At 40.6% G+C, this 57,671-nt stretch carries 44 protein-coding genes and 3 pseudogenes (2 of these 47 cut by a window edge); 22 read left to right on the forward strand and 25 right to left on the reverse strand.

From position 1 onward, the window contains the following. Nucleotides 1-717, forward strand: the final stretch of a protein-coding gene (locus tag CIK86_RS15515) for a TonB-dependent receptor (protein ID WP_086994581.1). Its footprint begins 1,701 nt before the window's first position; the window shows 717 of its 2,418 coding nt (coding positions 1,702-2,418); its start codon lies beyond the left edge, outside the window; the stop codon is at nucleotides 715-717. A gap of 88 nt (nucleotides 718-805) precedes the next feature. After that, the gene (locus CIK86_RS15520) at nucleotides 806-2,392 is read left to right on the forward strand and encodes a sulfotransferase family protein (RefSeq protein ID WP_086994584.1); all 1,587 of its coding nucleotides are present in this window, start codon (nucleotides 806-808) and stop codon (nucleotides 2,390-2,392) included. A gap of 163 nt (nucleotides 2,393-2,555) precedes the next feature. On the opposite strand, the gene CIK86_RS15525 is transcribed toward CIK86_RS15520, so the two are convergent. Both CIK86_RS15525 and CIK86_RS15530 read right to left on the reverse strand, forming a co-directional pair. Continuing rightward, entirely contained in the window at nucleotides 2,556-3,413 is an 858-nt protein-coding gene (locus CIK86_RS15525) for a PA4780 family RIO1-like protein kinase (protein ID WP_041454909.1), read from the reverse strand. 357 nt (nucleotides 3,414-3,770) lie between these two features. Beyond that, entirely contained in the window at nucleotides 3,771-5,750 is a 1,980-nt protein-coding gene (locus CIK86_RS15530; protein ID WP_086994588.1) for a ligand-gated channel protein, read from the reverse strand. Nucleotides 5,751-5,871: 121 nt separating this feature from the next. Between CIK86_RS15530 and CIK86_RS15535 the strand changes: the two genes are divergently transcribed. Beyond that, the gene (locus CIK86_RS15535) at nucleotides 5,872-6,774 is read left to right on the forward strand and encodes a LysR family transcriptional regulator (protein ID WP_086994591.1); all 903 of its coding nucleotides are present in this window, start codon (nucleotides 5,872-5,874) and stop codon (nucleotides 6,772-6,774) included. Between the two features lie 309 nt (nucleotides 6,775-7,083). Beyond that, complete coding sequence (locus tag CIK86_RS15540; protein ID WP_254910719.1) at nucleotides 7,084-9,228, forward strand: EAL domain-containing protein; 2,145 nt, start codon at nucleotides 7,084-7,086, stop codon at nucleotides 9,226-9,228. A gap of 228 nt (nucleotides 9,229-9,456) precedes the next feature. Here the strand turns inward: CIK86_RS15540 and CIK86_RS15545 are convergent, their stop codons facing one another. From CIK86_RS15545 to CIK86_RS15595, 11 genes are all read right to left on the reverse strand, one after another. Next, nucleotides 9,457-9,705 (reverse strand): DUF4282 domain-containing protein, encoded by a 249-nt coding sequence (locus tag CIK86_RS15545; RefSeq protein WP_086994598.1) that lies wholly within the window; start codon nucleotides 9,703-9,705, stop codon nucleotides 9,457-9,459. A gap of 160 nt (nucleotides 9,706-9,865) precedes the next feature. Continuing rightward, complete coding sequence (locus CIK86_RS15550) at nucleotides 9,866-10,435, reverse strand: hypothetical protein (RefSeq protein WP_086994601.1); 570 nt, start codon at nucleotides 10,433-10,435, stop codon at nucleotides 9,866-9,868. Nucleotides 10,436-10,437: 2 nt separating this feature from the next. Next, nucleotides 10,438-11,655, reverse strand: a complete 1,218-nt coding sequence (locus CIK86_RS15555; protein ID WP_086994604.1) for a murein transglycosylase domain-containing protein — start codon at nucleotides 11,653-11,655, stop codon at nucleotides 10,438-10,440. Between the two features lie 18 nt (nucleotides 11,656-11,673). Beyond that, entirely contained in the window at nucleotides 11,674-12,387 is a 714-nt protein-coding gene (locus CIK86_RS15560) for a hypothetical protein (RefSeq protein WP_086994608.1), read from the reverse strand. Continuing rightward, the gene (locus CIK86_RS15565; RefSeq protein WP_086994611.1) at nucleotides 12,387-13,682 is read right to left on the reverse strand and encodes a hypothetical protein; all 1,296 of its coding nucleotides are present in this window, start codon (nucleotides 13,680-13,682) and stop codon (nucleotides 12,387-12,389) included. The genes CIK86_RS15560 and CIK86_RS15565 overlap by 1 nt, the downstream gene beginning before the upstream one ends. Before the next feature lie 9 nt (nucleotides 13,683-13,691). Then, the gene (locus CIK86_RS15570; protein WP_086994614.1) at nucleotides 13,692-15,059 is read right to left on the reverse strand and encodes a hypothetical protein; all 1,368 of its coding nucleotides are present in this window, start codon (nucleotides 15,057-15,059) and stop codon (nucleotides 13,692-13,694) included. Beyond that, complete coding sequence (locus CIK86_RS15575) at nucleotides 15,056-16,180, reverse strand: hypothetical protein (protein ID WP_086994617.1); 1,125 nt, start codon at nucleotides 16,178-16,180, stop codon at nucleotides 15,056-15,058. The genes CIK86_RS15570 and CIK86_RS15575 overlap by 4 nt, the downstream gene beginning before the upstream one ends. Before the next feature lie 8 nt (nucleotides 16,181-16,188). Continuing rightward, nucleotides 16,189-17,091: an LPP20 family lipoprotein gene (locus CIK86_RS15580; RefSeq protein ID WP_086994620.1), complete on the reverse strand. Its 903-nt coding sequence runs from the start codon at nucleotides 17,089-17,091 to the stop codon at nucleotides 16,189-16,191. Continuing rightward, complete coding sequence (locus CIK86_RS15585; protein ID WP_086994623.1) at nucleotides 17,091-17,795, reverse strand: hypothetical protein; 705 nt, start codon at nucleotides 17,793-17,795, stop codon at nucleotides 17,091-17,093. Before CIK86_RS15585 ends, CIK86_RS15580 begins: the two co-directional genes overlap by 1 nt. Nucleotides 17,796-18,103: 308 nt before the next feature. Continuing rightward, nucleotides 18,104-18,721 (reverse strand): LysE family translocator, encoded by a 618-nt coding sequence (locus CIK86_RS15590; RefSeq protein WP_086994626.1) that lies wholly within the window; start codon nucleotides 18,719-18,721, stop codon nucleotides 18,104-18,106. 566 nt (nucleotides 18,722-19,287) lie between these two features. Then, a complete protein-coding gene (locus tag CIK86_RS15595) occupies nucleotides 19,288-21,759 on the reverse strand; it encodes a prolyl oligopeptidase family serine peptidase (RefSeq protein WP_086994629.1) in 2,472 nt (823 codons plus the stop codon). A gap of 369 nt (nucleotides 21,760-22,128) precedes the next feature. On the opposite strand from CIK86_RS15595, the gene CIK86_RS15600 reads away from it, so the two are divergent. The 4 genes from CIK86_RS15600 to CIK86_RS15615 all read left to right on the forward strand — a co-directional run bounded on the left by CIK86_RS15600 (nucleotide 22,129) and on the right by CIK86_RS15615 (nucleotide 27,857). Then, nucleotides 22,129-23,358, forward strand: a complete 1,230-nt coding sequence (locus tag CIK86_RS15600) for a glycosyltransferase (RefSeq protein WP_086994632.1) — start codon at nucleotides 22,129-22,131, stop codon at nucleotides 23,356-23,358. Between the two features lie 378 nt (nucleotides 23,359-23,736). After that, complete coding sequence (locus tag CIK86_RS15605) at nucleotides 23,737-24,963, forward strand: threonine/serine exporter family protein (RefSeq protein WP_041454906.1); 1,227 nt, start codon at nucleotides 23,737-23,739, stop codon at nucleotides 24,961-24,963. Nucleotides 24,964-25,147: 184 nt separating this feature from the next. Beyond that, complete coding sequence (locus tag CIK86_RS15610; RefSeq protein ID WP_086994635.1) at nucleotides 25,148-27,196, forward strand: S9 family peptidase; 2,049 nt, start codon at nucleotides 25,148-25,150, stop codon at nucleotides 27,194-27,196. A gap of 220 nt (nucleotides 27,197-27,416) precedes the next feature. After that, a complete protein-coding gene (locus CIK86_RS15615) occupies nucleotides 27,417-27,857 on the forward strand; it encodes a hemerythrin domain-containing protein (protein ID WP_086994638.1) in 441 nt (146 codons plus the stop codon). A gap of 104 nt (nucleotides 27,858-27,961) precedes the next feature. Here the strand turns inward: CIK86_RS15615 and CIK86_RS15620 are convergent. Then, nucleotides 27,962-28,318, reverse strand: a pseudogene (locus tag CIK86_RS15620) (hypothetical protein). 382 nt (nucleotides 28,319-28,700) lie between these two features. Here CIK86_RS15620 and CIK86_RS15625 point away from each other — a divergent pair. From CIK86_RS15625 to CIK86_RS15670, 10 genes are all read left to right on the forward strand, one after another. Continuing rightward, nucleotides 28,701-31,061 carry a TonB-dependent receptor gene (locus CIK86_RS15625; RefSeq protein ID WP_086994641.1) on the forward strand — a complete coding sequence of 787 codons (2,361 nt, stop codon included), beginning with the start codon at nucleotides 28,701-28,703 and terminating at the stop codon, nucleotides 31,059-31,061. A gap of 24 nt (nucleotides 31,062-31,085) precedes the next feature. Next, entirely contained in the window at nucleotides 31,086-33,251 is a 2,166-nt protein-coding gene (locus CIK86_RS15630) for a bifunctional TVP38/TMEM64 family protein/FAD-dependent oxidoreductase (protein ID WP_086994644.1), read from the forward strand. 1 nt (nucleotide 33,252) lies between these two features. After that, nucleotides 33,253-34,098 carry a DUF547 domain-containing protein gene (locus tag CIK86_RS15635; protein WP_086994648.1) on the forward strand — a complete coding sequence of 282 codons (846 nt, stop codon included), beginning with the start codon at nucleotides 33,253-33,255 and terminating at the stop codon, nucleotides 34,096-34,098. Beyond that, entirely contained in the window at nucleotides 34,085-35,383 is a 1,299-nt protein-coding gene (locus CIK86_RS15640) for an ABC transporter substrate-binding protein (protein WP_086994651.1), read from the forward strand. The genes CIK86_RS15635 and CIK86_RS15640 overlap by 14 nt, the downstream gene beginning before the upstream one ends. Then, on the forward strand, nucleotides 35,380-37,134 hold the full coding sequence (locus CIK86_RS15645; RefSeq protein ID WP_086994655.1) for an ABC transporter permease subunit: 1,755 nt from the start codon (nucleotides 35,380-35,382) through the stop codon (nucleotides 37,132-37,134). Before CIK86_RS15640 ends, CIK86_RS15645 begins: the two co-directional genes overlap by 4 nt. Before the next feature lie 39 nt (nucleotides 37,135-37,173). Then, nucleotides 37,174-37,812: an ATP-binding cassette domain-containing protein gene (locus tag CIK86_RS15650; RefSeq protein WP_086994658.1), complete on the forward strand. Its 639-nt coding sequence runs from the start codon at nucleotides 37,174-37,176 to the stop codon at nucleotides 37,810-37,812. Between the two features lie 16 nt (nucleotides 37,813-37,828). Next, nucleotides 37,829-38,473 carry a CDP-alcohol phosphatidyltransferase family protein gene (locus CIK86_RS15655; RefSeq protein WP_086994661.1) on the forward strand — a complete coding sequence of 215 codons (645 nt, stop codon included), beginning with the start codon at nucleotides 37,829-37,831 and terminating at the stop codon, nucleotides 38,471-38,473. Further along, nucleotides 38,466-39,254, forward strand: a complete 789-nt coding sequence (locus tag CIK86_RS15660) for a sterol desaturase family protein (protein ID WP_086994663.1) — start codon at nucleotides 38,466-38,468, stop codon at nucleotides 39,252-39,254. The genes CIK86_RS15655 and CIK86_RS15660 overlap by 8 nt, the downstream gene beginning before the upstream one ends. Before the next feature lie 271 nt (nucleotides 39,255-39,525). Continuing rightward, nucleotides 39,526-42,183, forward strand: a complete 2,658-nt coding sequence (locus tag CIK86_RS15665) for a glycoside hydrolase family 16 protein (protein WP_086994667.1) — start codon at nucleotides 39,526-39,528, stop codon at nucleotides 42,181-42,183. A 74-nt stretch (nucleotides 42,184-42,257) separates the two neighbouring features. Further along, nucleotides 42,258-45,251 (forward strand): TonB-dependent receptor, encoded by a 2,994-nt coding sequence (locus tag CIK86_RS15670; protein WP_086994685.1) that lies wholly within the window; start codon nucleotides 42,258-42,260, stop codon nucleotides 45,249-45,251. Between the two features lie 72 nt (nucleotides 45,252-45,323). On the opposite strand, the gene CIK86_RS15675 is transcribed toward CIK86_RS15670, so the two are convergent. From CIK86_RS15675 to CIK86_RS15705, 7 genes and pseudogenes are all read right to left on the reverse strand, one after another. After that, a complete protein-coding gene (locus tag CIK86_RS15675) occupies nucleotides 45,324-46,796 on the reverse strand; it encodes a S41 family peptidase (protein ID WP_086994670.1) in 1,473 nt (490 codons plus the stop codon). A gap of 178 nt (nucleotides 46,797-46,974) precedes the next feature. After that, on the reverse strand, nucleotides 46,975-47,232 hold the full coding sequence (locus CIK86_RS15680; protein WP_086994673.1) for a hypothetical protein: 258 nt from the start codon (nucleotides 47,230-47,232) through the stop codon (nucleotides 46,975-46,977). Nucleotides 47,233-47,288: 56 nt separating this feature from the next. Then, nucleotides 47,289-47,828 carry a GNAT family N-acetyltransferase gene (locus CIK86_RS15685; protein WP_086994676.1) on the reverse strand — a complete coding sequence of 180 codons (540 nt, stop codon included), beginning with the start codon at nucleotides 47,826-47,828 and terminating at the stop codon, nucleotides 47,289-47,291. Nucleotides 47,829-47,889: 61 nt separating this feature from the next. Continuing rightward, a complete protein-coding gene (locus tag CIK86_RS15690) occupies nucleotides 47,890-48,108 on the reverse strand; it encodes a hypothetical protein (RefSeq protein ID WP_024602708.1) in 219 nt (72 codons plus the stop codon). Between the two features lie 104 nt (nucleotides 48,109-48,212). Next, nucleotides 48,213-48,491, reverse strand: a pseudogene (locus CIK86_RS15695) (DUF998 domain-containing protein); the annotation flags it as partial. Nucleotides 48,492-48,753: 262 nt separating this feature from the next. Further along, nucleotides 48,754-49,083: pseudogene (locus CIK86_RS15700) on the reverse strand (DUF998 domain-containing protein); the annotation flags it as partial. A gap of 301 nt (nucleotides 49,084-49,384) precedes the next feature. Then, the gene (locus CIK86_RS15705; RefSeq protein ID WP_086996878.1) at nucleotides 49,385-50,905 is read right to left on the reverse strand and encodes an aldehyde dehydrogenase family protein; all 1,521 of its coding nucleotides are present in this window, start codon (nucleotides 50,903-50,905) and stop codon (nucleotides 49,385-49,387) included. Between the two features lie 185 nt (nucleotides 50,906-51,090). Between CIK86_RS15705 and CIK86_RS15710 the strand changes: the two genes are divergently transcribed. Beyond that, nucleotides 51,091-51,993, forward strand: a complete 903-nt coding sequence (locus CIK86_RS15710) for an AraC family transcriptional regulator (protein WP_024605394.1) — start codon at nucleotides 51,091-51,093, stop codon at nucleotides 51,991-51,993. Nucleotides 51,994-52,102: 109 nt separating this feature from the next. Here the strand turns inward: CIK86_RS15710 and CIK86_RS15715 are convergent, their stop codons facing one another. The 3 genes from CIK86_RS15715 to CIK86_RS15725 all read right to left on the reverse strand — a co-directional run bounded on the left by CIK86_RS15715 (nucleotide 52,103) and on the right by CIK86_RS15725 (nucleotide 54,024). Continuing rightward, nucleotides 52,103-53,008: a carbohydrate porin gene (locus CIK86_RS15715; RefSeq protein ID WP_086996875.1), complete on the reverse strand. Its 906-nt coding sequence runs from the start codon at nucleotides 53,006-53,008 to the stop codon at nucleotides 52,103-52,105. Then, nucleotides 52,995-53,411, reverse strand: a complete 417-nt coding sequence (locus CIK86_RS15720; protein WP_176359686.1) for a carbohydrate porin — start codon at nucleotides 53,409-53,411, stop codon at nucleotides 52,995-52,997. Before CIK86_RS15720 ends, CIK86_RS15715 begins: the two co-directional genes overlap by 14 nt. 217 nt (nucleotides 53,412-53,628) lie before the next feature. Then, a complete protein-coding gene (locus CIK86_RS15725; RefSeq protein WP_167376945.1) occupies nucleotides 53,629-54,024 on the reverse strand; it encodes a hypothetical protein in 396 nt (131 codons plus the stop codon). A gap of 189 nt (nucleotides 54,025-54,213) precedes the next feature. On the opposite strand from CIK86_RS15725, the gene CIK86_RS15730 reads away from it, so the two are divergent. Next, nucleotides 54,214-55,434, forward strand: a complete 1,221-nt coding sequence (locus tag CIK86_RS15730; RefSeq protein ID WP_011329847.1) for a Xaa-Pro peptidase family protein — start codon at nucleotides 54,214-54,216, stop codon at nucleotides 55,432-55,434. Between the two features lie 82 nt (nucleotides 55,435-55,516). Here CIK86_RS15730 and CIK86_RS15735 read toward each other — a convergent pair whose 3' ends face one another. Next, nucleotides 55,517-56,392, reverse strand: coding sequence for a DMT family transporter (locus CIK86_RS15735; RefSeq protein WP_010553617.1), 876 nt, complete (start codon nucleotides 56,390-56,392; stop codon nucleotides 55,517-55,519). A 97-nt stretch (nucleotides 56,393-56,489) separates the two neighbouring features. On the opposite strand from CIK86_RS15735, the gene CIK86_RS15740 reads away from it, so the two are divergent. Beyond that, nucleotides 56,490-57,389 carry a LysR family transcriptional regulator gene (locus CIK86_RS15740; protein ID WP_010553616.1) on the forward strand — a complete coding sequence of 300 codons (900 nt, stop codon included), beginning with the start codon at nucleotides 56,490-56,492 and terminating at the stop codon, nucleotides 57,387-57,389. Nucleotides 57,390-57,503: 114 nt separating this feature from the next. After that, on the forward strand, nucleotides 57,504-57,671 hold the 5' portion of the coding sequence (locus CIK86_RS15745) for a LacI family DNA-binding transcriptional regulator (RefSeq protein ID WP_024597773.1). 864 nt of this gene lie beyond the right edge of the window; the window shows 168 of its 1,032 coding nt (coding positions 1-168); the start codon lies at nucleotides 57,504-57,506; the stop codon falls past the right edge of the window.

The following is a 57,671-nucleotide window of genomic DNA, read 5'->3' on the forward strand; positions in this document are numbered from 1 at the left end:
GGTAAACCAGATGAAATGCTATTTGATGCCGATATAACGACCAATTACGAGCTTGGCTTTAAAAGTACATGGTTTAGAAGTCAGTTACACTTTAACGCTGCACTCTTTAACGTAGATTGGGACAATGCGCAAATTACTGGGGCAACCGCAGTGGGGCAACTGCCTTACCTTTCAAACGCTGGCAGTGCTAACGCAAAAGGCATTGAAATTGCTACTCGCGCTATTTTATCAGACTCATTTAGCGCCTATGCAACATACGCTTACACTAAAGCGGAGCTAACATCAGATGCACCATTTTTATTTAACGCCGACGGTACTGATGGCGCTGCAGATGGCGATCGTTTACCTGGTTCACCAGAGCATCAGTTTTCATTAGGTATTAATTACCAAACTGACGTGTTTAACGACAAAACATTAGATATAAACTACGGCTTAACTGCGCAAAGCGACGTTATTTCCAAAGTTGGTTTACGTGATAGTGGTGAAGTACTACCAGGTTACAGCTTAAGTAATATTTCAGCTAAGTTAACAGCAGATGCGTGGTCAACTACATTATATGTTGATAATATGTTTAATAAATATGCTGTTACATCGGTACGTCGCTCAGATGCCGATATTACAAGTGCTAATGGCGCAGAAATACAACGTAACTATGGCCATTACATTAACCGCCCTCTTACGGTAGGCATTAAATTTAACTACAAGTTTGAAATATAATTTAAATTACATTTAAACTGTACTTAATCTATGTCATAAAGGCTCAAATTTATTTGAGCCTTTTTATTTATACGAGCTAACTATAACTATGCCCCCTAGCCTAAAACAGTTACATCAAAGTGCCATAAATTACTTAAACCAAGGTGATGTGCAACAAGCGCATAAAGCTTTAGTTGAACTTGTTACCCAAAAACCAGACTTTGCAGACGGCTATTTTTTATTAGCTATGGTAAACCTGCAAGTGGGGCAAATTTACAAAGCCATTCAGCTGATTGAAAAAGCGCAAGGTTTCAAAGAAAGTGTTGAATACACAGCGCAACTGGCAAAATGTTACGCGCTAACAGGGCAACTACAAAAAGCCAAAGCAACCGCATTAAGTGTTGCACTTAGCAAAATAACTAAAGCGCTGGATGCAGACACTTTAGGCGTTGCACTTACACAAGCGGGTTTACACGAACAAGCAATAAATTACTTTGAATGCGCGTTAACGCTTTCAAATAACAAACAAACTCCGCAAGCACAGTTTTTTTATAATTTTGGTGTTTGCGCTAAGTTTTTAGGCCTTTTTGAGCAAGCTCAAAATGCGTTTGAAAATGCTATTACTCTAAAACCATTACATCACCAAAGCCACTTTGCATTGAGCGATTTAACTAAAGCAAGCACGCAAACTAACCATATTAAGCGCTTAAAAGCAGTTGCTGAACAGGTTACTCACCCCGATGCAAAACTACATATTGGCCATGCATTAGCAAAAGAATATCAAGATATTGGCGCATTTTCGGATGCTTTTATAGCACTGCAACAAGGTAAAGCCGATAAACTTAAAAACAGCCCATTTGATAACGAGGGATCAGCGGCTTTATTTGTACATATTAAAAAGTTAAGCCTTGAGCATAATAAGCTAAACGCCTCAGGTAACCCAAGCAAGGAGCCTATTTTTGTTTTAGGTATGCCGCGCTCTGGCACTACCTTAGTAGAGCGTATTTTATCAAGCCACAGCGACGTGCAATCTGCAGGCGAACTGCAAGACTTTGGCCTGTGTGTTAAAAAAATAAGCCAAACTACCTCGCAGCACGTGCTGGATAACCAAACCCTGAGTAGCGCTTATCAAATGAACTTTGAGCAACTTGGTACTCATTACTTAAATGCTACCCGCGTAGTTACAGGCAATAGTAAACACTTTATTGATAAACTCCCTTTTAACTTTTTTTATATTGATTTAATAACTAAAGCATTACCTAATGCAAAAATAATTTGCCTGCTACGCGATCCAATGGACACCTGTATTGGTAACTATCGCCAACTATTTAGTATTAATAACCCTTATTACGCTTATTCGTTAGACTTACTTGATACCGCTAAATTTTATAGCCGTTTTTATAAACTAATGCAGCATTTTCAAAGTTTGCATAAAAATACAATAAAATTAGTTCAGTACGAGGAATTAGTAGCGCAGCCCGAAGCGCAAATTAAAGATTTAGTTAAGTTTTGTGATTTAGCGTGGCAACCGCAGTGTATTGATTTTCATTTAAATACAGCGCCGGTTTCTACCGCCAGTAAAGTGCAGGTTCGCCAACCACTCAACAACAAAGCTATTGGCCGCTGGCGTGCATTTAAACCACATACAAATGAAATACAGCAGTACTTTAAAGCGCAGGGAATAGGAGTGAAATAACAGCTAAATTACTCAAGGTGAAAGGGAAAGCGTTAAAACAAAAAACATTTTGCTTTATACGGGCTCAGGCCGCGATTAAGTTAACCTTTGTTTTATTGAATTTAACTGCAACGGTTTGATGTCTAGCTACTAAACGCTAGACATCAGCTTAATTTAATTAAGTTTAAGCATCTTCGTCAACGTCTCGAATACGATCTAAGCGCTCCAGCTCTTCTTCACGAGCGGCTTCAATTTCTTCAAGTATTGCATCAACATCTGCGGCTTCACTGTTATCTTCAAATTCACCTGTTAAAGTGGAGTTAGCCGTTAAGTTAGCCTCAGAAAACAATGCCCACATTTCTTTGGCGTATTGAGTTTGCAATAAAGCTGGGGCATATTCGCCGTAATAACGGCGCATATTATTAACATCGCGAGCAAACATTGCTTCGGCGCTATTATTCGCTGCGGCATTAACGGCTTGCGGTAAGTCGATAATTACAGGGCCTTTGCTGTCAACCAATACATTAAATTCTGATAAGTCGCCGTGGATGATACCTGCACACAACATTAATTTAATGTAATGCATCATTAAGCTATGCTGCCTAATCGCCTCTTCTTCACTAAGAGCTACATTACCTAACTGCGGGGCAACGTCGCCGCTATCATCGCACACTAGCTCCATTAGCAACACACCATCAATACAACCGTAGGTGTCGGGTACACGTACACCGGCACTCGCTAAACGTGATAGCGCATCAACTTCGGCATTTTGCCAAATTTCTTCTTCTAATTGGCGACCATAACTTGAGCGTTTACCCATAGCACGCGCTTGGCGCCCACCACGAACTTTACGGCCTTCTTGATATTGTGCGGCTTTTTTAAAACTACGTTTACTGGCTTCTTTATAAACTTTAGCGCAGCGAATATGATCGCCACACTGCACTACAAAAACATCGGCTTCTTTACCGCTCATAAGCCTGCTGAGTACGTCATCAATTAAACCATCATCAACTAGCGGTTGTAGGCGTTTAGGTATTTTCACAGGTTTTCTGCTAAATAAAAGGCGCTAATAACATTTATTTTATTAACTTGGTTATGGTTGTCTAGGTGGTTCAAACGAGGTGTTACCTTTGCGGATTAAGTGCGGTTATAGAGTAGTAGCAAGCAGTAATAACATTTAAGTGTAAACTAAGCAGCTACATATATGTGGCTAGAATAAGCGACTCAAGCGTAAAAGCCAACCGCATTTTATAATTTTTCAGCTTTTTTAAACAAACTTTAATACTGGCTGCATTTACTGCAATAAAATTGATGCCTAACTACAATAAATAATGGCTATTTAGTATATAGCCATTATTTATTTTTTAAAAAGAAGTCATTAAATAGCTAATTAAAGCACTTAAAACTGCCATGCTAAAGAAGCCCAATAACGACGTCCGTCTTCTACATAACCATACTCTACTTCGCTAATTTCTTTATCAAATAAGTTATAAACCCCCACGCCTAATTTAATGTTGTTACTTAATTGATAATTTGCACCTAAATCTGCTGTGGTATAGCTTGGAGCAATTAAGCTACTTTGCGATGGCCCAGTTGTAGGTTGGCTTTCTTCCCCGCGATAGTGCATACGTGCCCATGCACTAAATGCATCGCTTAAAACCCAATTAACAGAGGTTTGCAGTAAGTGTGTTGGTAATTGATTTAATGGGCTTCCTGCATAAGTGCCCGTTTTTTGCTCCGATTCGGTGTAAGTATAATTAGCGCTTGCACTTACTTTACTGCTTAGTTTAAACGATGCTGATAGCTCAAATCCTTGTGTTACTGCTTCATCTACATTTACGTAGGTTGTTGGGTCTGAACCAAATTCATTTGGACCGTCGGTGCATTGAGTTAATGGGCAAGCTATACGTGATATTTTATCGTCAAACTGATTATAGAAAACAGTGGCCGAGGTACTGAACTTTTCACCTTTATCGTAATAAACACCTACTTCATAATTTATTGATTTTTCAGGCGCTAAATTCGCATTACCATATATATTACCGCCACGACTAACCTGCCCCCATTCTGGCGTAGTTGCTCGTAAACTAGGTGCTTTAAAACCGGTAGATACACCTCCTTTAACGGTTAAATTATCGCTCACATTAAGCACACCATATAAACGTGGGCTAATATGGCCGCCAAAGTTACTATCATGGTCGTATCGAATACCGCCGGTTAATGCAAATAACTCGCTAGTTCGCCATTCATCTTCGCTAAATATAGACCATTGCTCGTTATCTATTTGCGATACATCACTTAATTTGTTGCTGGTATGATCGGTTAAATCTTCTTTTTTATAGGAAGCGCCCAATGTCGCATTATGCTCACTCGCAAGCGGAATACTCCACATCGTTTGTGCATCAGTATTTTTAATAAGCATTTCGCGTGATTTATTATTGTATTCATCGTACTTTATATAGCTATTAGAACTACCAAAGTCATAATAACCATTATGGCTTACCGAGATGGTTTTTTGCTCGTATTGTGTAGTTGTTGATTCCGGGCAACCACGGCGGCCACACTTTTCCCCTGGAGCAAGTGGCGCAATTGTTTTACCCACAGTCGCATCTAACGTTTGTTCAGCACGACCAAGCTCTAATGTAACCTCGTGATTTTTATTAGGTGTTACTATAAACTTAGCTTTAAGATTATTTTGTTCTTTGCCTCTAAAACCAGCTACTAGGTCATCTTCATCGCGTTTTGTAAATTGCCCGTATAGCTGCACTCCAAGTAGTTCATCAACTAATGAGCCCGCTGTAAAAAAGTTAGCTTGGTTAATGTTCCCAGACTCATTACTTTGTTGAATAGTACTATCTAAACGCACCTCGCCGTACCACTGCTCAGGTGTTTTACGAGTAATGATATTGATTACCCCGCCTATCGCATCAGAGCCATATAAAGATGACATTGGACCGCGAATAACTTCTATACGTTCAATGGCCCCAATAGGCGGTGTCCATGCCCCCTCAACGCCTGGGCCGTCGCTGTTTGGCCGTGTTTCGCGCGATGTTTGTCGTTGGCCATCTATTAATATTAATGTATAGCCATTAGCCATGCCGCGCAAACTAATATCTTTTCTGTCGCCACCGCCAGTCACTATAACGCCGGGCACGTCTGTCATAGCGTCGGTTAAATCACGGTAAAAACGACTCGCTAACTCTTCTCTATCAATCACACTAATAGATGCTGGTGCATTTTTAATTAGCTGCTCATACCCTGATGCAGTGACCACCATCACTTCCATATCATCGTTTATTTTATTTGCTTGCGCATAATTTGTAAAGGTAAATAAAATTGCGGCACTTAAAGGCAATAATTGTCGACTTGCGGTGTTCATATTTGTTTCCCGTGTTAGAATTGCTTAATTGATAATGATTAGCATTTGCGATATTAAGGGTAAGTGCATTGCCGAGCAATATAAGTATGCTAATAATTAAATTAAGGAAAACTTAATTACTATGAATATCAAGTTAACACGCTCTTTAACTATGTTTGTGCGCATAGTAGAAACAAACAGTATGAGCTTAGCTGCTAAACAATTAGGCATGACTACTTCTGCTGTAAGTCAGCAAATTAAAACATTAGAACAAGAGGTTGGGTTAAACTTATTCAATCGTAGTCCACGATCATTAAGCTTAACTGAAGCGGGTGATATTTATTATCAAAGCTGTAAAAAGCTGCTGCAAACAGCAGAGCAGACTAAACAAAAACTACAGTATTTAACCGGTATACCAAGTGGCAAACTTAAATTAGTTGCCCCTGTTGGCTTTGGCGCTGGGTTACTTTCTGAGCCATTAAAACGCTTAATAGAGCTACATCCAAAATTAAACATAGAACTAATTTTAACAGATGAACCTATTGATATGCTTAAAGAAGGAGCCGACTTAGCATTGTGTATTGGCCCACTTAACGACTCAAACTTAATAGCCCGAAAATTAGCCCAATGGCCTTATGCTCTTTGTGTTAATGCGACACACCCTTTAGCAAAAAATGATCAATGTATTGAACAATTAAACCAGTACGTTCATATAGCTCACAGCCATTTAAACTATCAATTATTTAAGCCAAACAGCGCACCATACACACTTAATGCTCCGCGTATAAAAGTAAATAATATGCAATCAGTTATTCAATTAGTATGCGATGGATTAGGTTATGCAATGCTACCAGAGCCAGAAGTGCGCGAACGCATTAAAAACAAAGAGTTAAAGCAACTTCATAAAGACTGGCAACGTTCAAACTACACTGTGTATGCAGTAACGCCAAAACGAGATTTTATTGCTGCAAAGACTTATGCGTTACTTGATATTTTAAAAAAGCACTTCGCTGAAGTCACCTTAGGCACTAAGCACCACTTATAACAATGAGCATTGTTGTTATATATAACAAATGATAACAGCCAGTTAAAAATAAAAACGAAAAGAGTTTAAATTTTATTCGACTCTAGTATTGAGTTAAATTAGATAATGTTTACAATATCAATAAGGTGCTGCTTAATTAATATAAAATAAATTTCTCGTTTTTATTAATGCTATGCGCTCAGACACATTAACTATTATTTAGGAACTTTTCTGAGTGACTCCAGCACAACATTCAGCATTATTTGCAGCCCAACAACAGATTATAGAGCAGATCGCATTAGGTGTAGAATACACCTGTGCCTGCATACTATCTGCGAGAAAATTGAAGCAATAATTGACTCTAAAAATGCTAAAAGCTCGATTTTAACTCTAGAGGGCAACCAACTTCGCCACGGTGCTGCGCCTAAACTCTCTTCTGAATATTGCCAAGCAATAGACGGTGTTACAATTGGAGATAATGTAGGCTCATGTGGCACTGCAGTGTACACAGAGCAACAAGTTATTGTTAGTAACATAGCTACTAGCCCACTTTGGGCTAATTATAAAACTATTGCATTAGCACATGGTTTGCAAGCGTGTTGGCCTACTCCTATTTTTTCCTCAGACAACAAAGTGCTCGGTAGTTTTGCCGTTTATTACACCCATCCAAACGCACCAACCGCATTGGATTTAAAGCTTATTGAACGCTTTACTCATTTATCGGGCCTAGCAATAGAAAAAGCGCGCTCTGTCGCAAGAGAAAAAGCACTTAGTTTAGAGCTACAACGTTCTAACGATAAGTTAAAAGCATTTATTGAAGTGATCCCCGATTTAGGAATCATTTTTGATGAGCAAGCGCGGTATATTGAAAGTTATGGTGCTAGCAACGAGCTACAATGTAATAGCTTAAGTAATGAGCAACGCATAAGCTCACTGCCATTAGGTGATCCTAATAAAGAAATCTCTATCATTACTAAAACACTGAAAACAGAGCAAGTACAGCTGTACGAGTACGAACTTAATTGTATGGGTAACCGACATATTTTTGAAGCTAGAACATCAGTTATTAATAACTACCTACTTGATGAGCCAAATAAAAAACATGTTTTATGGATGATACGCGACATTACCGAGCGTAAACTTGCTGAAGAGCAAGTTAAAAAGTTGGTGTTTTACGACCCATTAACCACATTGCCTAATCGCCGCATGCTAACCGACACGCTTGAATTGATGATCAGCGAATCTAAAAAGCAGCTTTCATTTGGCACTCTATTGTTTTTAGATTTAAATGACTTTAAGCGCATTAATGATTCATTAGGCCATGTTATCGGTGACGAGGTTTTACTAGAAGTTGCTATGCGGTTAAAAACCGTTATTAAAAATGCAGGTATTATTGCGCGAATTGGTGGCGATGAATTTGTAATTTTACCTAAGCACCTAAGTAGTAATAAAAACAATGCACAAAGCCAGGCAATAGTGTGTGCCAAGCAAATACTCGACTGCTTCAAAAACCCATTTAAAATAAACAACTGTAGTTATAAAATTACCGTCAGTATTGGCATTAGTTTTATTGAAGGCCCAGACACAACAAGCAACGATGTACTAAAGCGGGCCGATACAGCTATGTATAGCGCCAAAAAATTTGGCGGCCATCGTTTTGCGTTTTACGCTCCGGCACTGCAACACGAATTAGACTTACGTTTACAGCTAGAAAGCGACATTATAACTGCAATAAAAGAAAAGCAGTTTGCGGCTTACTTTCAGCCGCAACTTGATTGCCAAGGTAATATTATAGCCGCGGAGGCATTAATTCGCTGGATACACCCTATAAAAGGCATTATATCACCCTACTACTTTATTCCTGTTGCGGAACAATCTGGTCTGATTGATCAATTGCAAAGCAGTGTACTGTTTGACGCCTGCATGTTAATTAAAACGCTAGAGCAAACACAGCAACTTCATGATTCATTTTGTGTTGCTATTAATATTAGCGCCTGCCAATTTATAACACATTCCTTATACAACAATATTGTTAGTATTGTAGATGCGTTTGGTATATCTCCTACAAGATTTAAACTGGAGATAACCGAAAGCATTTTACTAGATGACATGGCTGAAAATATTGCACAAATGCAGCAGCTCAAAGCTAAAGGGTTTAGGTTTTCGATTGATGATTTTGGCACTGGTTATTCATCGTTAGCCTATATACACACTTACCCCGTTGATGAGCTAAAAATAGATAAAAGCTTTATTGATAAAATACATGAAGGTAATAGAGGGTCTGCCATTGTAAGTACTATAATCTCACTTGCGCACAACCTTGGCTTTAATGTTATTGCCGAAGGCGTTGAAACCGCAGAGCAAGCTAAAACACTCGCACAACTTAATATTACCGGTATGCAAGGCTATTATATGGCTTATCCTATGCCCGCAGCTGAGTTTATTTCTTGGTTAAAACAACAGCTTAACAGTTAGTAACAGCAAAGAATAAGAAGCGTAGCGCCCCCCTAACCTCTTTATAAATAATTTACTTAAAACTATGTTTGCAAATGTATTTTGGCCTTTTTGAACCTCAAAGTGGTTAAAGTAAACTACCCATCGACGCCACTTCGTGTCGAACAATGGGTTTTCTCGGAGTTTTTTGGATAAAATAACGTGTCTGGTTTTATTTCTAACTGAAACTTACTGTGACACGTTAAAGTTTTATTCTGATTTATTAGCTATTTTTTGTAAATTCTCGTGAATTTTGAATAAAACGATAAGTAGTTCACACCAAATTCTAGCGCCAATTACACCACCAACAATAATACCAAGCCCAGTCCAAAAACCACCACCGTACTGCATAAACATAGTACTTACACCAGAAATTACAGCACCTAGTAACATTAACCAATATACAAAAGTAATGATTTTAGGTGTCAGCATAGATTCAAAGAAAAAAATATCTTTCATTTTTTAGTCCTTTTTAAAATAGTCAGTAAATTTTTATTTCACAAAAAATGAGCGCTTACTAGCCCTCATAGTTATTATCTAGCTAGCCTTAATAAAGCTAACTGGCTGTATATTTAATTAAAGCTAATTACGCTATTAAATTAAAAATTAGGTGTCGCAGTTACTTATTTAAATTATCGAGTTCTTTTTCTAAGTCTTTCATTGCTTTTTGCGCTTTGAACTCTTCGTAAAGCGCTTCGCGTGAACCGGGATCTAAACGTTTACCTGATTTAGCCACTAGGTTATTAAAGGTATCTTGTGTGTTGCTCATTACTACTAAGGTACAAAGTTGTTTTTTACCATCTAAACGTGCAAATGCTACTTCTTGAGGTATAGCGCCAACAAGACTTTGCTCTGCAACTTGTTTACTTACTTGCTCAAATGTACCACCTACATTTAGCTCATCATTACTTTGCGCTTTACGTTGATATAGACGGTCCATAACACTTGCTTTTACTTGTATTTGCTGCGATAAATCTGCACGCGCTGCTGCAATTGCCTGCGCTCTGTCTGTAGACATACTGCCCGACCAAGGTACACATGACGAAGAAGCTAAACCTTTATCTGATACAGGTAGAAGTACCCAATTTGGTACTGAATCATTTTTAGCAAGCGGTGCTGATTGCGTTTTCTCTGTACTTGAACACGCACCTAACGCCAAAGCGGCGATTACTGGTAATAACTTTTTCATATTTAAATTCCTTTCAATTGTGCTTGATAATATGCGGTGCGTTTAACCACCTTTTGTAAATAATTACGGGTTTCTTGTGCAGGTAAGTTATTCACCATATAGGCATAAATCTTATCTGCCGACATTGCATTAGCAGCAATACTTGCCTGATTTAGTGAGTTTGAGCCGCTGAGAGTTTTAGCTACATTGCCTGGGCCAGTATTATATGCGGCTATGCTCATATACAGTCTTGATTGCTCGTTACGTACATTTTTAAAATAGCGATTACTTAAAATATGCAGATAAGTACTCCCTGCTTCTACGTTATTATCTGCCTTAAATAAATACTCAGGGCTAAGCAATAACGGCTTACCTTGCAAGAAGTTACTTACATCTTTACCCGCAGAGGTAGGCACTATTTGCATTAAACCAAATGCAGGGATAGGTGAGCGTGCCAGTGGGTTAAAGCTCGACTCAGTATGTATTATGGCTAACAATAAGGCTGGCTCTAAGTTATAACGCGCAGCTTGTACTTTTACCTCTGGCAAATAACGCTTTGCTTGGTTTGAAAGCGTATTAGCAGGCAATTTGTAGCTAATTGTCACCCTATCTTTTTGCTTAGTTATTACAGGAGCCTTTGCAGCTAATACCTCTTGTACAATTTCTGTAGAGAGCACTGTTTGCTCAGCTACTTTTTTAGATTGAGTAGCGGTTAGTGGTTTACTTTGCTCAACCTTGTTATTTAAGGGCTTGCCTGTTGAGATAATGCTTTTACTGTTAAGTGTGTTATTTGCTGTAATATAAATTGGATCTTTGGCAAGCGTTTTATCTACGGTTACCTGTGAGAGCTCGTTTAACTGCTCTTTTGCATATTCAACTGCTTGCTCATCGCTTTTGCTACTTAATAACTCAACAACCACTTCACCGCTTTCAAAGTTTACACTGGTGCGTTTATTTAAATCGTCACTATATTTGACCCACACTTTTGAGCTAGGTAGGTTTGGGTCTTGCCATTTCGCAGTTATTTGTTTTAAATAAGCACTCTCAGCATCACGCCAGGCACTCACAAACGCTTCAAACTCTTGCTTTTGTTGTTGTTCGTACTGACTAAACTCACTTTGACGCTGCTTTAAAAAAGCCTCAAATTCGGCTTCATCACTTGTTTTGGCTAGGCTATTTAAGCTTAAAGTAAGGCATGCAATAGTACTTAACCTTAGTAAGTATTTACCTTTCAAGTACACTTTTTATATCCTTATAAATTAAAAGTAGCTGCTTAAATCATCTGCGCTTTGCTGCTCATATTCAGCCTCTGCGGCTAAACCTAAACGTTTACAATCAATACTTTCACACTGTTGCATTAATGAAATGACTTGTTGGTAGCGCATGTCTTTAAACCATACTTGCGCCACAGACACTTTCGCGTCATCAAGTTTAAGTTCATCGGCTACTAAGTATTTATCTAGGTAAGCTAGGCGCTCGCTTTGCGGTGATTGGTCGGCAACAAGTGCAACGGCATCAGATATAGTCGATGGGTGAGCCATTGCTATTTTAAGTAATGCACGCAAGTTATTTTTATCTTGCTGTTTGCCTACTTGCCATGCTGCTCTAATTGCTAAACCTGCCTCGTTTATGTCTGCAGCAGCAGGGGTAACAATACCTGTACAGGTTAGCCATTCTTGCTGTTTTTCTTGCTTATACCCCGTAACCTCAGCTTCAATAAAACTCACCGATTCTGGTAAGGTAATATTAAGCTTATTAGCTAAGGTACTTTTTATAATACTGCGCTCAGGCAGGGTCAATGCATTACGACATGCCTGCTCAAGCGCATTTTTTGCACTCGATTTTAACGCCTTAACTCGGGCGTATTGACCATTAGCCTGACTTTTAAAAAAAGCAGTTTGCTGTTCAATTGTTTGCTCTGAGTCGAAGGTGGCCGAAGCCACCAACGAAAGCGCTAAAATAGATGCTAGCATTAAAGCTCCTCTTCACTCGCTACTTTACCCGAAGCACCTTGTGGATTAGCCGCTTTTTCGTTTAACCCCCCCACCGCTTTAATTTTATGACCTGAACGACTCATACCATTTACTGTATTGCCGTTATTGCCTGTCATTTCTTTAGCTGCTTGACGTGCCGTTGCTTCTAAGCTTGGCGCATAAACAGCAACGCTGTACTGCCAAAAGCCGTCATCGCTTGCAAAGCTTTTTACACTCACACCTGGTGGTAATTTACCTTTAGACAATGTTGCATATTCATCAGACATTTTTAATTGGTTTAAAAATGTATTTCTATCCTCTTCTAGCACTTTTACTTGCTGTGGATCATTTAGGTTAGGATCATCGTATTCAAACTGCTGGGTACCTTCCATTTGCTTTTCGTCAAAGCTACCTTCCCAATATACTTTCTCTCCTTGCATAGTGGCTAAAAGCGCTGAGCGTGCACGCGTTTGCGATTGTGATTTAGCAGCGCCTTTTAATTTACGTGCCACTTTATTATTTTTATTACCACGTATTATTGCCGAACCATAACCTAGTACTATTACTTCTCCGCTATCGGCGTTAGTTAACACTTTTGCGCCAACCGGCGGTAAAACACCTGATTTAACATCACTAATTACTTGTTGAAAAATAGCATTTGGCTCTGTAGTCACAGCAACTGCACCACGATTACCTTTTATTTGCGAGCGTGTTTTAGGTGTCGATATTAAACTAACGCGTACTCCTTTTTCTTCATTGTTATCGTACACATCATAAGTAACAAAACCTGCTAAAGAACCCGATACCGACTCCTTACACGCTTCCATCATATTTGTTTGCTCGTTTGCAACACCCTCAACACCGGTATCTATTACATCCATTGTTGCACTTACTACATTGCTACATTGGTGCTCAACACCTTTCATGTTTTCTATTAATTGCTTTTTAGCAATTAAATAAGCCTGATTATAAGCGCCTCGTTTTGAAAGCAATGTCGCATTCATGTTGTCATAAGTGTTATAGCTAGCACTACCAATTGATAAAATACCAGTACCACTGCCTACTTGAATCATTTTTATGCCGTCTTCATCGTCATCAATCAGCGCTTGATGGGCAACAGCTACCGCTACATTAGTATCTTTTGCAACCACTACATCGCCCGACACTTGGGCTTGATCTGCGTTAGCTACTTGTGCACCAGGGCGAGCTGGGATCATGTCTGTTAAACTAAATTCTTCAGCTGCAATTGCAGGCATAGCTAAAACCATTGCTAATGTTAATATTTTCAATTTCATCATCTGTCCTTATTTGTACCTGAGTGTAAAGTCGTTTTCGATTGTAATTTTAGAAAGTGTTTTTGCGGTAATCGTTGCTAATGCTTGATCAAGTGCATGGGCAAGCTCACCGGTATTACCTTTGTATCTAAGGCTTGCAACTGTATAGTCACTGCGCTTATCGATAGCTACGTCGCTTACACCACCTAAAGTGCTTAATACAGCATGCAATTTTTCTGGTTGCGTTAATTTATTACTTGGCAACAGAACTTCTCTTACTAATCCGCCTCTTGCAACAACTTGAGTAAACGCAGTATTAAGCGTACTGTGCAGTGCTTTTGACTGCGATTCATTGGCTAAATGTACTGCCATTAAATCTTTTTCTACGTAAGGGTCATCAGGCAAAGACATAAATGAAGGATCGTTTTTCCAATTCCCATAAATGTTGCCAGCTAAATCTCGCACATTAACACTTAAGCGAAGTTGACGATTATTACCACGTTTAATAACATCAGATTGTGCATAAATCACTAAACTCGCCGCACCACCTACTTCAATACCTTGCTCACTCAACCAAACTTTTAACTCTGTTTTTAATGGCTCAGGAGCGATTACTTGTACTCTAGGTGAGCCAATCATACTCAACAATTGCGATGCCTGCTGAATTAGCGGTGCTTTTTCGACTACCGCCATTATCGTAATTTCTACGCCACCATTTTTTAGCTGCTTACTTTGGAGCGTTTGCCACTCTTTAACCAACCCTTCGCTATGACTAGAAAGCTGCTGGCCAATCAACTCCTGCATATTGGTTGACTCATTACCGTCAACAATATTCATACTCATGCTTGATGATTGCGTGTGTTGCTGCGTAAGCCAAACCCCCACCACCTGAGATACAGCTCTTTGTAATGCATCTTGCTCAGCATTAATTAATGCTGTTTTACCTTCTTTTTTCCAGCCTTGACCTATTACTGTCACACTTATATCTTGGGTCGCTTGTTGCCAGCTTTGCTCTTGTATTTCACCTAATTCTTGTGGGTTAAGGCTTACCGTCATGCAAGTGTCGTTACCACTGAGTGTTGGCGCTGAGTAATTTAAAGGAACTGCACCTGCACTTAAACCTTCGATCATAGTAGTGCGTTGCTGCTCATATAAACTGGCGGCATCATCTGTTAAATTGGTTGTTAAATGCTGCTGTGCGCTTTGCGTTGTCAGGCTTTTATTACCTTTAATAAAACTTATAAGCTCAGCACTGGCCTGCGCTTTTGCACCAGAAATAGCAGTGCCACCTCGTCCATACGCACACGCCTGGGTTTGTAATGTTCCATCCGCTAAAACATCCACTTGTGCTTGTACGCTTAAGGAGCATAACGCTAATAAGCAAAGCTTTTTGATCATGTACGGTTCTCCAAAAATCCAGCTGGTGTGCCTACCGAAACTGCAAATATTTTTGCACCTTTTGCTGGGCGATAAATACCATTTTTAGCTTTACCTTTAACGTCATCTGCAATATCAGAATCTTTCCAGCGGATAATTTCGCCTTGAGCACTGTTACTAGAAGGCATGACACTCGCAACGCCAATTGGCTCCACAAAACCCGCTTCATAACTAAAAACAATCATAGTTTCGTTAGGTAATACCCCGGCATTTTGGCCACGATCAAGGCTAATTTTATTTCCTTTAATACCTAACACTTGTGCTGTTGCAGGCATTTCACTGAGCATACGGGTAAGTAAAATATCAATACCGCGCGAGCCCATATCATTGATTACTGCATTTACATGGGCACTATCATCAAATCGAAAACCAGCAACATAACGATTATTTACTCGGTGAAACTTCAATTCTGAGCGTTCGCGCACGTCTTCTGACTTAACGCGGATTTTTCCAAGATTAGGATGCGATAGTTTTTCCCGTGTTTGAGGGTTAATCACCCCAGTGGTAAGCTCTAGCGTGTAATTGGCCCAATCGCTGTAACCCCCTTCGGTTTTTAGTGTTCTGAGTGAATCTATTTTTACAATAAAATCTGGCATTAATGCCCTTACTTCAGCTCTTTTAGCGGCCGCATTTGTACCCTGTTGCTCTAAAAATATTTGCTGTTCTTTGGAAATTGTATCGTCATCGCGAGTAATAATTCTAAAGCGGCTAATACCGGCAAACTGGTTTTCGAGCATAAAGAGTAAATTTTCATTATCGAACTCACGCATTGCATCTACACCAATGCCACTGCCAGCTACTTGAGCTAAGTCAAAATACATACGTACTATGGGCTTTTTCAGTGGGCAGCTTTCGGCCTCATTATTAACATCAAAGGTGCAACGCTCTAGCCCTTGAGTATCAAAATAGGCAGGAATGGTAATATCGTGATCTTTAAAGTCGTAGGCACTTTTAGCAACAACCGCATTCGATGCACGATTACTTACTTTTTCTACTTGCGTACTGCTGCCAGGCTTTGTTTGACAACCAGCTAATAAGGCAAGTGTTAATGCTGACAGAGTTAATTTTTTTACTAATTTCATTATTATTCCTAAATATCAAACAGCCATTGGCTAGCAGGCGCTTTAAGTTGTTGCACTAAGTTTTGAATCACTTTTTGTTTGGCATTTTCACGCGTAGCGGCACTTTCTTGGGCATTTAAATCGTGTTGCAATAACACTTTAAAAGGGCTAGTGCTGCGTGTTAGTGCTAGTGATAAAATGGCTTTTGCAGAGTGTTTAGTTGTAGTTTGCGCGTATTGCCAACGTAATTGTGGACGAAGCCATAGTTGTGTGTCGCCACTGTGAGGTAATGCGTCGTTTAAAGCAGATTTAATTTCGTGTGCGCTGATTGCACCAATCACATCGCACGCAACTGCATTAAGTGCAATTGACTGTTCGGTTAATAAATTATTCAGTGTTGATTTAATCAACAACTCAGAACCTGATAAATGCTCCAAAACTGCTAACTTTTTTATCGCTTGGTTTAGTAAACCACTATTTTGCAGTGCCCAAATAAAACGTTGCTCAGCATTTTTTTCTGGAGGGGTAATTCGCGATAGTACCGATAAATCAGATTTTAACGTTTTTACTATAACCGACTTTTTAACACCCATTTTTAAAGCAAATAAGTTGTTTTGTGCAACTGCATTTAACTGCTCAATCCCCGTTAATGTAAACGGTAAACTATTGAGTGTTGTTGCTTGCTCAAAATAGCTGGCTAATTTATTGTTTTGCTTGCTCAACAACTGTGTTTGCTGGGTGCTCACATCAACACTGAGTTGGGTTACAATCTCGGCTAAAGCCGCTTGCTTTGCAGCTAAGCGGCTTTCACCAATACCCACCGCAGTAATGTATTCATCACTTTGTTGCGATTGAACTACCCAAACAGGCCAGCTTTGCGCTGAGCTTGTACAAGCAAATGCCAATAAAAAGGCAAAAATGCTTGTTTTCATTAACCTTTCGCTTCTAGCTCTAGCTGTAACTCATTAATTGATGAAATAGTCGCTTGCTCTAATTCAATAATTTCATTCGCTTCTAATGCTAGCGAAAGCTGATCTTTTGCTTTTAACAATGCCACACCAATATCTTTTGGATTTTCTGCTTCATCTTCCTCACCAGCAAACATACCCATCATACTACTGCCAGCACTTAGCGCTAATGCCATCGCTACTTCATTTTTATATTGAGATAAAATATAAGCAGACTTTGCAACTTCAACGGTTAAGTCGGTAGCAAGTGCGACGTTTTGTTGATATATACTTTCGTTTGCTTGGTTATAGGCAGCAATTTTATGACCAATTTTTTCATCTTTATTTTTTGCACCCGCATCAAATTCAGTTATAGCTGTTTGTAACTCTTCAGGTGTTGCATCTTTGTATGCATATAAAAAAGCTTGAACATCACGATGATTATCAGTAGACGTACGGTACTGACCCATTACTTTATATTGGCGCTCAAGCACCATAGCCGATGCATTTAGAAATTCATTGATGCCTGGCACAATGTCTACCGGGTGTTGGTAACCAAGTGTATCCATGCGTGTAGATAACTCAGCAACAACAGCGTTACGATCTAAGTCACCAGAAGTATCAGCTGTAGACACACAGCCAGCAAAAAGAGGAGCAAAAATAAGCGCAGAAAGGATAGTTTTTTTCATGTGGCAATTTCCTGTACATTTAAAAGGCAAGAAAGCATGTAGCTAAGCCGTTGACTTAATTCATTCTTCCTTGAATATTTTGTTAGAATTACCGAATTTGTTACAAATTGCAATACAGAAAGTTAAGAAACTTTTATTGTTTGTAATTAAAATAGCAACAAATGTAACCACAGCAAGGCGTTCAGCTGAGGTTAATACTTTCAGCTCATTTTTACATAATCAATGTTTTTTACCCATTTTAGGAGCTAATAACAAAAGAAAACTACTTTTTTAATATTGTAATGCCGAGTAATTAATCTATTAAAGCACTACCCCAAAGCCAGCCATACACCAACGGCGACCATTAAACTGCCCGCAATGCGATTCATCCACTGGATGTTATTACCGCGCGTTAAAAATAATCGTAAGCTTTTTCCACCTGTTGCATAAGCCAACATACTTAAAAATTCGGTAACCATTATTACACTTAACAACACTAATAGTTGCGGGGCTACGTCATGTTCAATGCTTATAAATGGTGGTAGTAATGAGATCATAAACGCCCAGCCTTTTGGGTTGGCTATTGCAGTTACAAAGCCTTGCGTAAACAGCGACTCGCGACTTACAGCTGTGGCATTGCTGGTATTTACCGACATTTTTCCTTTAGAACGCCACATATTTATACCAATGTAAATTAAGTATGCACCGCCTACCCACTTTAAAATAGCAAACGCCTCAGGATAATTAAGCATAATACTCGCCACGCCTAGCACTGCAGCAACGGCAACACTAGCAACGCCGAGTAGCTCGCCAAGCATCATCCATAAAGTGCGCCGCACGCCAATACTCATGCCTAGCGTCATGGCTAACGTCATACACATACCTGGGGTGATCGAAACAAAAAAGAAGGTGGGAATAAATACCGCGAGTACAGTTATATCAATCATTTAAAACTCGTAATGGGTTAAAGACAAAGTTGTAATAGGTTCTAGGCGAAAGGGTAAAGGAAAAAGAGCTAAGGTGAAAGATAAATGATATCAGTAAGTAACAAAGAACAGTTTTAGGCTTTAGGCTCTAGACCCAATACTCAAAGCCTTTTTCTTCCTCTAAAGCGAAGCGCCCTCTTTGTGGATACATTATTTAAAAGTATTTTTGCATAAAGAGCAGTAAATGAAAGGAAATGAGAAGCAAAAGCCAATACTTATTCTGGGATTAATTTATGTAAAACGTTAATTTTTCCATGTCAGCAAGCTGCGCGTCTACAAGGAAATTAACCATGCCTAGTAAACGTTACGCGGGCTCCCTTTAGCAGCAAAGCAGTTCATTGCTCAGCCCTTAGCCACGGCTCGAGGTCCGTTTTCACACTAGAGCGCAGCCCCCTCTTATCCTCCTTGAGAATATACTTTTTCGCACTGCGTGCGCGCGATGGCAAGCCACTCGCCTACAAGTTAACCCAAGTGCCGTGAGGTTTAGAGTGGATCTTCTTGCTCTCACAGCATAAACACGTACTTTACTACTGCCTCGGTGTTGGCTCTGCCACTTGCTCCGTTGTTACCTTTTCCGGCTCAGCCTCTTCATCCATTAACAGGTATTTGTTTAGCCACTGTTCTTGCTCCCACAATACATGCAGTAAGCTTTTACGAGCACGATAACCATGTGCTTCATGGGGCAGCATGACTAAACGCGCTTCTTTACCTAAGCCTTTTAACGCGGCGTACATACGCTCACTTTGCATTGGAAAAGTTCCAGAATTCGGATCTTCTTGCCCGTGAATCATCAACATTGGCTCGTTAATTTTTTCGGCATGAAAAAAGGGCGACATGTTTGCGTACACATCTTGGGCTTGCCAAAAGTCGCGCTCTTCGCCTTGAAAGCCAAACGGCGTTAAGGTGCGATTATACGCGCCACTGCGGGCAATACCGGTTTTAAATAAGTCACTATGCGCTAATAAGTTAGCCACCATAAATGCACCATATGAATGCCCTGCTATGGCAATATTGTTTTTATCAGCAATGCCTTTTTTAACCAATACATCTACGGCAGCTTGTGCGCTGGCCACTAGTTGCTTTCTAAAGTTATCGTTTGGTTCAGTGCCCTTAATACCTACAATAGGCATTTTAGGATCGTCAAATACCGCAATACCTTTAGCTAAGTAAGGCATCGGGCCCCAGTAACCAATAGAGGTAAACTCATAAGGCGATTCACGCACTTGAGAAGCGACTGCTTTGTCTTTATATTCAAGCGGGTATGCCCACATTAATACAGGTAGTGGGCCTTGAGTTTTATCATAACCTGGTGGTAAATAAAGTGTGCCTGAAAGCTCAACACCGTCATCTCGGGTATAACGTAATTGCTCTTTTGTTACGCCTTTAAATGCAGGGTAAGGGTGCTCAAAATTAGTAATTTGAGTTAAATTTTGTTTATTTAAATCACGAATAAAAAAGTTAGGTTGCTCTGTTTTAGACTCTCTAATAGTAATAAAACGCTTACCTTCGTCATCAAGTAACGCACGAACACGCTCATAATAAGGTGCCGCTGATTGCCACAAACGTTTGCTGCTATTAGTTTTTACATCGTATTGGTCTAAAAACGGCACATTACCTTGCTCTGATGCGCCATTACCGCGTAAAAATAGATAGCGTCCGCCAACCACTTTTATTACCTTGCTGCCTAAATCATTGCGCTCATATAGTGCTCTACCAGGGTCTTTGTAGGCATCGTTGTAACTACGCTCTGAAAATAATATGCGGTTTTTATCAGCATCACGTGGGGCAATAATATAAGTACGCACTTGGCGGTCACTAAAGCGCCAATCGCTGAGCATAGCAATATTATCGTTACCCCATTCTATACCCGAATAACGACGCTCTACTTTAGCAAACAGTTTAGGCTCGCGCTTAAACGGTGCACGTAAGCTGTAAATAAAGTCGTGATATTCAACATCGGTTTTCATATCACCACCATCTTGCGCTTCAGCCCAAATAACCTCTGCACCTTGATCGGCTCGCCACTCAAAGTCACGTCTGCCAGTACGTACACTGTCGTAGCCTTGTGGAATATTATCGGCTAATGGTTGTTTTGCCAGCTCAACTAATGAAAAACCACGCATTCCCCATATTTGCCATGTTGTAGCAAAGCGGTTGTATGGAACTTGATACGAAAATGGCTCGTTTATGCTTGCCACTAATATATTGGTTGAGTCGGGTGATACTGAAAATGACTTAAGCAACGCAGGGCGGCCAATCGGTTGCGCATGTCCATCAAGCGTTATATAGGCGAGTTGCCCTTGGCCATAAAACTTAAACTGCGCCTCATCAAACGGACCGGTTAATAAGTTTTGATAAGTACGTACAGGGGCTTTTTCGCCGCTACTTTGCTGAATAACAGGCACAGTACTTTGACTATCATTTTGTAACCTGGTTTTTCCTAAATTAACGGCTAAATTTGCAACCAAGGCACTGCTATCGGGTAGCCATTCATAGGGGGATGCAGTAAGGACAGAGCTTAGCGCAATTGAGTTTAGCTCATTAGCTTGTTTTGTTTTTACATTGTATAACCATAAACGCGCATCATTTTTTTGCTCAACCACAAAGGCTAAGTACTCACTATTTGATGACCACTTTGGCGCGCGAATAATACCTTGTGGCAAGTTATTAATATTAATAACCGTACCACTTTGTACGTGTTTAATTTGCACCGCACTGTATTTTGCACTTACGCGTGAGCGTGAAAAGTTTGCCGGGTTGAGTTTAATACCCGCCAGTTTAAGCTCCTCTTTTGCCAACTCATCTAGCGACACAACACGTTTGCGCTCAAACAATGCCAGCCATTGGCCATCGTCTGACAAACTACTGGTGGGCGATAACTTAGCATCTACTAATGCAGCAAGTTCAGCCGATGGCGTTTGATATCCTTGCTCTGCATAGCTCATTGGCAGTAATGCAATACAGCCAATAAAGGCAACTAACAGCCTAAAAGCGTTCATGTTTTGTCCTTTAGTAATTATTTAGTTTAATAAAGCTATCTAAACATGTTTTGCCGCATTCATAAAGCATTAAGGTTATACAAAATAGCGTAAATGATTTATCGCCACCCTAACTTAAGCTACACTACAACGCTATTTATAAAGTGCTGTACACCTAAAAAGCAATGCTGATGAATAAAGTAAATGCAGTCATATTTTTTAATATTACCCATTAATAAAAAATGACTTTATAAGCATTGAACTTGTGTAGAACTAGTGCGCTAAATTTACTGTACTACTACCGTTATTATTGTAATAACCATCACAAAAAATAAGCTTACCTGTTTCTATATGGGTAAATTTAAACTTACTAATAAGAGATCCTAGCCAATGAAAAAAGTGCTGGTAATTGGCTACGTATGGCCAGAGCCCAACTCATCTGCTGCAGGCACGCACATGATGTCGTTATTAAATGCCTTTAGAGCCCAAAACTGGCAAGTAGAGTTTGCAACGCCGGCACTGCGCACCGAGCACATGGTCAACCTTGACGACTTTGGTATTAGTAGCCAGAGCATTGCGCTTAACTGCGAAAGTTTTGACGATTACGTTAAAGCATATGCTCCCGATATCGTTATGTTTGATCGCTTTATGATGGAAGAACAGTTTGGTTGGCGCGTTGATAAGCATTGCCCGAATGCGCTGAAAATTTTAGATACTGAAGATCTACAATGTTTGCGTAATGCCCGCCACGAAGCCCACAAAGGCGAGCGAGAATTTACCACTAACGACTTGCATTCAGACATAGCAAAACGCGAAATTGCAGCCATCTTACGTTGCGATTTAAGCCTTATTATTTCTAGCTATGAAATGAGTTTACTTAATGATGTATTTAAAATAGAGCCTAGCTTATTACACCATTTACCTTTTATGGTCGATTTAAACACATTGCCCACCAGCACTAAAACCTTTGAGCAGCGCCAACACTTTATGACCATAGGTAACTTTAGGCACGCGCCAAACTGGGATGCAGTGCTTTATTTACAACAAATTTGGCCTCTTATTCGCAAGCAACTGCCTAAAGCTGAGCTGCATATTTATGGATCGTACCCGCCGCCAAAAGCAACTGCACTTAACAACCCTAAATCGGGGTTTTTAATTAAAGGCTGGGCCGATAATGCGTTTGAGGTAATGCAAAGCGCACGAGTATGTTTAGCACCACTGCGTTTTGGCGCAGGTATTAAAGGTAAATTACTTGAAGCCATGATTATGCAAACCCCAAGTGTTACCACTAATATTGGCAGTGAAGGTATGCATAATGAGTTACCTTGGCCTGGAAAAATAGCAAACACCGCCGAAGATTTTGCAAATGCAGCCGTTGAAATGTACAACAATCAAAGTGAATTTGAACAAGCACAACAAGATGGCAATACACTCCTTAATACGCTGTATGACAAAGCCCAATTAAGCGCTGCGTTAATTCAAAAAGTCGATTCAATAAGTAGCGATTTAAATGCCCATCGCGAAAAAAACTTTACAGGCCAAATGCTCAAACATCATACAATGCGCAGCACACAATACATGTCGCAATGGATAGCTGAAAAAAATAAAAAATTAGATTAAAAATGACTAGACACACACCAATTAGTGTTTAAAATCGCGCCCATTAAACGTGGGCAAATTTTTAATACCAATCTACCTTAAACGGTACAATTCAGCGAGAATTAAAATGAGCCTAGACAAGGCGCTTGAATGATAAAATAGTGGTTCTATTTTGAGTTCGAGGAACGCAGTATAAGCTCATTTAAAACTCGCCCAAGGGAGCTCACCAGTGACATTTCTTCTTCGTTGGCAACTTTTGAAAGGGAACCACCCTTCCTACATGTTGCCCACTTGAATCAAAAGCCACTGGATGAACTCTGAATTAGCACTTTTTATGGCAGATTAGTATTTTTTGTCTATATTTTTAGCTTAGTTATTTAACCGTTGGCTTAAAAGCATTTGAAAAACGCAACCTTTACAGAAAAACGCAAATTTATCGTTAAATTAGGTAAAATGCTGCACAAATATGGTACGCCCGCATACCGCTTAGAAGCGCATTTAATGGAAGTTGCGACCTACTTAGACCTTAAATCGTCGTTTGTTATGTCGCCTACCTCTGTTACCTTTGTTATTTGGACCGACGGCCACGAAGACGAGTATACCCATGTTGCACGGGTAGATCCTGGCGATCACGACCTAGGCTCACTTGCCGACACCGACGACTTAGTTAATCAAATGCTTGATGGCAAGTTAACCTTGCACGAAGTGGACGAACAGCTAGACATTATTTTTGTTGCTCCTAACTCTTACAATAAACTCACTACAGGCATTGCGTTTGCCACATCTGGTGGTGCGTTTGCTATGTTAATGGGCACCAGCTGGTTTGATGTAGCTTGGTCTGCGTTACTCTCATCTCTTGTATACTTGTTTGTGCTTTGGTCGGGGCGCTCAAAACGTGTCGCCCACATGCTTGAGCCTTTGGTAGCAATTGTATCGTCAATCGTTGCCTGTGCTATTAGTGTTTATTTTGCGCCAGAGATCAATATACGTTTAGTGGTACTGTCGTCCATCATTGTATTTATTCCGGGTTTAGCATTAGCCCTAGGATTAGCAGAACTTGCAGCAAGGCACTTAGTGTCGGGTACAGCACGGGTGATGGACTCATTCATGTTGCTGTTTAAACTCTACTTTGGTGGTTTTATTGGCATAGGTATTGGTTTTGCATTATTTGGACAGGCCGACTTTGTGCAACCTGCGCCACTGCCAGCGTGGACGCCTTGGCTTGCTATATTTTTGCTGTGTAGCAGCCTAATAGTCATATTTAGAACCAAGCTTAAACATGCCGTGTGGTCTATTGCATCTGGTTTTATTGCTTATGGCACCAGTATTGGCTCAGCTATGTATCTCGATTACACCTTAGGGACCTTTGTTGGCGCATTAGCCGTTGGCATATTTAGTAACTTATTTAATCGCGTGGCCAACGCCCCCGCTTCTATTGTTGCTATGCAAGGCTTAATTGTATTAGTACCGGGTAGCAAAACCTATATTGGCTTAAACTCGCTTATTGAAGGTCAAGACTTTGTTTATGCAGAACATATAGGCCAGCAAACGTTTTTAATTTTTATGTCGCTAGTAGCTGGGTTAATTTTTGCCAACGTAGCACTACCACCTAAAAAGAGTTTGTAACGCGCTTTTCTCACCTATCCAATAATTAAAATATACGCCAACATTTGTGATAAAAGTTGGCGTCATTACTTTTATCACCGCTTTATCCATTAACCTTTATAAACAGTGTGTTAATCGCATTTTTTAGCCTATTACATCAGCCTTGCTATACTGCCAAGTTAACGTGTATATAAAGGAAAGTTTAATGTTAAAACTTAGCTTAGTGCTTGCAATGGGATTATCTAGCTCATTGGTAAGTGCTTCAACAGTATTAACGGTTGAAGATATCCCTAAAATTCAATCAGTTATTCAAACCAGTATTAGTCCAGATGGCGATAACGTCGCTTTTACTCGTTCGGTGCCGCGTGAGCTGTATGTTGATGAAAATGGCACTAACTACCGTGAGCTGTATGTGGTTAACGACAAAGGTGTAGAGCGCCCTTTTATTACCGGTTCGGTTAGTATTAGCAGCATTCAATGGTCTAACAACAGTAAAACCATCTACTTTTTAGCAAAATTAAAAGATGACAAATTTACCGCGCTTTATCAAATTCCGGTTGATGGAGGCCAAGCACATAAAGTACTGTCATTAAAAGATACCTCTATTTCAAGCTACGCACTAAGCCCTGACAATAAACACCTCGCTATTTTGGCAATGCCAGCAGCTGATAAATCTGATAAAGAGCTTAAAAAATTAGGCTTTATGGCAGAGGTATACGAACAAGGTTTAAAAAACAAACAGCTGTTTATTGCTGATTTAAAACAAACCGATAAGCCACTTTCACCTGCCGCGCTCAATGTAGCTAACTATGTTAGTGATGTTAACTGGGCTGCCGATGGCAAAAAGCTACTGGTTAAAACTCAGCCTACTGCGTTAATTGATGATAAGTACACAAGATCACAATGGCACTTGTTTGATATAGCAAGTAATCAAGTAACTATGTCGTTTGCCACAGAGGGTAAGCTTGGTACAGCAGAGCTTTCTCATGATGGTCGTTATATCGCAATTTTAGGCGCACAAGATAAACACGATCCTGCTACTGGTCGCTTATTTTTAGCCGATACAAAAAGCGGTAAAGTAGATGAGTGGTTACCCAACTTTAGCGGCCACGTAGCCGATATTGAATGGCAGAATAAACGCAATACCTTAAACTTTATTGCCAATGTAGGCACCCAAAGCTTTGTCGGCAGCATTAAAACCGGCAGCAATAAATACAAAAAAATAGTTAAAGAAGGTCAATTTATTGCCTCAAGCCTAAGTATCTCTGCTTCAGATAAAACCTTAGCGCTGCGCGCCAATACCGCAAAACATCCTAACGAAGTGTTTATTGTTCGTAGCAAAAAAGCAGAGCGTTTAACCGATTCAAACACGTGGCTAAACGACAAGCGCTTTGCCAAGCAACAAACAATTAATTTAAAAGCCCGTGACGGCGTAGAAATTGATGGTGTACTTGTGTATCCGCTTGATTATAAAAAAGGGACACGTTACCCATTAATCATGTCGGTACATGGCGGCCCTGAAAGCCATGACAAAGACGGTTGGTTAACTAACTACTCACGTCCTGGTCAAATGGGAGCAGCTCGTGGTTACGCTGTATTTTATCCAAATTATCGTGGCTCAACGGGTAAAGGGGTTGATTACTCTAAACTTGGCCAAAATGACTACGCAGGCAAAGAGTTTGATGACTTAGTAGATTTTAAAAACCACCTTGTTGATATGGGTTTAGTAGACACTAAACGTGTTGGTATTACTGGTGGCTCATACGGCGGTTATGCTTCTGCGTGGGGCGCAACAAAATTAACTGAGCACTTTGCTGCCAGCGTAATGTTTGTTGGCGTATCTAATCAACTATCTAAGTTTGGTACTACCGATATATCTAACGAAATGAACCTAGTACATGCTCGTTCATACCCTTGGGATAAATGGCAATGGTACTTAGAGCGCAGCCCTATTTATTGGGCTGGACAATCTAAAACACCGTTATTAATTATGCACGGTAAAGACGATCCTCGTGTACACCCAGCGCAATCAATGGAGCTATACCGCTACATGAAAGTGCAAGGTAAAGACGTGCGTTTAGTTTACTACCCTGGCGAGGGCCACGGTAACCGTAAAGTAGCAGCTCAGTACGACTACAGCTTACGTTTAATGCGTTGGATGGATAACTACCTGATCGATGGCAATAAAGACATGCCCGCGTTTGAAATTGACCACGCAGCTAAACTTAAAGCAATAAAAGACGCAAATAAATAGCTAGCTAAATACGGTTATGAATAAGTAAGTTATTTTATTACAGGGCTAGTAGCAATATTAGCCCTTTTTGTTGTTAGCTTTATACAGTGCATAGTAATTTTTACACACCTCTCAAATAATCTCTTTGTAATAAAAACAAAACCCCTTGTATTACAGTGTATTAAAAATGGCCTTATATTTGCTTCATATTATTTAAACAATGAGTAAAGTAGGAAATAAAATGAATATTTTTGAAGCACTACGCGCCGATCATGACATACAGCGTAAGTTAGTAGATGCGCTTATTCAAACTCATGGTGATACAGATGAGCGTCAAAAGTTAATGCTTGAACTAAAAACACAGCTAAAACAACATGCAAAGTTTGAAGAGCGTTATTTTTATAACCCACTGATGTTTGAAGATCTAACCCATGAAAAAGCCCGCCATAGTGTGGCAGAACATCATGATATTGATGAATTAATTGAACAACTTGAAGAAACCGATAGGAGTTCACCAGCGTGGTTGGTTGCTGCTAAAAAACTCCATCATTTAGTGCATCATCATTTAGTGCATCATCACTTAGATGAAGAAGAGCACGAAGTATTTCAACTAGCCGGCAAAGCACTAACCGAAGGGCAAAAAGAAAGCTTAGCTGAGCACTACAACGATGCAATGCACTAACTGCATGCAGTAACTACTTTATACGCTATAACTTTAACTTTGATACACTCCCTTGTGTACTATTTGGTTATAAGCCAAGCGGCTTATAACCAATTTTTTATGTATTACTTTATAGTAAATTTTACGTCTTGGTCGCGCAGTAAATACAACGCAAAACACGCTGCCCACATTGGCCATGCAGTAAAGAATAATAAGTTGTTAAAGCCATCTATGTACTGGTTGTACGATGAAAGTGTAGACAAGCCATGCATTACAAAAATGATTCCGTAAGTAAGTCGCTTTTTAATACCCGCCAAAAATGCTAAGACTAAAACTAATTGCAGCGCACCTAACACATACGCCACTATATCTGTTGACCCACTAATGCCATAAAACTTTTCAAAAATACCGGCGCTATGTGCCGGATTCACAAATTTATCCAGCGTCCACATTATCATTACAATAAACTATTAAATTACCAAGACCGTATAACTTGGTTTTTATTTCAAAAAAGCATAATTATTTTTAATTACCCTTACCTACTTAGCTTATTAACAGTTAAAGCACGGCTTATTTTAAGTATTTAAACGCTGTACATAAAAGCTAATAAATATAATAGGTTAACTGCTGGCAAGTAGACTACAATTTAAAAATATGTTTAAAAGCAATTATTTATAATCTGTGTAATATCGTCACTCTATTGCTATTTTTTTACAAATGAAACGGCAATATTTTATTAGCACGCTTTAAACGCAGCTGTTTTGTTATGCCCTAAAAAATAAAAAGAATCGAAACTTTACTGAAAGTTATTTTTACACCTTTCGGTCTTTATCATCATCAACTATTAACAAGAAAGAGAAAGCCTTGAAATACCAATACTTAGCCCTATCGTTAGCAAGCGTATTAAATACCCCACTGCTGGCGCAAGCTGCCCAAAGCTCAACAGTAACAACCAATAACACCATAGAGCACATTGAAGTAGCTGGCCAAGTTATTAAATCTCAAGGCCTTTCAGTTAAAGATGCCAGCATAGATGGCCCATTTGGCGACAACTTAGCACTAAAAGACATAGCACGTTCGGTAACGCCTATTTCGAGCGAGCTAATAGAGCAGCTTAACATTACCACGTTACAAGATGTGCTTGCAGTAAGCCCTAATACCTATTCAGCCAGTGGTTTTGGCGCGCCAAGTTTACCCACAATACGCGGCCAATTAGGTGAGCTTTTTCAAGATGGTACACGTCGTCAAGCGGGCAACAATGGCTTTGGTGTACCGTTATCGTTCAACGCTATAGAACAAATAGATGTAGTAAAAGGTGCGCCACCGGTATTATTTGGCTCAAGCCAACGCAATGGTGGGTTTGTAAACTTACACTCTAAAAAAGCCGCTACAGACGAAAGTAAAGGTAAAGCAAGCTTATCGGCAGGACGATGGGATCAATATCGTGTACTGGTTGACTACAGCGCCCCCATAGTAAAAGACAAAGTAGGTTTTAGAGTTAGTGCAGAGCATATTGATAACGGCAGTTATTACGACTACTCTGGCACAAAAAGCGACAGCTTATTTGCCGCGCTGCGTGTATTTCCTGATGATAAAAGCAGCTGGGATCTTAATTTTGAATTATACCAAGTTGAATTTACCGATAACGCCGGTATTAACCGCCCTACTCAGGCGTTAATAGATGACGGACTGTATATTACCGGCCAAGGTGTGCAAGCAAATGGTAGCACTGTACCTTTAGCGGGTTCGATTATTTCGCCAACCGGGCAAGTTAAAATAGACCGTAGTACAGTACTGACCGATCCTGATAATCAAAACGAAGCCACTACTTACTTACTACACAGTATTTATAAACGTGAGCTTTCTAGTAACGCGTCAATTAAAAACATTTCCTACTTTCAGCATTTACAACGTGATGAAATTGCACAAAACAGCTTTGTTGAAATTATAGATGGTGCCGATACCGCGCAAAACCGTACCGAGCTTACCTACCTTTGGAATAGTAACCAGCAAACTATTTTTGCCTTTGATGTACGTTATAACCGCGTATTAGGTTACAGCCAATTTACCACCGAAGCCGACTTACCCATAGATTTAACTGGCCCACTTTCAAATAGGCGCATTCCTTTAACTGATGCACAACAAGCACGCTTTGTTGAACTTCGCCCAGGTGTATTTGTATCGCCGGGTGGTCAGTACGATATTAATAACGACGGCAGTGGCGACTTTAACTTATCAGACACCACAGACTCACGCTCATGGCAAACAGGGGTGGCTATTCAGCAAGATTCAGATTGGACTAGTAAGTTTCATACCAGTGTTGGCTACCGCGTTGATTTTTATGACGTAGAAGCAAACGACCCAATAGCACCTGTAGGGCAAATTGCCGCCAGCGACAGCATTAACGACACTTTGCATTCAGGGCAAGTAAGTTTTAATTACCGACTAAGCGATGATTACACCACTTATGGCGCAGCAAGTTACAACGAAGCCACATCAAATAGCATGGCTGGCGGCACTACACTTGGCGGCGACAATACCACTAGTGCGCAAAATTTTGCCACCGAAAATACCCTAGTTGAGTTTGGTTTAAAATATGCACCAACCAATAGCGATTGGTACGCCGATGGCGCAATATTTAGCCAACGCCGTAGTTTACGTAACCGCGATGGCAGTAATACCGGTATTCGCACCACAGGTTTTGAAAGCCAAGTATTTTACGATGCCTACCCGTACTGGTTAAGCGCAGGTTATAGCTACATTGACGCCCGCTACGATAATTCTGCAAGTAGTCAAGATTCTGCCCAAGTAGCCGATGCATTTGACAACTCACGCCCTGATATTATTGCAGGCACCAGTGTGGGCGCTCCTAGTTTTACCGCATTTGCGCCTTCAAGTAGCCAAGTTCAAGGCATTCCAGAGCAGTCTTTTAGCTTTAACGGAAATTATTCAATTAATTCGAAATGGCAAACGGGTTTTTCAGGTCTATATACAAAGAGTTACCCATTAGACTTTTTGGCAACCGTACATATTCGCGATCAGTACACATTAAACGTAAATACTAGCTATGCTTTTACGCCTAGCACCAAGTTACGCTTAGATGTAAACAACGTTACCAATCAAAAAAATTGGCGCCCTGTATTTGAAGGCGGTTATTTTGGTGCAACCTTGGCTTTTCCTGAATTACCAATAAACGCCAAGCTGACGCTTACGCATAATTTTTAAAGGCAAGTTTGAAAGAGAGAGAACATGATTAAAAAAATACTTTTGTTATTGATTGCAGCGGTCGCCATCAGCCTGTTCTTTCATTTTGATTTGCACCAACTACTTACGCTTGAGGGCTTAAAAGGGTCGATGGATCAGTTTAGCCAATATAAAGCGCAATCTCCGCTATTAATCATTGGCGGATTCTTTTTATTGTATGTGGTGGTTACTGCGTTGTCTTTACCGGGCGCGGCTATTTTAACACTGGCAGCGGGTGCTTTATTTGGCTTAGTTGAAGGCTTATTGGTTGCATCGTTTGCATCAACCATAGGTGCCACACTGGCCTTTTTAGTATCACGTTACTTATTGCGCGATACCATTAAAAAGCGCTTTCCTGAGCGTTTAGCAGCCATTGATACAGGCGTTGAAAAAGAAGGCGGCTTTTACTTATTTACGTTGCGTTTAGTGCCGGTGTTTCCGTTCTTTTTAATCAACTTGTTAATGGGCGTAACAGCCATCAAGTCATGGACTTTTTACTGGGTAAGCCAAGTGGGTATGCTAGCCGGTACATTTGTATTTGTTAATGCCGGTACGCAGCTTGCTCAAATAGAGAGCTTATCGGGCATTTTATCGTTGGACTTAATTTTATCATTCGCTTTATTGGGCGTATTCCCATTTATTGCTAAAGGGATCTTAAACGTGTTTAAAAAACGTCGTGTATACAAAAACTATACTAAACCTAAAAGTTTCGACCGTAACATGATTGTTATTGGCGCGGGTGCAGGTGGTTTGGTAACAAGCTATATTGCCGCTGCTGTTAAAGCAAAAGTAACCCTTATTGAAGCGGGCGAAATGGGCGGCGACTGTTTAAACTACGGCTGTGTTCCAAGTAAAGCGATAATTAAAAGCGCTAAAATTGCAGAGCAAATTCGCCACGGTGAGCACTACGGCCTAGAAAACATGACACCGCAGTTTTCGTTTAAAAAAGTAATGGCCCGTGTTCATAAAGTAATTGCCGATATAGCACCACACGACAGCGTAGAGCGCTACACTAATTTAGGCGTAGACGTAGTAAAAGGTTACGGTAAATTAATTGACCCGTGGACGGTAGAAATTAAACTCAACGATGGCGGCACACAAACATTAACGGCACGTACTATTGTAATTGCCACTGGCGCACGCCCATTTGTACCGCCACTACCCGGTATAGAAGAAACTGGTTATGTAACAAGCGATACCTTGTGGGATAAATTTGCAGCGCTGGATGAGGCACCTAAAAAACTTGTAGTACTTGGTGGTGGCCCAATTGGTAGCGAATTAGCACAAAGCTTTGCCCGTTTAGGTTCAAGCGTTACGCAAATTGAAATGGCGGAGCGCATCATGATCAAAGAAGATCTTGAAGTGTCTACCTTTGCTCATGAAGCATTGAGCGAAAGCGGCGTTAACATTTTAACCTCACATCAGGCATTACGTTGTGAAGCGCGCGACGGTAAAAAGTACATTATGGTTAAACGCCTTAACGAAGGCAATGATGAAGAAATTGCTATTGAATACGACGAACTGCTATGCGCTGTTGGCCGCAGTGCCCGCCTTAAAGGTTACGGCCTTGAAGAGCTAGGCATAGAAACAAACCGTACAATAGTCACTAACGAATACCTAGAAACGCTATACCCTAATATTTTTGCCGCTGGCGATATTGTTGGCCCGTACCAGTTTACGCACGTCGCGGCTCATCAGGGTTGGTACGCAGCAGTAAACGGCTTATTTGGTAACCTTAAAAAGTTTAAAGTAGATTACCGCGTTATTCCATGGACTACGTTTATTGACCCAGAAGTAGCACGTGTTGGCTTAAACGAGCAAGACGCAAAAGATAAAGGCATAGATTACGAAATTACTCGCTTTGAATTTGAAGAGCTAGACCGCGCAATTACCGACAGCGCCACAAAAGGCTTTATTAAAGTAATTACCCCTAAAGGCAAAGACAAAATACTCGGTGTAACTGTGGTCTCTGAACACGCGGGTGATTTAATTGCTGAATTTGTACTGGCCATGAAACACGGTTTAGGCCTTAATAAAATACTGGGCACTATACACAGCTACCCTACTTGGGCTGAAGGCAACAAATACGCTGCAGGCGAGTGGAAACGCGCCCATGCACCTGAAAAAGTACTTAACCTGCTCGAAAAATATCATACGTGGCGTCGAGGCTAATATGTTTAACACAACATTAAAGCCTTTATTATTAAGTGCGACATTACTTGCGACGGCGCTTATAACGTCGCTTTCAAGCCAAGCGCAAAGTACGACTAATAACCTGCACGATAGCTGGAATGCATTGCTAAATAAACATGTTGTCGCTATTAACCATAATCACAGCACAGAGGTTGATTACGCTGCAATACAAGGTGATCATACTCAGCTAAAAACGTATTTAGATTCGTTAAGTGCTGTAACACAAAACGAGTTTGACGCGTGGGAAAAGCCTAAGCAACTGGCGTTTTTAATTAATGCGTATAATGCATTTACCGTAGAGCTCATCGTTTCAAACCTTGGCAGTAAAGAGCCCCAAAACCTTAAATCAATAAAAGATTTAGGCAGCTTTTTTAGCTCACCGTGGAGTAAAGCGTTTGTGCCACTACTTGGTAAAACTCGCAGCCTTGATGACATAGAGCACGGTTTAATTCGTGGCAGCGGTAAATATAACGACCCACGTATTCATTTTGCTGTAAATTGTGCAAGTATTGGTTGCCCTGCGCTGCGCGGGGAGGCATTCACAGCTACTGAACTAGAGAGCCAATTGCAACAGCAAACGGTGCGTTTTTTATCTGATACAACACGTAATTTTGCGCAGGAAAATACGCTAAATATCTCCTCTATATTTAAATGGTACGGCGATGACTTTGAAAAAGGTTTTAGAGGTGCAGACACGCTACAGCAGTTTTTACTGCAATATAGCGATGCACTTAAACTAGTACCCGCTCAGCAAAAAGCGCTTAGAAATAATGACATGAAAGTAAAATTTTTAGACTACAACTGGGATTTAAATGCACGCCAGTAAGTTTTGGCAAACAGCTACGCGATACAGTGTTTACTGTGTCGCGTTTTGCGTTTGCTTAATAACAAGTTTAAGCACTTTTGCTAATAATAACGCTCAAAATATGAGTAAAGATTTAGTCACTCGCTGGAAAAGTATTGAAACGCTTGGTAATAACCAAAGCGTGTACTTTTATGCCTGGGGCGGCGACGCGCAAATAAATGCCTATATTCAATGGGCTGCCCAGCAAGTTAAAACTAAATATAATATTAACTTAGTGCATGTAAAGCTCAGCGACACCAGCGAAGCAGTAAGCCGTGTGTTGGCCGAAAAATCAGCACAAAATAATGACCAAGGCAGTGTTGATCTGGTATGGATAAACGGCGCTAACTTTGCCACCATGAGCGAGCACGCATTGTTGTTAAAACAGTGGGCGAATAAACTGCCACACTTTGCATACACAGATCCCGCTAATAACCCAGCTGTTAATTTTGACTTTGGTATACCCACAAATGGTATGGAAGCACCGTGGGGGCAAGCATCGCTCACCTTTTATTACGACAGCATTGCAATAAATGAACAAACAAACAACAAACTCCCTACTACATTAAACGAATTATTAAACTGGAGCGCACAAAACCCGGGGCGTTTTAGCTACCCAAAGCCGCCTGATTTTTTAGGGATGAGCTTTTTAAAATACGCCTTAGTAATACTGCATCAGCAAAGTAGTGAAAGCATTAAAGCGCAGTTAAACCAAGCGGCTACCGCTAACAACACAGCACAAGTGTTAACCCCACTGTGGGACTTTTTAAATAAGCTACACCCTACGCTTTGGCGTGGTGGCACTCACTTTATGCAAAGTGGCGCGCAAATGCGCCGTTTAGTAGACGATACCGAGCTAAGTATTGCCTTTACCTTTTCAGCACCCGAAGTGCCCGCAGCAGTTAAACGCTTCGATTTACCAAAAAGCATTCGCAGCTATGCAATGGCTGATGGCAGTTTAAGTAATACTCACTTTGTGGCAATTCCTTATAATGCAAGCCACCCGCAAAGCGCGCAATTAGTCGCTAACTTTTTATTAAGCCCAGAGGCGCAAGCCCAAAAGCAAAAAGCACATATATGGGGCGATAAAAGCGTACTTATTCAATCAAGGCTAACGCCAGAACAACAAGCTTTGTTTAAAACAGCTAAACCGCATCCAAGTGCACTGCCTTTTAACAGTATTAAGCGCACATTGAGCGAACCTCATCCAAGCTGGGTTAACGCCATAATGCAAGGCTGGCAAACTCGCTATGGGGTAAGCCAATGAGTGCTGTTAGTAATAAAGTGGCGACAAGCCGTCGGCCTCACGCCCGTAAAAGCCATGATATGTTTAGTAAAATAGTTAAATTAAGCCCACGCTTTTTACTCATTTTACTTATTTTACCCGTACTTGGCGGCTTAATTAGTGTGTTACTACCCGCCTTTGGTTATGCCCCTGCACTTGATCAAACAACATTTGGCTGGCAAGGTTTTACCATGCTTTGGCAAACACCCGGCCTGGTAAATATGGCCATGCTCAGTATTGGCACTGGTTTAATAAGTACCTTACTTGCTTTTATTATTACTTTGATGATTTTAGCCGCTTTTTTTAACAGCCCTTGGCTTAACCGCATTCAGCGTTTACTGAGCCCTATTTTAGTTATACCTCACGCTGCAGCGGCTATTGCGGTAGGTTTTTTAATTGCCCCTTCAGGCATGATTTCGCGAATTATATCGCCTTGGTTAAGCGGGTGGGAACTTGCACCAAACGGCCTATTTCCGCATGACTCGTTCGGCATTAGTATAATTTTAGGGTTAACGCTTAAAGAACTGCCATTTTTGTTATTAATGGCACTGGGCGTACTGGCGCAGCCTGAGCTTGGCAAAAAATTACGCCAGCAACATAAAGTTGCGCTTAATTTGGGTTACTGCCCCATGACCGCCTTTTTTAAAGTAATACTCCCTAGCCTTTACCCACTGCTGCGTTTACCTATTTTAGCTGTGCTCGCTTATGCCAGCGCCAGTGTAGAAATGCCACTTATTTTAGGCCCAAATACACCGCCAACATTAGCGGTAGCTATTATGCATTGGTTTAACGATGTTGATTTAAACTTACGTATTAAAGCCTCAGCCGGTGCTTTGCTACAACTGGCACTCACGGGTGGGTTACTTGCGCTTTGGCTTAGCGGCGAAAAAGCGATAAAGGTATTGTTTAGCGATTCACTCACTAACGGGGTGCGCGAATACGGCGGGTTTTATTGGCAAAAACTAACGATAATACTCACAGCTTTAGTGATCGGTTTTATTTTACTGTCGCTAATTGCCCTTATTTTGTGGTCGGTTGCCGGCTTTTGGCGCTTTCCCGATGCACTCCCTGAGCAATTTACACTACTGCATTTTAACAGTGCATTAATGCAAATGAGCAACCCGCTTTTTAATACCCTAGCTATTGGTTTAGTCACAACGGTATTTGCCATTACAGTTACTTTATTGTGCTTAGAGTCGGAGCAGTTAAGCGACAAACCCATCTCTCGCTTTACCAGTTTGATTATTTACTTACCGCTATTAGTACCCAGTATTGCCTTTTTGTTTGGCCTAGTATGGATACAACAATGGGTAAATAACCAGGCCGCATTTTTTAATGTGGTATTTACACATTTACTGCTTGTTTTGCCTTACGTATTTTTGTCACTCGCGAGCAGTTATAGGCGTTTAGACCCTCGCTTTGCGCGCGTTGCAGCAAGTTTGGGCGCAGCGCCTTGCAAAGTGTTTTTTAAGGTGAAATTACCGCAGTTATTTGCACCTATTTTAATTGCAGCCGCATTGGGGTTAGCGATCAGTTTTGGCCAATACTTACCAACACTTTTAGCCGGTGGCGGGCGTATAGCCACCATAACAACCGAAGCCGTTACCCTGGCAAATGGCGCAAGTAGGCGCACCAGTGCCGTATACGCTATTATGCAAATGGCACTCCCGCTTATTGGATTTATACTGGCATGGGTTTTACCTAAGTACTTTTTTAAAAGCGCACGAGCGTAAAGCTCCCACAGTTAACAGTATTGAGTTAAAGGTTTTTTAATGCAGTCATCTTTACAGATTAAAAATTGTCAGCTTTATCGCCAAAACGAGCGACTACTTAGCTTAAACGAGCAAGTTAATGGCGGTGAAATTCTAACGATTATGGGCCCATCGGGCAGCGGTAAATCAAGCTTACTAAATTGGCTTACAGGCACTTTACCCAGTGGTTTTAAAGCCACTGGAGAGGTGTGGCTTAACGGTAAAAATATAAATGATTTACCCACGCATTTACGCCATATTGGCGTACTGTATCAAGACGCTTTATTGTTTTCGCACTTAAGTGTGGCGGGTAATATTGCTTTTGCTATGCCCAAAGGGGACAAAAAACAACGCATTGACAAAATAGCACACGCACTTGAGCAAGTTGGTTTAAAAGGAATGGTCAATCGCCATCCCGATAGCTTGTCGGGCGGTCAACAAGCACGTGTTGCGCTATTACGTCTGTTATTAAGTGAGCCAAAAGCTATTTTACTCGATGAGCCTTTTAGTAAGCTCGACACGCAACTGCGCGTTGATACACGTGAACTGGTGTTTAGCCAAATACGCCAACATAAACTGCCTGCCATTATGGTAACGCACGATCATAGCGATTACGACGCTGCAAACGGTAAACTTTTCACCTTAAATACTGTACTTTAAGCGCACAAGGCCCCCTATGTTAGATAAATTTATCACCCCTGTAATAAAACCACTGTTAAAGCCTGTGGTAATGCTAATACATAAATGCGGCATAACACCCGATCAGCTAACAGTATTTGGCTTTTTAATTGGCTTGCTCGCAGTGCCATTACTTGCTTTTGAAATGTGGTACGGCGCATTAGCTGCCATTGTTTTAAATCGCATTTTAGATGGGCTTGATGGCGCACTAGCACGCCATGCTAATTTAAGCTCAAGCGCCGGCGGCTTTTTAGATATTACACTCGACTTTTTATTTTACGCGGCCATTCCGCTTGGCTTTATTTTGGCAAACCCCGAACAAAACGCCATTGCAGGCGCTATATTACTCGCTGCATTTATTGGCACGGGTTCAAGCTTTTTAGCCTTTGCCATAGCCGCTGAAAAGTTTAAGCTCGAAAAACCGCAATTTAAATACAAAAGCTTTTACTACCTAAATGGCTTAACCGAAGGCACAGAAACAATAGCGCTATTTATAGCCTTTTGTATTTGGCCGCAGCACTTTGCCCTCCTCGCTGGTATATTTGCTTTTGCCTGCGCCATTACCATATTTACCCGTATACATGGCGGCTACCACACACTTAAACAGCAAGAAGCCAATGAGGTTATAAATAATAATGACTAACGAAGTTTGGTGGCGACTCGGTTGCTTTTTTAGCATTTTAGTCATAATGATGCTGCTTGAATGGCGACAACCCGCAAGGCAATCGCCCATTAAAAGCAGCACTCGCTGGTTTGCAAATTTTGGCTTAGTGTTTGCCTCATCTATCATTGCGCGCTTAGTTGTACCACTTGGTTTAACCGCAGTAGCACTTTACAATCAAGAGCACAGCATTGGCTTATTTAACCAACTAGCCATACCTAGCATAATAGCCATAGTGCTAAGCCTTGTACTGCTCGATATACTCATTTATTGGCAGCACAGATTGTTTCATAAAGTGCCACTATTATGGCGTTTGCACCGCGTACACCACGCCGATGCGCATGTAGATACCAGTACAGGCCTGCGCTTTCACCCTATTGAAATAGGTCTTAGCATATTGATTAAGCTTGCCGCCATAACTGCTCTTGGCGTGCCCGCCATTGCAGTACTTATATTTGAAATAACACTCAATGGGTTAGCACTGTTTAACCACGCAAATATTCGCTTGCCAAACGCAATAGAAAAACCACTGCGTTTAATCCTGATCACCCAAGCGCTGCACCGCATACATCACAGCCAAAACCCCGAAGAAACAAACAGTAACTTTGGGTTTAGTGTTACTTGGTGGGATAGACTTTTTGGCAGCTATAAATCACAGGCAAACCAGCCTGATAAACGTATTGCACTTGGTTTGAGCCAATACCCAAACCCCGAACAAAATTCATCCTTGTGGCAATTGTTAATAATGCCATTAAAAAAATAGCAATACGGCTAATGAAAACGCCCATGTACACCTTTTAAACCTTTATTTATAACATTACTTGGGCATTTAACCGTTCCTGTTAACAAAAACACCCTGTTAAAAGTAAATCAATTGTAAATTATTTAAACAATTTCTTGACCCAGTTAAAAATCCCCCATATTATTTGTAAGCGCTTACATTTATCACACATAAAAATGTAAGCGCTTACAAAAATGAAAAAATCAACAAATACACTATATTCTGACAATAATCAGTTGAACGGGGTTCAGTTATGAACATTGAAACAACACGCATTACTCGCCTTTTGGCTGCTATTTCATTAGCATCTCTGGCGGGTTGTGGTGGTGACGCAGCAACCACTACTACAGATATTGAAAAAGTAAACCCTACTGAACCAGTCTCTGACTGGCGTATGGTATGGAACGATGAGTTTGACAGCACTAGTATTGATACTAACAAGTGGAACTTTGAATTAAACTGCGCTGGCGGTGGTAACAACGAAAAACAATGTTACACCGACAGTGAAGAAAACGCCTTTATAAAAGACGGTGTACTAAACATAGTCGCCTTACCTGCTGAAGAAGGCGCAGAAAAACCATACACATCAGCCCGTTTAAACACCCGTTACAACGCAGACTTTACTTATGGCCGCTTTGAAATGCGTGCAAAGCTGCCTTCGGGTCAAGGTAGCTGGCCAGCTTTTTGGATGATGCCAACCGATGAAGAATATGGTACTTGGCCGCGCTCTGGCGAAATTGATATTTTAGAAGCGGTAAATTTAAAAACAGTTGCTGAAGATGGCACCGTTGAAGCTAATATTCATGGCACACTTCACTATGGCCGTGAATGGCCAAATAACTCAAGTTCAGGTAAAGCATATACATTCCCTGAAGGGATGAATCCTGCAGACGATTTTCATACTTACGCAATTGAATGGCAAGAAGGCGAAATTCGCTGGTACGTAGATGGCTATTTATACGCCACTCAACGTCGCTCTGAAGTTCGTTACAATTCAAAAGACGAACCCGTTGGCTTAAAGCACAAAGGCTGGTTTGCTGAATACTTTGAACAAGGTAGCGGCGAGCTAACAACGCATTGGGATAATGCCCCATTTGATAAAGACTTTTATCTTATATTAAACAATGCTGTTGGTGGTGATTGGCCTGAAAACGTAAATAACTTAGGCGTTGACGCTGCAGCATTTGCAGAAGGTCAAAGCTTTGAGATTGATTACGTGCGTGTTTACGAATGTGCCTCTAACCCAACCACAAGTAAAGGCTGTGAAGCAGTCCGCCCAGGTTACGACAACTTAGAAGATGCACTTGTTGAAGGTAAAGCCCCTGTACCTACCCCGCCAAGTGATGGTGTTGCAAAGAATCTTGATATTTTTGATGGCAGCTTAAATGCCAACTGGATCGCATGGGATTGTTGCGGTGGAACCACACCAGAAACCATTACCGATGCTGACAAAGGCGAGGTAATTAAGTTTAACATTAACGATAATAACGGGACTGTGCTTGGGTTTTCTACCCGCGGTGGTCACTTCCCAGATGATTTTACTGGCACTTCATCTCCATTTGATGCATCACCTCTACTTGATTTAAATGGTCGACTCACCTTTGATATGAAAGTAGTAACCCCGCCAACATCTTCAACTACTTGGTTATTAAAAGCTGAAGCGGGTGATGGTGGTCCTAATACCGGCGATGTAGCCCTTAGCGATAGTAATGAAGGTGTAACCCCTGTTACTGGCCAATGGCAAACCTATACATTCCCACTTTCTTTACTACAAGAAAGAGGCTTAGATTTAAGTGCCATTGATGTATTAATGGTATTTCCAACATGGCAAACAGGTGAAGGCGCTGAGTACTTAATTACCAATGTTGCTATTGAAGGCGATGTTGGTGAATCACCATCTGTAGACCTATTCACAGACGGACAAAACTTAGATTGGCCAATGTGGGATTGTTGTGGCGGTTCAACACCAATTGAAGCAATGGACGATGAAGAACACGGTTTAACCGCAGAGTTTAGCATTGGCGAAGCCCCCACTGTAATGGGTTTCAACACTCGCACCTCAGCCGGTGGTAGCGGTAAACCATTTGATGCAACAAGTATTTTAGAAAATGGTGTACTACAGTTTGATGTAAAAGTAATGTCAAATCCAAATGATCCAGCAGCTGTTTGGACAATGAAGATTGAATCTAATGAAGGCGATACAGCGGTAGAGCTTCCATTAACCGATGCTGGCGATGCACCCGTTGCTGGTGAGTGGAAAACTTACACTTTTACATTCGCTGACTTAGCGGGCGCCGGTTTAGATGTAAGTGCCATTGATGTAGTGATGATATTCCCAGCATGGGGCACAGGTGAAGGTGCGGTTTACCGTGTTGATAACGCTAAAATGTACGATCCGAGTGCATCAGCAGGCGATGAAATCACTATTTTCCAAGATACAGCCGCAGATATGTGGAGTATTTGGGACTGTTGTGGTGGCTCTACACCGACTGAAGAAACTGACGATGCTGAACACGGCACAGTGGCTGAGTTTGTTATTGGTGCTACACCAACAGTAATGAGCTTTTTAGCTGACGAAGGGGTTTCTTTTGATGCATCAGCAATATTAGCAAATGGTGTTGTGCAATTTGAAATGAAAATGGTGACACCACCAAATGATCCTGACTCAGTGTGGACATTTAAAATTGAGTCAACAGGTGCAGCAACGGCGGTAGAGCTTCCTCTTACACAAAGCGTTGAAGGTGAAGTACCGGTTATTGGGCAATGGCAAACATACACGTTTACAGTGCAATCATTATTTGATGCAGGTTTAGACATTAGCGATATCAATGTACTGATGGTTTTCCCAGCGTGGGGAACAGGTGAAGGTGCAGTTTATCGTATCGACAATGTGGTTATCGCTAACCCATAAACCCTAATTCAGTGGTAGGTACTAAATTACAAGTACCTACTTACCGTAATAAATTAAGTAAAAGCAGAGCAATTATGAACACAAATAAGTTTAAAAAAAGCCCACTAGCGGCTTCTGTGTCACTTATCATCGCTGCAAGCACATTTAACTTCGCTTATGCTGCGCAAGAAAATACTGCCGAACCTGAACTAGAAGTTATTGAAGTAAAAGGTATTCGTGGTTCATTAATCCGTTCGATGGATGTAAAGCGTGACGCATCAGGCGTGGTTGATGCCATTTCTGCTGAAGAAATGGGTAAATTTCCAGATACTAATTTAGCTGAATCGCTACAACGTATTACGGGTGTATCGGTAAGTCGCTCAAACGGTGAAGGTAGCCAAATTACCGTACGTGGTTTTGGCCCATCGTTTAACCTTGTAACACTTAACGGCCGTCAAATGGCAGGCACCGGTTTTACGCGTTCATTTAACTTTGAGAACTTATCATCTGAAGGCGTTAGTTCACTTGAAGTTATGAAAACAGCGCGTGCGGATACACCAACAGGTGGCCTTGGTGCAACTGTAAATATTGTTACCGCTAAACCTCTACAAAAGCCGGGTCAGCGCTTTTCATTGATGGCTAAAGGCATTCACGATACATCGGTAGAAGAAGGTGATGAAGTAACACCTGAAATTGCAGGTATTTACAGCAATACTTTTGCTGACGAAATGTTTGGTTTTTCAGCTAACTTTTCATACCACCGTCGTGATTTTCAGCGCCAAGCAGCCAATGTACGCTCTTGGTTAGTCAACCCTAACCTATCTGTTGATGCTGAAAACATAATTGATAACCGCCCAATGGATGCAGATGGTAACCCAGCTAAGCAGTTTTTCGATCCTAATGCTGGGGATAATGGTGAATTTGTATCTGCCGCTTTCTTCCCACAAGAAGTCAGCTTTTCAAAAGATGATATTCAGCGTGAACGTTTAAATGCGCAAGCCACTTTTCAGTTTGCACCAACAGATAACTTAACGTTTACACTAGATCACACAATTTCAAATGCAACAACGGGTAATAATTCGTTATCGTGGGGTATTTGGAACGGCTCGTTTGGTGGTAATGGTAATGCCTATGAGCTAGATGAAAATGGCACCGCTATTTACTATAACTCAGCTGGTGATGATGCCTCATTCACGGCATTTCGTGAAACTGCCGAGGTAGACTCAAAAGCAACCGGTATTAATGTTGAATGGTTAGCAACAGAAAACCTTAGTTTTAACTTTGATGCCCATACTTCAAAAACCACAACAGATAATGGCAAAGATCCTGGCTTAAACTCTAATGCCCGTATTATTTTGGGCTCAGCAGAGTTATCTACTAAAGAATACTTTTTCCGCGAAGGCGATGTACCGGGTTTTAATATTAATTGGAACAACGGCACACAAGAAGTAAGTCCAAATCAAATTGGTTCTAACTACAGTATTTTTACCAGAACACCAGGTGAGTCAGAAGTTTCTCAAGTACAATTAGACGGTAAATTATTTACTTATACAGATATTGGTCTTGAAACCGTTAAATTTGGTGCGGCTTACACTAAGCAAACACTCAGTGGTTGGGGCGGCTCTAATAACGCCAATGCACCTGGCTTTAACAACGGTACATTCGCTGAAATTTTCCCAGATGCGATGTTCGAAAGGGTTGATTTAAGCGGATTCCTTGATGAATTTTCATTTGGTCCTAACGGCGTAGCGCCAGGTTATGCTTACACTTATGACCTTGATGAAGCATTTGCTCGTCAAAGTGCTTATTTGACCGAAGACGTAATTGGCAGTGATTATTACCGAATTGGTAGCTTTGATAACTTCCCAACTAACGAAGTAGAAGAAGAAACCATTAGTGTTTACCTTTCTAGCAACTGGGTATTTAACGTTAGCGACTACGACGTATTTGTAAACTTAGGTCTTCGTTATGAAGAAACTGATATTGTCAGCCCAGCAAAAAGTCGTGTAGCGGAACAAGTTTACTGGGCAGGCGGTTCAGAGTGGTTAACTCAATTTGCCGCTGGTGGCGAATTAGTTGAAGTAGACTATGAAGGACAATACGACTTACTACTTCCTATGATTGATATTAAAGTCGATCTTACGGATGACTTAGTAACCCGCGCATCATGGGGACAAACAATCACCAGACCAACTCTTGGCGATATGTTAGGTAACTTGGCTTTAACACCATCACCTAAATTAAATTCAAGAAGTGGTAGCCGTGGTAATCCAAACTTAGAGCCATTTAAATCAACTAATCTAGATTTAAGCCTTGAGTATTATTACAGCGAAGGCAGTTACGCTGCTGTCGGTCTATTCTGGAAAGACGTAGATAATTGGATTGATAACACCCAGGTAAAAACTACCTTTGAAGGTTTACATGATGTGTATTTAGGTGAGCGTTGGAACAATGCAGTAGCCGCCATTGAAGGTCGTGGAGATCAAGCAACTGACACTGCAATTTACAATGAAATTGTAGCTAATGGCGTAGGCATTGGTGAAAACAACCGTATATTACCAGATCCAGCGACTGATCCGCTGATTGAATGGACCATCAATTCACCTGAAAACGTTGGTTCACGTAAAGTAAACGGTTTTGAATTTGCTGTTCAGCACTTGTTTGGCGACTCAGGCTTTGGTGCAGGCTTTAATGCCACCGTTGTTGATGGTGATGTAGAGTACGATAACTACTACCTTGCCTCTCAAGCAGTATTAGCTGGTTTAAGTGATTCTGCAAACATACAAGGCTTTTACGAAAAAGATGGCTTATCGGTGAAAATTACCGGTGCATGGCGTGATGAGTACTTAATTGCGCAAGGTTTACCTGACTCAGGTGCTACGGCTCCTCCACAATACGCAGAAGAGTACTTACAGTGGGATATTAGTGTGAACTACGAAGTTAACGAAAGCACAACGGTATTCTTCGAAGGTGTGAACTTAACCAACGAAACCGAGCGTTCATTCAGTCGCTTCGAAAGTCAGTTCTTAAGCGCGGCTCAATACGGCCCTCGTTATGCCTTTGGCGTTAGATACTCTATGGGCAATTAATACATTGCCCAAATACAGTTTTGATTACCCCTTATAGTTGAAAAGTCAAAGCCGCTCACTGAGCGGCTTTTTTTATAACTGTTTAATTTTTTCTAATAGCTTATCGGTTGTCCAATCAATATCGTTATAGGCAATATCGGGTTTATAATAATCGCCCTTTCCTCTTGCTCTATTCACATACACTTTATTAGGCACTATCACTTTACCTAAACCTGAGGGTAACTCAGCTAATCGAACATCCATATACAGTGAGTCAGCACTACTTGGCGCGCCAAATAACTGAGTGTTTGAAAACTGCTTAAATACATCAATGGCATCAAGACACGCACTTGCACACTGTGGCGGCACAATAACAAAAACCTGTGTTTTAAAGTCACTTACTGGCACTGTAATTTCGCTTAGGTTTGATTTAGTTTGCGGCTCTTCGATGTAAAATAGCTTATTTTTTTCAAGTGACTGCGCCATACCTGCAGCTATTTCTTTAAATTCTTTTTGTGCTTTAGGTTGATCTTTCAACACTTCAATTAATGATTTAACATGGCTAGTATTATCTTTTGACGCTCTCCACCAAACTCGGCTATTTTTTGAGTAGTTATCCATTTTTTGTTCAACAACTTGCTCACCCCACAACGCTTTTGCAAGCTTTAAGCTCCAATACGACGAGCCACCTTGGTTATGACGAAGATCTAAAACCACCGTTTTTGCACTGAGTAACTTAGAACGTTGATCAGTCACTTTTTTATACAGGTTATTGTAATCATGAGTTTGCTTATCGTTATTTGCAAAACTGGGCATAGCAATCCACGCTATGTTTTGCGCAGGCCAAGTTAAATCGGTTGTAAGTTCATCCCCATTATAGGCATGTGTTAAATGCTTACTTACACTCTTTGGCCGAACAGACCAATCAAGAGTTTTACTGTAAGCTTGCCCATTGGCTTTAACAAATTGACATTCTTTTAGAGGTGTTAAAAATGGGTTGCCCTCATCAATTAGTAACCGCCAACCTTGCTGCCACCAATGCCCAGGTTGTGTAACCTGTCCATGAAATTTAAACACTCTTTGTCGCATTAACGTCTCGGTACTTTGCCCATCGCATCCACTTATCACATCACCTTTATTTATATTATCTGTTTCACTGTAATACACTTTTAATGCATCACCCCGCCAAACGGCACTAAAACCAGGCCAACGACGAGCAGGTCGTTCAACGCTTGAAAACACACCTGCATGACCATCTTGTAGCACAGTACTAAAACGCGCAATTGCCGCAACATGAACCTGCGGCCCGCTCGCTTTAGCAGACAGTGCAAGTGCTTCTGCTTTTGCTTGCTTTAATAGCTCAGGAAAGACTGGGTTGTTAACATCAAACATACCGGGGTGGTTTTTTGCCGAAATACTGTAAGCAGCTTCAATATCACGATCAGTAACACTGCGCCATTGCGCTGAGGTTTGAGGAGTAACTGCTAATTCTGCCATGCTCAAGGTAGGCGTAATTAATAAAGCACTCAATAAAGTACGGCTAACTATTTTTGTTTTTATGTTCATGAAAATCCATTTTAAATTAGGTTATATAATTACTGTAAACTCATTTGGTGGAACTAAAAATACCTTAAATCAAATAAGTATCAGCAAATTATTTTTATAGCAGTAACTTAACAACATTAAAAGCAGCTAACAACGAGTAAGATTTAAAATGAACTGGCTTTAAATTTAGAGCAACACCTTACTTAGACGTTTGTTCAATTTTGGTTTGCAGTAGTGTTATGCGGGCGTTGAGTTTTCTAAAGCTATACTGTGAATAGAAAAAGTTCAAAAAGAAAGCAGCAAAACCTGAACAAGCAAGCCCTATCAATGGGCTGAAATAAAACATTAACAACAAAACAATAACAGCCATCGCTATCGTAAGTCCCAAATAATGAGATGCACTAAATAACTTTCGGTTGTTTTTTTCAAGTTTAACTATGTGAGAATCTATATCCATTAAAAATTTCCTTTTAACAAATCAACGTTAACTATCTTGAGCTTTAGATAGCTACATTAAGTAGCATCTAAAGAAGTCCATTCATTCCACTGCGCCATAGTTAATCGGTATAACTGTACGGCACGACCATGAAATTCATGATTGCTATAGTCTGTAAAGCCAATTTTCTTTGCTACTTTCAATGACGCAATATGCTCAGGTTCAATAATAACAACGACGGATTGATGATTAGTTTGCGTAAACACATACTTTAAAACACCTTTAGTCGCTTCGCAGGCTAAGCCTTTATTCCAAAAATCGACCGCTAATCGATACCCTAAATTAGGCTCTTCGTTACCCGCGAAACTTTGTGGAGAAACGCCACAAAACTCAATGAGCAAATCGCTATGTTTATCTATTAATGCCCATGGGCCCAAACCACATGAGTCGTAGCATTGTATACACCACTTTATAAATTCACAAGTTGCAGCTTCATCGCACACACCACGAATTGAGTATTTCATCACCTCATCGTCACTAAGAATTTCACTTAATGCCGGCACATCATCAATTGAGAATGGCCGGATAACCAACCTTTGGGTTTCACAAATTGTCACTCAAACCTTCTTGTTATCAAAGCTAAAAAATTTCAACAAACAAGTGATTAAGGTTGTTATCTCAGTTATTTCGCTCTTTTTTATATTTCGAATGCCACAAAAAGTATCCAAATAATATGCCTACTAAAGGAAATATTATTAAAGATGAAATGATTCCATCAAAAAAATCTTGCTCACCTGTAAAGTACATAATTAATTGAAATAAAATAGCTGTAGGAATTCCCCAGCCTAGAACACCTTTTAGTAAAATAAAACGGAATTTAGCGTGGTTTATATTCATGAGCCTTCCTTGAGTTGTGGCGCCAAATAATAAGCTGAAATAAATCATAGTCGTTAGTGAGTTAAGTCTCTAAATTATTGAAGACGATTTAAATTAGTTTAAAATTACATTAACACTATTGAAAAAACACTTAACCAACTTAATTGGATACCATAAGAGATACGTTGATAGCTACCAGGGTTACTTTGTAGTTTTATTGCTTTAGCCATAGCAAACAGATAATAAACTGTGGCGATAACAGAAACAATTGAAAAAACACGAAAGTATAGAGAGATAACTTCTGTGGTTGGACTAATAGCTATTAATATTGGTGCTACAACCAGCGAAAGTAACATAATAAAACCAGCCCAAGAGTGAACCTTGCAGCTAAAAGTTGGATGTTTAGGGCCTGTTGACCTTTCAGGATTAAAATTTGTTCTAACTAAGGACGATTTAATCGTGGCGCGAGGTTTGTAACCTAGTGGGCTAAGTAAAAGCCGAGCAACAAAGAGTTAATCGTCCCTAGGACGAACCTTCAGGCAGCGCGTGTTTGGTATTTATGCTGCGTTATCGCCTATTTATGGGGAATAACCACACTACATAGGCTCTGCCTTGCCTAAATACCAAACACACTGCTGCAAATTTAACCTCGAAAGATAAACAGGCCCTAGTAAATGGGTCAGCATCCATAGGAAAATAACCCGCAACCCAGGTACCAATACCATGCACTATAACTAACCAACCAACAATATTAACCAATATAGAAACATTAGCCAATTGCGCCAAATACCAGCCAAAAAAGCAAAATAGAAAACCTAAAGGATAATTATTAATTAGCGGTGACAGTTTTTCAGTTGGGCTTCCAGTTGCACCTAATTCACTACAAAATTGTTTAGAATGACTGTAACCTTCATAAAACCGACTTGCTACATAAACACCAATGAATATCCATAATGTGGCTATTAACCCTGAATAAATCGCAATCGTTTCAAACATCACCATAATCCTTTTTGTGATTAATTCATTAAAGCCTTTTTGAACACAGAGGAGAAAATGAGCCGGCTTCGAGTGACGAGCTGTGAGCTTGTACAAACAGCCTGAAACCTAGTCATAACAGCCCTGAGCTAGAACCTTTAATCTACTTTTTCAACCCAGCGCCTCATTAATAAATCATTTCTTTATCATTATAATTAACCACTAATCAAATGCTATCGGTATTAGTTTTAAAAAACAAAGCGCTACAAAAATGTAGCGCTTTCATTACTTATAGGTTGTTTGTTTAAACTAAAACGCGTTATTAAAAAAAGCCGAGCGGATCTTCGCTGTAGCTTACTAATAGGTTTTTAGTTTGTTGGTAGTGACCCAGTGCGAGTTTGTGGTTTTCGCGACCAATACCTGATTTTTTATAACCGCCAAACGCGGCATGAGCCGGGTACATGTGGTAGCAGTTAGTCCATACACGGCCGGCCTCAATTTTACGCCCCATACGATACGCTTGGTTCATGTTGCGGCTCCATACACCGGCGCCTAAACCAAATTCAGAGCTATTGGCAAGTGCCAACGCTTCGGCTTCGTCTTTAAAGGTCGACATTGAAATAACTGGGCCAAAAATCTCTTCTTGGAATACCCGCATGTCGTTGGTGCCTTTTAATAGAGTAGGCTGAATGTAATACCCGCCGTTAAGATCATCGCTTAACTGCTCTACGTTGCCACCGGTAAGTACTTCGGCGCCTTCTTTTTTACCTATTTCGATGTAGCTTAATATTTTATCAAATTGCGCTTTAGACGCCTGCGCACCTACCATGGTTTCGGTATCTAGCGGGTTACCGCGTTTAATTTGTGCTGTACGCTGTAAAATGCGTTCAATAAATTGCTCGTAAATATCTTCTTGAATAAATAGTCGCGATGGGCAAGTACACACTTCACCTTGGTTAAAGTAGGCCAGTATTGCGCCCTCTATTGCTTTAGATAAAAACGCGTCGTCTTTGTCCATTACATCGCTAAAGAAAATATTGGGTGACTTACCACCTAGCTCTACCGTTGATGGAATTATGTTTTCGGCGGCGCATTTTAAAATATGTGAACCCACTGGGGTAGACCCCGTAAAGGCGATTTTAGCAATACGGGTGTTGGTAGCCAGGGCTTCACCTGCTTCTTTACCAAAGCCATTAACTACGTTGAGTACGCCCGCAGGCAGTAAGTCGCCAATCACTTCCATCAGCACTAAAATAGAGGCAGGGGTTTGCTCTGCTGGTTTTAGTATTACACAGTTACCCGCAGCTAAGGCTGGGGCTAGCTTCCACGCTGCCATTAGTATTGGGAAGTTCCACGGAATTATTTGCCCAACTACACCTAACGGTTCATTAAAATGATAGGCAACGGTAGTTTCATCAATTTCACTAATACCGCCCTCTTGTGAGCGCAGGCAACCTGCAAAATAACGAAAGTGATCGGCGGCTAGTGGAATATCGGCCGCGAGTGTTTCGCGAATTGCTTTGCCGTTATCCCACGTTTCGGCAACTGCAAGTAACTCTAAATTTTGTTCAATACGGTCGGCTATTTTCAGTAATACGTTACTACGTTCGGTAACCGATGTAGTACCCCACTGCGCTTTTACTGCGTGGGCTTTGTCGAGCGCAAGTTCAATATCGTCTTTGTCGGAGCGCGCTACTTTGCAAAACACTTTGCCGTTTACAGGGCTAATATTTTCAAAGTACTGGCCGTTTACTGGCTTTACCCATTCTCCACCAATGTAGTTTTCGTATTGCGCTTTAAAGGTAATTAGTGCATCTTTTTCGCCTGGATTTGCATAAATCATAGTGACACTCTCTTGTTGTTATTAACTAAAAGTCGAGCTATTAAATAAGTCTTTTTGCTTTATATTTAATCAAGTGCTGCTTTATAATTAATCAGCATTGATTGACATTAGACTATCAAACACTTAAAAGCATGTATTGCTGTCCACAAAAGTTGTCTATGAGTCCAGATTTAAAAGGGATTAAAATGCATACTCCGCAATTAAATAAGCAACGTCAGCAATTAAAGGTGCTAATTGAAAATAAAGTGACCTTTGCTGCCGATAATAGCGAGCTAAGTATTTACGATACTTATCAAAATGCGCAAAAAGTAGCTTTGCATTCAAAAGAATTACTTTTTTGCGCCATGCTTAGTGGTAAAAAGGTAATGCATGTAGAGAGCTGCCAATACCATAAGGCATTTTTACCTCACGAATCCTTTGTATTAGCACCAGAGCAAGGGGTGTTAATTGACTTTGAACAAGCATCTTTAAGCGCGCCTACTACCTGCCTTGCCATAGAAATAAGTACAGATAAAATAACGCAGGTGGCTAATGCACTCAATATTGAGCAACGCTTTGCCAGCGATGACTTATTTGCCTATACACCGCAGCTGGTACATAGCCAGCACAATAGCCAAACCCAACAACTTTTAGCGCGTATGGTGCATTTATTTAGTGAGCCCGACGAGCAGCGAGGTTATTTAATCGACTTATCGTTAAACGAGCTTATTACCCGTTTGCTACAGCAGCAAAGTCGAGATTTATTACTAAAAAACGGCAATAATTCGCAGCTTAAAACACCGGTAAATAATGCTTTGCAATACATAGAAGAGCACTTAAATGAAGCATTGGATATAGAGAGGCTGTGTAAAATTGCCTGCATGAGTCGCAGCAAGTTTTATCAACAATTTAAGTTGGCCTTTGGTACTAGCCCGGCACTGTGGCAGCAGCAACTTAGGCTTAAAAAAGCCTATAGTAAATTGTTGCAGGGGCGCACGGTTAGCCAAGCGTGTTATGAGCTGGGTTTTAATTGCCCTAGCCATTTTAGCCGCTTATTTAAACACGCCTATGGCGTACCACCAGCAAGCATTGCCAAGAAAAGTCATTAAGTGGTGGTTTAGATTAATTTTACAGCGAGGTTAATTAACGTTTCGTAGGCACTAAATGCGCCTACGAAACTTATTTTATTGTATTTTTATTGCACATTAATACTGCGTATTAAAACCAAATTTCAACCTGAGCGCCTGCAACTAAGGCACTTTCGTCGCCCTCTTTGCCTGCAACACTTAACCCAGACTCTTGCCCGGCAGCCTTGTTCCAATCAAAATTACTTAGATAAAAGCGTAACGATGGACGCGACCAATATTCGGTCGAGTCGGCTGTTGCTTGTAATGCTAGCGCATACTTCATGAGTGTTTGCTCATCATTTTCAATGCCGTTTGTTTTGGTTTGATAAGCGTTATAACCCACTTCACCAAGCTCACTCCAATGTGGCGATATTGAATAATGCGGGCGCACACCAACACTTTTTAGGGTGTGATAATCAGATGATTTTTCGTACATTACCATGTAATCAAGTTTAAATTTTTCGGTAATATCAACTAAGCCATTGTTAAAAATGCGAAAACCACTTGAGCTGCTATCTGCCGCATAATCAAAGCTTCCGCCATCAGTACCGGCAGCGCCTGGGTTTTGCGCCATAGCGCCTGTACCATATTGAATCACTGTTTTTTGATCAACATTGCCTAACTGCTTTTGCCATTGCACTGTAAATGTTCTGCCATCGGTAAGCCCAGCTTCATCAATTGCATCATTTACAAATAAGTTTTGCAGTGCAAATACCACTTTACCCGCATCGCCTACGTCCATTTCATAGCGTACGTCGGCCATAAAGTTTTGATAGTTAGTATCAGCAGTGGCTTTGTTACCTGTAAGTTCGCCCTCGCCACCATAAGTGATTGCAGCAAGATGCAGCTTATCGGTTTCATTTACCGTAATGTCAGATACACCCACGCCGTTACCCGAGCTTTGCATATGTTTGTAATCTAATATATGTACGCTACCAACTGCCTTATCGTAATAATATCTGCGGCCAATCCATAGCGTACCATTATCGAGTAACATAAAGCTGCCTTGAGCGTCTTGACCACTCCTCCGTTGCGGTTGGATCTCTTGAATCCCCGGCAAAGTCCATCATAAATACGGCTTTAAAGTTAACCCCATTTAGCTGCTGTTTTTTACTCAGCTGAAACTCGCTGTAGTCTCTGCATTCGTTACCTAAGCGATAATAAACCCCGTCATTTTTAGGGTAGTTAAGTGAATAACAAGAGCCATTGTTTTTACTGCCACTCCCTAGAATGGTATTTGTACCTGAGCGAAAATAGCCATTAAATTCAAACCCATTATCTAACTCTTGCTTAGCTTTAGCGTCATCCTGCGCTTGCATTTCATTATTAATTAGCTGTTTAACGTATGCAATATCCTCATCCGATAAACCAGCGGGGCGCTCTGCTGCGTGAACACTCATTGTAGCGGCGCATAATATTGAAAGTAGTGATAAAGAGGACTTAATTCGTTTGTTATATTTCATGTTTACCATAGTCGTTGTGGGGTTACATTAAATGCATTTGCAGCGCCATTTTATCGAATCCTTCCGAGAAAAGAAGAGTAAACAGAGTGGTAGGCTCCCTCAAAAGCGCTGCACTTAAACGCTATTAAGGGATAACGAGGGGATTTAAATCAAGCTAAATCAAACTAAAATAACTAAAAGCACATAAACTAATACCGGCTAATAACCATACTAATCCGTAGCTTTGCCAAAGTATTGCGTTATTATAAACCTGCTGCGGGTTATTTTTGTCAACTAACAGTGTGCAGGTTTTACCTTGTTTAAAACGGGTAAACATTTTTTCACGATATTCCACTAATACACTGTGCACCTGCCCATCAAAATGAAAACTCACTAGCATAGTTGGCTGATGCAACATTTCGGGTGCCGTTATTTGATTATTTGCCACGGCAGTTATTTGTTCTACAACACAAACCCGCCAGTGGCGTTTACTTACTTTACATTTTAACCAGCGTACAAATGGCAAAGTGCCAATTATTATAAATAAAACCCCCAACCACAACAGAGCCATACAACCACCTTTTTTTTTATTTTTATAGTTTACTAAACAACATACGCAGCAATCAAACTGCCTAGCACTTAAATTAATATAGCGCATTGGCTTTATTAAATACATGCTCAGATTACAAAGTTTTACCGCAAGCAACTTGCAGTTAACCTGCCGCACAAGCACAATAGCCGCATAAAAGAGGAGATCATTATGACCACAATTGGTATTGGCACCCAAACCAAAGAACAAGCACTCGCTAGCTTAAGCAATATGACCAGCGATTTAACCCCTATTCAACCGGCAGAATATTTATCTCGTATAGCCAAAGCGCAAACGTATATGCAAAACAATGGCATTGATGCCATTTATTTAAATGCAGGTACTAACCTCGCTTATTTTACCGGTATGCGTTGGTATGCAAGTGAGCGTTTAGTTGGCGCAATTTTGCCAGCTAAAGGTGAAGTGCAATACATAGCTCCTTATTTTGAAATTGGCTCACTTAATGGTTTTAAAGTAATTGACGGGCCAATCCGTGGTTGGCAAGAGCATCAAAACCCATATCAGTTATTTGTTAATATATTAACGGAAATGGGTATTGCGGCTAATGGCACTATTGGTATTGACGAAAGCGCGCAGTTCTTTATTTTTGATGGTATTAATAAAGCGCAAACGGGCTTAAATTTAGTGAATGCCCAGCCGGTTACAGCACATTGTAGAATGCATAAATCAGCCAATGAGCTGGCGTTAATGCAACGCGCTATGGATATGACCTTAGTGGTTCACCAAGCCACGGCAAGCATGCTACACGAAGGTATTAGTACCACTGAAGTAGAAGAATTTATAAAGCTAGCGCATCAAAAAGTAGGTGCGCCGGGTAACTACTTTTGTATCGTGTTATTTGGGCTTGCAACGTCATTCCCGCATGGGGTAAAAGATCCGCAAATTCTTAAAAAAGGCGACATGGTACTTATTGATACTGGCTGTAAAGTACATGATTACTTATCTGATATTACCCGCACTTATGTGTTTGGTGAAGCAACTGATCGCCAACGTCAATTTTGGAATAATGAAAAAGCAGCACAAATTGCAGCTTTCAATGCAGCAAAAATTGGCGTGCCATGTGAAGACGTAGATACAGCTGCGCGCAGCTACTTAGCCGAGCAAGGTTTAGGCCCTGATTACCAAACACCTGGTTGCCCGCACCGTACAGGCCACGGCATTGGTTTAGATATTCACGAATGGCCTTACTTGGTAGGCGGTAATAAAACACCACTAGCCGCTGGCATGTGTTTTAGTAACGAGCCAATGCTGGTTATACCGGATGAATTTGGGGTACGCTTAGAAGATCATTTTTATATGACCGACAGTGGTGCAAAATGGTTTACCGAGCCTAGCCACAGTATTGACGACCCGTTTGGTTTACAAAAGTAATATAAGCTCTAATTAACTTATATTTGTTTATTTGGCTTAAACGACTATTTACTACTGCGCAGTACACACCACGCGCAGTAGTTTATTTTGTGAGTTGACGTTTAACCAATCGCTGTTTGTTTTTTTGTACGTTAGCCAACCATACTAAGGGTAAAATAATTAACGATGCGCCAATTATTAAGCCAAGTGTAGGTACTTCGCCAAACCAAAATAAACCAACAACGACAGCCGCCACTAAGCCACTATATTCAGCGCTAGCAACTTGGCTCGATTCGATTTTGCTATAAACATACACGCAAATTCCCGCATAAATTAAAATAAACAGTGTAGAGCCAAACGCAGTAATAAGTGCAGCCCAATGCCATGGCTCGTTTTCCCACAGCGCCAAACCTAATCCCACAGGCATACCTACTAAATTGGTAAGTAACAAAGTTTGCATAATACTATGGTGCTTAGGTAACTTTCGTATTAGTACATTATTTATTGCCAGTGTAATTGCGACTACAAGTGCAAATATAGCCGCCCAATTAATGTCGGTAGGCTGAATAACAATAAGTACCCCTATAAAGCCAATAACAGCCACAGCTATGCTGCTTTTTGTTAGCTGTTCACGAAATATCATTACTGCTAAAGGTAGCATTAATAAAGGCGCTGCATAAAAAATAGCGTTAGCGGTTGCAAGCGGTAAAGCTTTGAGCGCAAACACCATAAATATAATACCAAATAACCATACATGTCCGCGTACCGCATGCCATTTTAAACCGGCAAATAAATGTTTTTTATTCGCCGACAAACAAAACGGGAGCAAAATTAATACTGCGGTAAGTTGGCGCATAAATACAAACTGAAACGTGGGGCTTTCTGCTGGTAAAGTTTTGATTATAGCATCAGAAAAAACCGCAATAATATTACCCACCACAAGTAATGTCATGCCTAAGCCAACCGATATTTTTTGCATTGTTACTCCGTGCCCGCAAATTAAAAACGCTAGCATAGAGCAATTCGTTTAATTATGTATAATGATTAAAATACTTTTAGTATGAATTTAACTAATAATGAAATTACCCCCATTACGTGCTGTTCAGTGTTTTGAATCTGTAGCGCGATTAAATAGTTTTTCTAAAGCAGCAGAACATCTAAATGTAACGCAAAGTGCCGTGAGCCATCAGGTTAAATTACTAGAGCAATATTTAAACGAGCCGCTATTTAACCGCAGTGGTCGTAGCTTTTCGTTAACCGACGCGGGCAATCGTTACTATCAAGAAGTGAGTCATTCATTAACCAGTTTAGCCTCTGCCACACAAAAAATACGTTACGGCGAGCCTGGGCATATTCGTTTAGCACTTTATAGCTCATTAGCTGTAAAGTGGTTAATACCGCGATTAGAAAGCTTTAAACATGACTCGCCAGATATCGACTTAACTTTAAATATGATTGTAGATGAGGCGGATTTTAGCGACCGTGTTGCCGATTGTTTTATTACCACAACGCCACCTAAAGGTGAGTTTGTCAGCTTATTTTTATTTGCAGAAAAGCTTTACCCTGCTTGTGGCAAAGGCATGTGGCAGCAATTAAAAAATCAATCGCTGCCCAATGAATTATGGAAGCACCCGCTGTTGTCGGTGCAGTATGATGAGTCAGAGCAACGTAGCACCAATGACTGGCAGCAATGGTGTAAAAGCGGCGGCTTTGAGCTGCCTAAAAACGTAAGAGTTAATCACTTTAGTCACGTTATACTGGCCGCAGAAGCTGCGCGTTATAATTTAGGTATTACGCTTATTGATGCGTTTTTTATTGCCTCACAGCACGATAACCACTTAGTTAAGTTGCCACTGCATGGAGTTGAAACCGGCTGTAAATTTTATTTTGTATATAAAAAATCGCGAGCAAAACAAACCGATATTATTACCCTAAGCCGCTGGCTAAAAGCCCAGTGGGCCGAGGTTAAAAAATAAAATGAAAGTATTAAGTCATCATACTTCATGCCAGTTTATAGCTATAACTATTATTTGATTTTATACTATCTCTATTAATTTAAGCACAGTCTTTTTAAAGGATAATCATAACTCATGAGAAAACCGGCCCACTGGACCTTAAAAAGTATCGCTCTAGAATTAGGTGTGTCTAATGCTACGGTTTCTAATGCGTTTAATCGCCCTGATCAGCTATCGGCTAAACGCCGAGAAGATATTCTTGCAGCGTGTAAAACTTTGGGCTATTACGGGCCTAATAAGGCC

The sequence above is a fragment of the Pseudoalteromonas sp. JB197 genome (assembly GCF_002332205.1).
GTDB lineage: Bacteria > Pseudomonadota > Gammaproteobacteria > Enterobacterales > Alteromonadaceae > Pseudoalteromonas > Pseudoalteromonas nigrifaciens.

What these genes read in the sequence shown, in the direction of transcription:
- CIK86_RS15520 (WP_086994584.1), top strand. Translation starts at nt 806, where the DNA reads ATGCCCCCTAGCCTAAAACAGTTACATCAAAGTGCCATAAATTACTTA.
- CIK86_RS15530 (WP_086994588.1), bottom strand. Translation starts at nt 5,750, where the DNA reads ATGAACACCGCAAGTCGACAATTATTGCCTTTAAGTGCCGCAATTTTA.
- CIK86_RS15535 (WP_086994591.1), top strand. Translation starts at nt 5,872, where the DNA reads ATGAATATCAAGTTAACACGCTCTTTAACTATGTTTGTGCGCATAGTA.
- CIK86_RS15545 (WP_086994598.1), bottom strand. Translation starts at nt 9,705, where the DNA reads ATGAAAGATATTTTTTTCTTTGAATCTATGCTGACACCTAAAATCATT.
- CIK86_RS15550 (WP_086994601.1), bottom strand. Translation starts at nt 10,435, where the DNA reads ATGAAAAAGTTATTACCAGTAATCGCCGCTTTGGCGTTAGGTGCGTGT.
- CIK86_RS15560 (WP_086994608.1), bottom strand. Translation starts at nt 12,387, where the DNA reads ATGCTAGCATCTATTTTAGCGCTTTCGTTGGTGGCTTCGGCCACCTTC.
- CIK86_RS15565 (WP_086994611.1), bottom strand. Translation starts at nt 13,682, where the DNA reads ATGAAATTGAAAATATTAACATTAGCAATGGTTTTAGCTATGCCTGCA.
- CIK86_RS15570 (WP_086994614.1), bottom strand. Translation starts at nt 15,059, where the DNA reads ATGATCAAAAAGCTTTGCTTATTAGCGTTATGCTCCTTAAGCGTACAA.
- CIK86_RS15575 (WP_086994617.1), bottom strand. Translation starts at nt 16,180, where the DNA reads ATGAAATTAGTAAAAAAATTAACTCTGTCAGCATTAACACTTGCCTTA.
- CIK86_RS15580 (WP_086994620.1), bottom strand. Translation starts at nt 17,091, where the DNA reads ATGAAAACAAGCATTTTTGCCTTTTTATTGGCATTTGCTTGTACAAGC.
- CIK86_RS15585 (WP_086994623.1), bottom strand. Translation starts at nt 17,795, where the DNA reads ATGAAAAAAACTATCCTTTCTGCGCTTATTTTTGCTCCTCTTTTTGCT.
- CIK86_RS15590 (WP_086994626.1), bottom strand. Translation starts at nt 18,721, where the DNA reads ATGATTGATATAACTGTACTCGCGGTATTTATTCCCACCTTCTTTTTT.
- CIK86_RS15595 (WP_086994629.1), bottom strand. Translation starts at nt 21,759, where the DNA reads ATGAACGCTTTTAGGCTGTTAGTTGCCTTTATTGGCTGTATTGCATTA.
- CIK86_RS15600 (WP_086994632.1), top strand. Translation starts at nt 22,129, where the DNA reads ATGAAAAAAGTGCTGGTAATTGGCTACGTATGGCCAGAGCCCAACTCA.
- CIK86_RS15610 (WP_086994635.1), top strand. Translation starts at nt 25,148, where the DNA reads ATGTTAAAACTTAGCTTAGTGCTTGCAATGGGATTATCTAGCTCATTG.
- CIK86_RS15615 (WP_086994638.1), top strand. Translation starts at nt 27,417, where the DNA reads ATGAATATTTTTGAAGCACTACGCGCCGATCATGACATACAGCGTAAG.
- CIK86_RS15630 (WP_086994644.1), top strand. Translation starts at nt 31,086, where the DNA reads ATGATTAAAAAAATACTTTTGTTATTGATTGCAGCGGTCGCCATCAGC.
- CIK86_RS15635 (WP_086994648.1), top strand. Translation starts at nt 33,253, where the DNA reads ATGTTTAACACAACATTAAAGCCTTTATTATTAAGTGCGACATTACTT.
- CIK86_RS15640 (WP_086994651.1), top strand. Translation starts at nt 34,085, where the DNA reads ATGCACGCCAGTAAGTTTTGGCAAACAGCTACGCGATACAGTGTTTAC.
- CIK86_RS15645 (WP_086994655.1), top strand. Translation starts at nt 35,380, where the DNA reads ATGAGTGCTGTTAGTAATAAAGTGGCGACAAGCCGTCGGCCTCACGCC.
- CIK86_RS15650 (WP_086994658.1), top strand. Translation starts at nt 37,174, where the DNA reads ATGCAGTCATCTTTACAGATTAAAAATTGTCAGCTTTATCGCCAAAAC.
- CIK86_RS15655 (WP_086994661.1), top strand. Translation starts at nt 37,829, where the DNA reads ATGTTAGATAAATTTATCACCCCTGTAATAAAACCACTGTTAAAGCCT.
- CIK86_RS15660 (WP_086994663.1), top strand. Translation starts at nt 38,466, where the DNA reads ATGACTAACGAAGTTTGGTGGCGACTCGGTTGCTTTTTTAGCATTTTA.
- CIK86_RS15665 (WP_086994667.1), top strand. Translation starts at nt 39,526, where the DNA reads ATGAACATTGAAACAACACGCATTACTCGCCTTTTGGCTGCTATTTCA.
- CIK86_RS15670 (WP_086994685.1), top strand. Translation starts at nt 42,258, where the DNA reads ATGAACACAAATAAGTTTAAAAAAAGCCCACTAGCGGCTTCTGTGTCA.
- CIK86_RS15675 (WP_086994670.1), bottom strand. Translation starts at nt 46,796, where the DNA reads ATGAACATAAAAACAAAAATAGTTAGCCGTACTTTATTGAGTGCTTTA.
- CIK86_RS15680 (WP_086994673.1), bottom strand. Translation starts at nt 47,232, where the DNA reads ATGGATATAGATTCTCACATAGTTAAACTTGAAAAAAACAACCGAAAG.
- CIK86_RS15690 (WP_024602708.1), bottom strand. Translation starts at nt 48,108, where the DNA reads ATGAATATAAACCACGCTAAATTCCGTTTTATTTTACTAAAAGGTGTT.
- CIK86_RS15705 (WP_086996878.1), bottom strand. Translation starts at nt 50,905, where the DNA reads ATGATTTATGCAAATCCAGGCGAAAAAGATGCACTAATTACCTTTAAA.
- CIK86_RS15710 (WP_024605394.1), top strand. Translation starts at nt 51,091, where the DNA reads ATGCATACTCCGCAATTAAATAAGCAACGTCAGCAATTAAAGGTGCTA.
- CIK86_RS15715 (WP_086996875.1), bottom strand. Translation starts at nt 53,008, where the DNA reads ATGTTACTCGATAATGGTACGCTATGGATTGGCCGCAGATATTATTAC.
- CIK86_RS15720 (WP_176359686.1), bottom strand. Translation starts at nt 53,411, where the DNA reads ATGAGTGTTCACGCAGCAGAGCGCCCCGCTGGTTTATCGGATGAGGAT.
- CIK86_RS15725 (WP_167376945.1), bottom strand. Translation starts at nt 54,024, where the DNA reads ATGGCTCTGTTGTGGTTGGGGGTTTTATTTATAATAATTGGCACTTTG.
- CIK86_RS15730 (WP_011329847.1), top strand. Translation starts at nt 54,214, where the DNA reads ATGACCACAATTGGTATTGGCACCCAAACCAAAGAACAAGCACTCGCT.
- CIK86_RS15735 (WP_010553617.1), bottom strand. Translation starts at nt 56,392, where the DNA reads ATGCAAAAAATATCGGTTGGCTTAGGCATGACATTACTTGTGGTGGGT.
- CIK86_RS15740 (WP_010553616.1), top strand. Translation starts at nt 56,490, where the DNA reads ATGAAATTACCCCCATTACGTGCTGTTCAGTGTTTTGAATCTGTAGCG.